The sequence below is a fragment of the Pseudomonas kuykendallii genome (genome assembly GCF_900106975.1).
Classification (GTDB): domain Bacteria; phylum Pseudomonadota; class Gammaproteobacteria; order Pseudomonadales; family Pseudomonadaceae; genus Pseudomonas_O; species Pseudomonas_O kuykendallii.
This window is the reverse complement of record NZ_FNNU01000009.1, coordinates 1-56,257: the sequence shown is the minus strand read 5'-3', so window position 1 is coordinate 56,257 and position 56,257 is coordinate 1. Positions and strand designations below refer to the sequence as shown.

At 67.5% G+C, this 56,257-nt stretch carries 52 protein-coding genes (1 of these 52 cut by a window edge); 33 read left to right on the top strand and 19 right to left on the bottom strand.

The genetic code is table 11. The features are described from left to right. Window positions 1-326, bottom strand: partial view of an RDD family protein gene (locus BLV15_RS21105; protein WP_090231699.1) — the start only. Its footprint begins 403 nt before the window's first position; the window shows 326 of its 729 coding nt (coding positions 1-326); its start codon is at window positions 324-326; the stop codon falls past the left edge of the window. Window positions 327-455: 129 nt separating this feature from the next. On the opposite strand from BLV15_RS21105, the gene sbcB reads away from it, so the two are divergent. Next, window positions 456-1,886, top strand: a complete 1,431-nt coding sequence (gene sbcB, locus BLV15_RS21100; RefSeq protein ID WP_090231698.1) for an exodeoxyribonuclease I — start codon at window positions 456-458, stop codon at window positions 1,884-1,886. A gap of 69 nt (window positions 1,887-1,955) precedes the next feature. On the opposite strand, the gene mvaT is transcribed toward sbcB, so the two are convergent. Further along, entirely contained in the window at window positions 1,956-2,339 is a 384-nt protein-coding gene (mvaT, locus tag BLV15_RS21095) for a histone-like nucleoid-structuring protein MvaT (protein ID WP_090231697.1), read from the bottom strand. A 323-nt stretch (window positions 2,340-2,662) separates the two neighbouring features. Between mvaT and purU the strand changes: the two genes are divergently transcribed. From purU to BLV15_RS21065, 6 genes are all read left to right on the top strand, one after another. Continuing rightward, window positions 2,663-3,514: a formyltetrahydrofolate deformylase gene (purU, locus tag BLV15_RS21090; protein WP_090231696.1), complete on the top strand. Its 852-nt coding sequence runs from the start codon at window positions 2,663-2,665 to the stop codon at window positions 3,512-3,514. A 13-nt stretch (window positions 3,515-3,527) separates the two neighbouring features. Then, complete coding sequence (locus BLV15_RS21085; protein WP_090231695.1) at window positions 3,528-3,725, top strand: hypothetical protein; 198 nt, start codon at window positions 3,528-3,530, stop codon at window positions 3,723-3,725. 131 nt (window positions 3,726-3,856) lie between these two features. Further along, window positions 3,857-4,330 carry a MarR family transcriptional regulator gene (locus tag BLV15_RS21080; RefSeq protein ID WP_090231694.1) on the top strand — a complete coding sequence of 158 codons (474 nt, stop codon included), beginning with the start codon at window positions 3,857-3,859 and terminating at the stop codon, window positions 4,328-4,330. 1 nt (window position 4,331) lies between these two features. Further along, window positions 4,332-5,795 carry an efflux transporter outer membrane subunit gene (locus BLV15_RS21075; RefSeq protein ID WP_090231693.1) on the top strand — a complete coding sequence of 488 codons (1,464 nt, stop codon included), beginning with the start codon at window positions 4,332-4,334 and terminating at the stop codon, window positions 5,793-5,795. A 10-nt stretch (window positions 5,796-5,805) separates the two neighbouring features. Beyond that, entirely contained in the window at window positions 5,806-7,029 is a 1,224-nt protein-coding gene (locus tag BLV15_RS21070; protein ID WP_090231692.1) for an HlyD/EmrA/EmrK family protein, read from the top strand. A gap of 12 nt (window positions 7,030-7,041) precedes the next feature. Then, window positions 7,042-8,565 (top strand): DHA2 family efflux MFS transporter permease subunit, encoded by a 1,524-nt coding sequence (locus BLV15_RS21065; RefSeq protein ID WP_090231691.1) that lies wholly within the window; start codon window positions 7,042-7,044, stop codon window positions 8,563-8,565. 18 nt (window positions 8,566-8,583) lie between these two features. Here the strand turns inward: BLV15_RS21065 and BLV15_RS21060 are convergent, their stop codons facing one another. The 3 genes from BLV15_RS21060 to BLV15_RS21050 all read right to left on the bottom strand — a co-directional run bounded on the left by BLV15_RS21060 (window position 8,584) and on the right by BLV15_RS21050 (window position 11,302). Next, window positions 8,584-10,473: a methyl-accepting chemotaxis protein gene (locus BLV15_RS21060; RefSeq protein ID WP_090231690.1), complete on the bottom strand. Its 1,890-nt coding sequence runs from the start codon at window positions 10,471-10,473 to the stop codon at window positions 8,584-8,586. A gap of 193 nt (window positions 10,474-10,666) precedes the next feature. After that, window positions 10,667-10,876: a hypothetical protein gene (locus BLV15_RS21055; protein ID WP_090231689.1), complete on the bottom strand. Its 210-nt coding sequence runs from the start codon at window positions 10,874-10,876 to the stop codon at window positions 10,667-10,669. A gap of 201 nt (window positions 10,877-11,077) precedes the next feature. Continuing rightward, on the bottom strand, window positions 11,078-11,302 hold the full coding sequence (locus BLV15_RS21050; RefSeq protein WP_090231688.1) for a DUF3203 family protein: 225 nt from the start codon (window positions 11,300-11,302) through the stop codon (window positions 11,078-11,080). 226 nt (window positions 11,303-11,528) lie between these two features. Between BLV15_RS21050 and zapE the strand changes: the two genes are divergently transcribed. Further along, complete coding sequence (gene zapE / locus BLV15_RS21045; protein WP_090231687.1) at window positions 11,529-12,668, top strand: cell division protein ZapE; 1,140 nt, start codon at window positions 11,529-11,531, stop codon at window positions 12,666-12,668. A 68-nt stretch (window positions 12,669-12,736) separates the two neighbouring features. Here the strand turns inward: zapE and BLV15_RS21040 are convergent, their stop codons facing one another. After that, window positions 12,737-13,681: a LysR family transcriptional regulator gene (locus BLV15_RS21040; RefSeq protein ID WP_090231686.1), complete on the bottom strand. Its 945-nt coding sequence runs from the start codon at window positions 13,679-13,681 to the stop codon at window positions 12,737-12,739. A gap of 127 nt (window positions 13,682-13,808) precedes the next feature. On the opposite strand from BLV15_RS21040, the gene BLV15_RS21035 reads away from it, so the two are divergent. The 3 genes from BLV15_RS21035 (at window position 13,809) to mmsB (ending at window position 17,713) form a co-directional block, all read left to right on the top strand. After that, complete coding sequence (locus BLV15_RS21035) at window positions 13,809-15,161, top strand: MFS transporter (protein WP_090231685.1); 1,353 nt, start codon at window positions 13,809-13,811, stop codon at window positions 15,159-15,161. Window positions 15,162-15,230: 69 nt separating this feature from the next. Next, window positions 15,231-16,736 (top strand): CoA-acylating methylmalonate-semialdehyde dehydrogenase, encoded by a 1,506-nt coding sequence (locus tag BLV15_RS21030; RefSeq protein WP_090231684.1) that lies wholly within the window; start codon window positions 15,231-15,233, stop codon window positions 16,734-16,736. A gap of 86 nt (window positions 16,737-16,822) precedes the next feature. Further along, window positions 16,823-17,713 (top strand): 3-hydroxyisobutyrate dehydrogenase, encoded by an 891-nt coding sequence (gene mmsB, locus BLV15_RS21025; protein WP_090231683.1) that lies wholly within the window; start codon window positions 16,823-16,825, stop codon window positions 17,711-17,713. 37 nt (window positions 17,714-17,750) lie between these two features. Here the strand turns inward: mmsB and BLV15_RS21020 are convergent, their stop codons facing one another. The 4 genes from BLV15_RS21020 to BLV15_RS21005 all read right to left on the bottom strand — a co-directional run bounded on the left by BLV15_RS21020 (window position 17,751) and on the right by BLV15_RS21005 (window position 22,910). Continuing rightward, on the bottom strand, window positions 17,751-18,275 hold the full coding sequence (locus tag BLV15_RS21020; protein WP_090231682.1) for a helix-turn-helix domain-containing protein: 525 nt from the start codon (window positions 18,273-18,275) through the stop codon (window positions 17,751-17,753). A gap of 125 nt (window positions 18,276-18,400) precedes the next feature. Further along, on the bottom strand, window positions 18,401-19,033 hold the full coding sequence (locus BLV15_RS21015; RefSeq protein WP_090231681.1) for a response regulator: 633 nt from the start codon (window positions 19,031-19,033) through the stop codon (window positions 18,401-18,403). Beyond that, window positions 19,030-22,113 (bottom strand): sensor histidine kinase, encoded by a 3,084-nt coding sequence (locus tag BLV15_RS21010; protein WP_090231680.1) that lies wholly within the window; start codon window positions 22,111-22,113, stop codon window positions 19,030-19,032. Before BLV15_RS21010 ends, BLV15_RS21015 begins: the two co-directional genes overlap by 4 nt. Before the next feature lie 20 nt (window positions 22,114-22,133). Next, window positions 22,134-22,910, bottom strand: coding sequence for an alpha/beta hydrolase (locus BLV15_RS21005; protein WP_090231679.1), 777 nt, complete (start codon window positions 22,908-22,910; stop codon window positions 22,134-22,136). 317 nt (window positions 22,911-23,227) lie between these two features. On the opposite strand from BLV15_RS21005, the gene BLV15_RS21000 reads away from it, so the two are divergent. The 5 genes from BLV15_RS21000 (at window position 23,228) to BLV15_RS20980 (ending at window position 29,626) form a co-directional block, all read left to right on the top strand. Further along, window positions 23,228-24,412, top strand: coding sequence for a porin (locus BLV15_RS21000; RefSeq protein WP_090231678.1), 1,185 nt, complete (start codon window positions 23,228-23,230; stop codon window positions 24,410-24,412). A gap of 101 nt (window positions 24,413-24,513) precedes the next feature. Beyond that, complete coding sequence (locus BLV15_RS20995) at window positions 24,514-24,906, top strand: hypothetical protein (RefSeq protein WP_090231677.1); 393 nt, start codon at window positions 24,514-24,516, stop codon at window positions 24,904-24,906. A gap of 109 nt (window positions 24,907-25,015) precedes the next feature. Next, a complete protein-coding gene (gene nosP / locus BLV15_RS20990) occupies window positions 25,016-26,179 on the top strand; it encodes a nitric oxide-sensing protein NosP (RefSeq protein WP_090231676.1) in 1,164 nt (387 codons plus the stop codon). Further along, on the top strand, window positions 26,109-28,754 hold the full coding sequence (gene nahK, locus BLV15_RS20985) for a hybrid sensor histidine kinase/response regulator NahK/ErcS' (protein ID WP_090231675.1): 2,646 nt from the start codon (window positions 26,109-26,111) through the stop codon (window positions 28,752-28,754). Before nosP ends, nahK begins: the two co-directional genes overlap by 71 nt. A gap of 344 nt (window positions 28,755-29,098) precedes the next feature. Beyond that, a complete protein-coding gene (locus BLV15_RS20980) occupies window positions 29,099-29,626 on the top strand; it encodes an REP-associated tyrosine transposase (RefSeq protein WP_090231674.1) in 528 nt (175 codons plus the stop codon). A 348-nt stretch (window positions 29,627-29,974) separates the two neighbouring features. Here BLV15_RS20980 and BLV15_RS20975 read toward each other — a convergent pair whose 3' ends face one another. The 6 genes from BLV15_RS20975 to BLV15_RS20950 all read right to left on the bottom strand — a co-directional run bounded on the left by BLV15_RS20975 (window position 29,975) and on the right by BLV15_RS20950 (window position 35,128). Next, complete coding sequence (locus tag BLV15_RS20975; RefSeq protein ID WP_090231673.1) at window positions 29,975-30,640, bottom strand: response regulator transcription factor; 666 nt, start codon at window positions 30,638-30,640, stop codon at window positions 29,975-29,977. A gap of 54 nt (window positions 30,641-30,694) precedes the next feature. After that, window positions 30,695-31,246, bottom strand: coding sequence for a PQQ-dependent catabolism-associated CXXCW motif protein (locus BLV15_RS20970; protein ID WP_090231672.1), 552 nt, complete (start codon window positions 31,244-31,246; stop codon window positions 30,695-30,697). A gap of 96 nt (window positions 31,247-31,342) precedes the next feature. Further along, the gene (locus tag BLV15_RS20965) at window positions 31,343-32,134 is read right to left on the bottom strand and encodes an ABC transporter permease (protein WP_090231671.1); all 792 of its coding nucleotides are present in this window, start codon (window positions 32,132-32,134) and stop codon (window positions 31,343-31,345) included. Further along, window positions 32,131-32,925, bottom strand: coding sequence for an ABC transporter ATP-binding protein (locus BLV15_RS20960; RefSeq protein WP_090231670.1), 795 nt, complete (start codon window positions 32,923-32,925; stop codon window positions 32,131-32,133). The genes BLV15_RS20965 and BLV15_RS20960 overlap by 4 nt, the downstream gene beginning before the upstream one ends. Beyond that, window positions 32,922-33,890, bottom strand: a complete 969-nt coding sequence (locus BLV15_RS20955; RefSeq protein ID WP_090231767.1) for a YVTN family beta-propeller repeat protein — start codon at window positions 33,888-33,890, stop codon at window positions 32,922-32,924. The genes BLV15_RS20960 and BLV15_RS20955 overlap by 4 nt, the downstream gene beginning before the upstream one ends. A gap of 26 nt (window positions 33,891-33,916) precedes the next feature. Beyond that, the gene (locus BLV15_RS20950) at window positions 33,917-35,128 is read right to left on the bottom strand and encodes an ABC transporter substrate-binding protein (RefSeq protein WP_090231669.1); all 1,212 of its coding nucleotides are present in this window, start codon (window positions 35,126-35,128) and stop codon (window positions 33,917-33,919) included. A gap of 154 nt (window positions 35,129-35,282) precedes the next feature. On the opposite strand from BLV15_RS20950, the gene BLV15_RS20945 reads away from it, so the two are divergent. From BLV15_RS20945 to BLV15_RS20935, 3 genes are all read left to right on the top strand, one after another. Further along, window positions 35,283-35,720 carry a cupredoxin domain-containing protein gene (locus tag BLV15_RS20945; RefSeq protein WP_090231668.1) on the top strand — a complete coding sequence of 146 codons (438 nt, stop codon included), beginning with the start codon at window positions 35,283-35,285 and terminating at the stop codon, window positions 35,718-35,720. Window positions 35,721-35,729: 9 nt separating this feature from the next. Then, window positions 35,730-36,986, top strand: coding sequence for a sensor histidine kinase (locus tag BLV15_RS20940; protein WP_090231667.1), 1,257 nt, complete (start codon window positions 35,730-35,732; stop codon window positions 36,984-36,986). Window positions 36,987-37,090: 104 nt separating this feature from the next. Continuing rightward, on the top strand, window positions 37,091-37,732 hold the full coding sequence (locus BLV15_RS20935) for a response regulator (protein WP_090231666.1): 642 nt from the start codon (window positions 37,091-37,093) through the stop codon (window positions 37,730-37,732). 18 nt (window positions 37,733-37,750) lie between these two features. Here the strand turns inward: BLV15_RS20935 and BLV15_RS20930 are convergent, their stop codons facing one another. The 3 genes from BLV15_RS20930 to exaA form a co-directional block, all read right to left on the bottom strand. Then, the gene (locus BLV15_RS20930; RefSeq protein WP_090231665.1) at window positions 37,751-39,067 is read right to left on the bottom strand and encodes a methyl-accepting chemotaxis protein; all 1,317 of its coding nucleotides are present in this window, start codon (window positions 39,065-39,067) and stop codon (window positions 37,751-37,753) included. Between the two features lie 203 nt (window positions 39,068-39,270). Next, window positions 39,271-39,918, bottom strand: coding sequence for a pentapeptide repeat-containing protein (locus BLV15_RS20925; RefSeq protein WP_090231664.1), 648 nt, complete (start codon window positions 39,916-39,918; stop codon window positions 39,271-39,273). A 118-nt stretch (window positions 39,919-40,036) separates the two neighbouring features. Next, entirely contained in the window at window positions 40,037-41,893 is a 1,857-nt protein-coding gene (gene exaA / locus BLV15_RS20920; RefSeq protein ID WP_090231663.1) for a quinoprotein ethanol dehydrogenase, read from the bottom strand. 309 nt (window positions 41,894-42,202) lie between these two features. Between exaA and pedF the strand changes: the two genes are divergently transcribed. From pedF to BLV15_RS20845, 14 genes are all read left to right on the top strand, one after another. Beyond that, a complete protein-coding gene (gene pedF, locus BLV15_RS20915) occupies window positions 42,203-42,640 on the top strand; it encodes a cytochrome c-550 PedF (protein ID WP_090231662.1) in 438 nt (145 codons plus the stop codon). After that, window positions 42,637-43,524 carry a substrate-binding periplasmic protein gene (locus BLV15_RS20910; protein ID WP_407072458.1) on the top strand — a complete coding sequence of 296 codons (888 nt, stop codon included), beginning with the start codon at window positions 42,637-42,639 and terminating at the stop codon, window positions 43,522-43,524. Before pedF ends, BLV15_RS20910 begins: the two co-directional genes overlap by 4 nt. A 304-nt stretch (window positions 43,525-43,828) precedes the next feature. Beyond that, window positions 43,829-44,575 carry a quinoprotein dehydrogenase-associated SoxYZ-like carrier gene (locus BLV15_RS20905; protein WP_090231660.1) on the top strand — a complete coding sequence of 249 codons (747 nt, stop codon included), beginning with the start codon at window positions 43,829-43,831 and terminating at the stop codon, window positions 44,573-44,575. Between the two features lie 83 nt (window positions 44,576-44,658). Beyond that, complete coding sequence (locus BLV15_RS20900) at window positions 44,659-44,976, top strand: EthD family reductase (RefSeq protein ID WP_090231659.1); 318 nt, start codon at window positions 44,659-44,661, stop codon at window positions 44,974-44,976. A 12-nt stretch (window positions 44,977-44,988) separates the two neighbouring features. Further along, window positions 44,989-45,942, top strand: coding sequence for a quinoprotein relay system zinc metallohydrolase 1 (locus BLV15_RS20895; RefSeq protein ID WP_090231658.1), 954 nt, complete (start codon window positions 44,989-44,991; stop codon window positions 45,940-45,942). Between the two features lie 329 nt (window positions 45,943-46,271). Then, a complete protein-coding gene (locus BLV15_RS20890; protein ID WP_090231657.1) occupies window positions 46,272-47,333 on the top strand; it encodes an ABC transporter substrate-binding protein in 1,062 nt (353 codons plus the stop codon). Window positions 47,334-47,351: 18 nt separating this feature from the next. Next, the gene (locus BLV15_RS20885) at window positions 47,352-48,251 is read left to right on the top strand and encodes an ABC transporter permease (protein ID WP_090231656.1); all 900 of its coding nucleotides are present in this window, start codon (window positions 47,352-47,354) and stop codon (window positions 48,249-48,251) included. Beyond that, the gene (locus BLV15_RS20880) at window positions 48,248-49,048 is read left to right on the top strand and encodes an ABC transporter ATP-binding protein (RefSeq protein ID WP_217632912.1); all 801 of its coding nucleotides are present in this window, start codon (window positions 48,248-48,250) and stop codon (window positions 49,046-49,048) included. Before BLV15_RS20885 ends, BLV15_RS20880 begins: the two co-directional genes overlap by 4 nt. Before the next feature lie 111 nt (window positions 49,049-49,159). Beyond that, window positions 49,160-50,677, top strand: a complete 1,518-nt coding sequence (locus BLV15_RS20875) for an amidohydrolase family protein (RefSeq protein WP_217632911.1) — start codon at window positions 49,160-49,162, stop codon at window positions 50,675-50,677. Between the two features lie 9 nt (window positions 50,678-50,686). Then, entirely contained in the window at window positions 50,687-51,424 is a 738-nt protein-coding gene (locus BLV15_RS20870) for an aspartate/glutamate racemase family protein (RefSeq protein WP_090231654.1), read from the top strand. A gap of 164 nt (window positions 51,425-51,588) precedes the next feature. Beyond that, complete coding sequence (locus tag BLV15_RS20865; RefSeq protein ID WP_090231653.1) at window positions 51,589-53,367, top strand: PQQ-dependent methanol/ethanol family dehydrogenase; 1,779 nt, start codon at window positions 51,589-51,591, stop codon at window positions 53,365-53,367. Window positions 53,368-53,556: 189 nt separating this feature from the next. Next, window positions 53,557-54,840 carry an NAD(P)/FAD-dependent oxidoreductase gene (locus BLV15_RS20860; protein ID WP_090231652.1) on the top strand — a complete coding sequence of 428 codons (1,284 nt, stop codon included), beginning with the start codon at window positions 53,557-53,559 and terminating at the stop codon, window positions 54,838-54,840. Then, a complete protein-coding gene (locus BLV15_RS22195) occupies window positions 54,837-55,556 on the top strand; it encodes a thiosulfate oxidation carrier protein SoxY (RefSeq protein WP_175534412.1) in 720 nt (239 codons plus the stop codon). The genes BLV15_RS20860 and BLV15_RS22195 overlap by 4 nt, the downstream gene beginning before the upstream one ends. A 171-nt stretch (window positions 55,557-55,727) precedes the next feature. Next, a partial coding sequence (locus BLV15_RS20845) for an aldehyde dehydrogenase family protein (protein WP_139210763.1) occupies window positions 55,728-56,257 on the top strand: 530 nt, incomplete at its 3' end.

The following is a 56,257-nucleotide window of genomic DNA, read 5'->3' as shown; positions in this document are numbered from 1 at the left end:
ACCACGCGCAGGCCGATGATCTGCTTGCCCGGCGAGCGGCCCTGGTTGAGCACCTCGAACAGCACCATGTACCACCAGGTGACGAGGAACATCAGGATCGCCCCAAGGCCCATGCCGAACTGGCCGAGGGTGAACAGCAGGACGAACATCACGCCGAGGATCAGCCCGCGGATGGCGAGGTCGATGGTGAAGGCCAGGGCGCGTGGCACCAGGCTGGCAGGGCGCAGGATGAGGTCGATGCCTTCGGGCGTCTCGATGCGCAGCCGGGTATCCAGGGGCGCGGTAGGCGGGGCCGGAGGGGCGTGGCGGACGGCGGTCGAGGGCATCGGTGAACCAGGGCGGAGAGGCTGGGGCATGCTAGCGACCCGGCGTGGTGCCCGGCAAGCATGACGCACCGGCGAGGCTCTGGCGCGGCGGTGCTAGACTCGCGACGCGCCCCCCACAAGGAAGACTCCGTGAGCTCCAGCATCTTCTGGTACGACTACGAAACCACTGGCATCGACACGCGCCGAGACCGCCCGCTGCAGGTGGCCGGCATCCGCACCGACGAAGCGCTGGTGGAGATCGACGAGCCGCTGAATCTCTACTGCCGCCCCAGCGAAGACATCTTGCCGCACCCTGCGGCGTGCCTGATCACCGGAATCACGCCATCGGTGCTGCGGGAAAAGGGTCTGGGCGAAGCCGAGTTCATCACCCGTCTGCACCGCGAGCTCTCGCTTCCCGGAACCTGCGTCGCCGGCTACAACAGCCTGCGCTTCGACGACGAGGTCACGCGCAATGGCCTTTACCGCAATTTCTTCGACCCTTATGCCCGTGAGTGGCAGGGTGGCAACAGCCGCTGGGACCTGATCGATCTGGTGCGCACCGCCTACGCGTTGCGTCCCGAAGGCATCCAATGGCCGCGGGAGGACGGCCGGGTGACGCTCAAGCTCGAACGGCTCACCGCCGCCAACGGCATCCACCATGGCCAGGCCCACGACGCGCTGGCCGACGTGCGCGCGACCATCGCCCTGGCGCGGCTGATCCGCGAGCGCCAGCCGAAGCTCTACGACTTCCTCTACCAGTTGCGCGGCAAGCAGCGCGTGCACGAACAGATCCAGCTGTTGCAGCCGCTGGTGCATGTCTCCGGGCGCTTCGCCGCGGAACGCAGCTACCTGGCCGTCGTGCTGCCATTGGCCTGGCATCCGAAGAACCGCAACGCACTGATCGTCTGCGACTTGCAGGCCGACCACCTGCCGCTGCTCGAGCTCGACGGCGAGGCCCTGCGCCAGCGCCTCTATCGGCGTCGCGACCAGTTGGCCGAGGGCGAGTCGCCGGTTCCGCTGAAGCTGGTGCACGTCAACAAGTGCCCGGTGCTGGCGCCGCTCAAGGTCCTGCGCGACAGCGACCGCGAGCGCCTCGGCGTGGACCTCGAGGCCTGCCTGGCGCGCGCCGCGCTGCTGCGCGAGCAGCAGTCGCTGTGGCGAGACAAGCTGCCGCTGGTGTATGCGGAGGAGTCGTTCCCGTCCGGCGACGATCCCGAACAGATGCTCTACGACGGTTTCATCGGCGATCGCGACCGCCAGTTGTGCGAGCGCGTGCGTCGCGCCGATCCGCAGCTGCTGGCGCGGGAAAACTGGCCGTTCGACGACCCGCGGCTGCCGGAATTGTTGTTCCGATATCGCGCGCGCAACTTTGTCGAAACCTTGTCCGGCGAAGAACAACAGCGCTGGGCGGAGTTCTGTCGGGCCCGGCTGAGCGCACCCGAGTTCGGCGCACCTAATACGCTGCCGGCGTTCGACCAGGCACTGCGCGAGTTGCAGGCAACCGCCAGCCCGGAACAACAGTCTCTGTTACGTGAGTGGCAGGATTATGCGCAGGCCCTGCGTGTGCGCTGGGGATTGTGAAAGGCGTTGCGGAAAAAACGGACCAATAAAAAACGCCGGCAATTGCCGGCGTTTTTTATTGGCGTTCAATCAACCGAGAAAGCTCGACCAGCCTTCGACTACATCCGAACCCCACTTGGCTTTCCACTCTTTCAGCGTCTTGTGGTTGCCACCTTTGGTTTCGATGACTTCACCGGTGTTCGGGTTCTTGTACTGCTTGACCTTGCGCGCGCGCTTGGTGGTGCCGGTGCCGGTCGCCTTGCTGGCGCGCGGTGCCTTGGACTGGCGGGCGTCCGGGTCGAGCAGGGCAACGATGTCGCGCAGCGACTTGGAGTATTCGCCCATGAGTGCGCGCAGTTTGCCTTCGAACTCCAACTCCTTCTGCAGTTTGTCGTCTTGCGACAGATTCTTCAGGCGCTCCTGAAGTTCTTTGATGGCTTCTTCCGTGGCGCGGTACTCATTGATCAGCGACATTGGCTTACCTTAAATAGTCGGGGGTTGATAGTGGCTCAATAATAGTCATCGCTGTTTGCCAAGTAAACATCTAACGGATGAGTAGGGTTATTTTTTAATTATCCTCGTTTTATTGGGCTGCGATTGATTAAAGACCCGGGCGAGGCGGCATGAAGTTGTTCTCGCAAAACCCGCAGGACGCGTCGGTTTTTTTCCGTCGGGACAATTAAGCGGCGCCCGCCGGCCTGCCGTTGGCCGGGCGAGGGCTGGCGCCTGGCGACAGTTACTGAAAGTTTCCACGGGTGTGGCTAGAATGGCCGCCTTTGTGAATCTGGAGTAAAGAAATGCGCACTTTTCGGCTGGTCATCGCCTGTCCGGATGGCGTCGGTATTGTCGCCAAAGTCAGTAACTTCCTGGCCACCTACAACGGCTGGATCAGCGAGGCGAGCCACCACTCGGACCACCAGAGCGGCTGGTTCTTCATGCGCCACGAAATCCGCGCCGAGTCGCTGCCGTTCGATCTGGAGGAGTTTCGCCAGGCCTTCGCACCGATCGCCAAGCAGTTCTCGATGGTCTGGCGGATCAGCGATTCGGCGCAGAAGAAGCGCGTCGTACTGATGGCGAGCCGCGAATCGCATTGCCTGGCCGACCTGCTGCACCGCTGGCACAGCGGCGACCTGGATTGCGAAATCCCCTGCGTGATCTCCAACCACCAGGACCTGCGCAGCATGGTGGAGTGGCACGGCATTCCGTTCTTCCACGTGCCGGTCGATCCGCAGGACAAGCAGCCGGCGTTCGCCGAGGTCTCGCGTCTGGTCGAGGAACACCAGGCCGACACCGTGGTGCTGGCGCGCTACATGCAGATCCTGCCGCCGGACCTGTGCCGCCGTTTCGCCCATCAGGTGATCAACATCCACCACAGCTTCCTGCCCTCGTTCGTCGGCGCCAAGCCGTACCACCAGGCGTCGCTGCGTGGCGTGAAGCTGATCGGCGCGACCTGCCACTACGTCACCGAGGAGCTGGACGCCGGCCCGATCATCGAGCAGGACGTGGCGCGCATCTCGCACCGCAACAGCATCGAAGACCTGGTGCGCCTGGGCAAGGATGTCGAGCGCCGGGTACTCGCCCGCGGGCTGCGCTTCCACCTGGAAGACCGCGTGCTGGTCCACGACAACAAGACCGTCGTGTTCGACTGAGCCGGAGTTGCCCGTGAGCGATCCCCTCGACCGTGCCACCTCGAAAGCGCCGCCCACCGTCGGCGAGGGCTGCGTGCGGCGCTACGATCCGGAGGCGCTGAGCAGCGAGGATGGCACCGAGTTTCCCGACGCCCAGGCGTTGTGGGAGCGGCTCAAGGACGAGGAGGGCGAGGGGCCTCCGCCCGGCAAGACTGACGACGAAGGCGCCTGAGGGCGTCTTTTCTTTTCCCGCACCGCGGGCGACTTGTTCGATTACGGCGAAAGACTGTTGCAGGATTTGTCATGGCCTAATAGCTGCCTAGGCAGTATTGTTCTTTGCGTATAGCTGACTAGGCAGAGAACATGCAGCACTACGATCGCGACAATTTCCCCCTGCGCTATTCCATCGGCCACCTCCTTGCGCTGGTCAACCAGCAGAAGGACCGCCTGTTGGACAAGTACCTGGCTCCCCACGACGTCACGGCGGCGCAATTCAAGGTCCTGCTCTTGCAACAGAAGGACGCGGCACTGGATACGCCGGCAGCCCTGTGTCGGGCGCTGTCGCTGGACAGTGGTGCGATGACGCGGATGCTCGACCGGCTGGAGAACAAGGGCCTACTGACGCGGGTGCGTTGCGACGCCGATCGGCGCCAGGTGCGCCTCCTGCTGACCGAGCAGGGCAAGGCCTTCAGCCAGCAGATCATGTCCATCGCCGCGGATGCGCTGAACGACCTGACACAGCCCCTGACCCGCGAAGAGTTCAAGGAGCTGGACCGGCTGCTGCGCAAGATCCTGACGCCCACCGGCCTGTTGCCGGATGCCCAGGGAGCGCACTGAGATGAACGCACGCCTTTCCCTTTGCGCCCTGTGCGTGGCCCTGGCGCTGGCCGGCTGCGCCTCGTCACGTGGCTTGCAGCCCGAGGGTGCGCTGCTCGATGCGGGCACGCTGAGCAGCGAGCGCACCTTCGCCAGCGAGCGCCTGACGCCGGCTGCCTGGCCGCGTGCCGACTGGTGGAACAGCCTTGGCGATGTGCGCCTCGATGCGTTGATTCGTGAAGCGCTGGCCTCCAGCCCCGACCTCCAGGTAGCCGACGCGCGTACGCGCCAGGCCAGCGCCGCCGCGCTCGCCGCCGATGCGGACCGCCAGCCGAATGTCGACCTCAACGCCGCCGTCAGCCGTTCGCGCGAGTCGCGCATCGATGATTCCAGTGGCCAGGGCGAACGCTACGGCACGCTGCGCAGCCTGTCGGCGGATGCCAGCTACAGCTTCGATCTCTGGGGTGGCGAGCGCGCCGCCTGGGAAGCGGCGCTGGGGCGCGCGCGGGCCAGCGAAGTCGATGGCCAGGCCGCGCGGCTGACGCTCGCCGCCAACGTGGCGCGCGGCTACAACGACCTCGGCCTGGCGTTCCGCACCCAGGACATCGCCGAGCAGGACCTCAAACGCACCCGCGACATGCTCGAGCTGTCGCAGCGCCGATACGCCGCCGGGATCGACAGCGAATACCAGTTGCAGCAGACGCAGAGCCTGGAAGCCGCGGCCGATGCGACGCTGACCGCCGCGCGCCAGCAGGTGCGCAGTGCGCAGATCCGCCTGGCGGTGCTGCTGGGCAAGGGCCCGGACCGCGGCGCCGAGCTGCCGCGTCCGCAACTGATCGCACCGACCGCGGTGAGCCTGCCGGCGCAGTTGCCGGCGGAGCTGATCGGCCGGCGCCCGGACCTGGTCGCCGCGCGCTGGCGTGTCGAGGCGGCGTCGCGGGACATCGACGCCAGCAAGACGCGCTTCTACCCGAACCTCAACCTGACGGCGTCCGCCGGTATCAAGTCGGTGCTTGGCGACGCGCTATTCGGTGGGCCGAGCCGCTTCTTCGAGGTCGGACCGGCGCTGTCGCTGCCGATCTTCGACGGCGGCCGTCGGCGCGCCGACCTGGCCGGCCGCGATGCCGACTACGACCTCGCCGTGGCGCAGTACAACCAGACGCTGCTCGCGGCGCTCGGCGATATCGGCGACGGCATCACCCAGCTGCGCTCGCTGGACCAGCAGATCCTCCAGCAGCAGCGCGCCCGCGACATCGCCCGCAGCTCCTTCGACATCGCCATGCAGCGCTACGGCGACGGCATCGGCAACTACCTCGACGCGCTGAGTGTCGAGCAGCAACTGCTGCAGGCCGAGCGCCAGCTCGTCAGCCTGAACGCCCAGCGCGTCGATAGCGCGGTGCTGCTGATGCAGGCGCTGGGCGGCGGTTTCCAAATTTCCGGCTCGCCCGCGACTCCGCTCGCCGCAGCCTCCACCTCTTCACGCTGAGTAGACGACCATGGCTGATTCCACGCCCAACACCGTCGAGCACGCCGAGAGCGCCGGCGCCGAACAGAACAACAAATCCTCCGGCAAGCGCAGGACGCTGCTCATCGGCCTGGCGCTGCTGGTGATCCTCGCCGTGCTCGGGGTTTACCTCTATCACCTGTTCTACGGGCGGTTCCACGAGAGCACCGACGACGCCTACGTCAACGGCAACCTGGTGCAGATCACCCCGCAGATCACCGGCACGGTGGTCAGCATCGGCGCCGACGATGGCGACTACGTCGAGCAGGGCCAGGTGCTGGTGCGTTTCGATCCGAGCGACAGCGAGGTCGCGCTGCAGAGCGCCGAAGCCAACCTGGCGAAGACCGTGCGCCAGGTGCGCGGGCTGTACAGCAACGTGGACTCCTACAAGGCCCAGGTCGCCTCGCGCAAGACCGACGTGGAGCGCGCGCGCAGCGACTTCCAGCGTCGCCAGAAGCTGGCTCAGGGCGGCGCGATTTCCCAGGAAGAACTGTCCCATGCCCGCGACACCCTGACCTCGGCGCAGAGCGCGCTGACCTCCGCGCAGCAGCAGCTTGATACCAACGCCGCGTTGGTCGACGAGACCGACATCGCCTCGCACCCGGACGTCAAGGCGGCGGCTGCGCAGATGCGCCAGGCCTACCTCGACGAGGCGCGCAGCAGCCTGGTGGCGCCGGTCAGCGGCTATGTCGCGCAGCGTTCCGTGCAAGTCGGTTCCCGCGTGCAGCCGGGCACTCCGCTGATGGCGGTGGTGCCGCTGGAGCAGATCTGGATCGACGCGAACTTCAAGGAAACCCAGCTGCGCGACATGCGCATCGGCCAGCCGGTGGAGGTCGAGGCCGACCTCTACGGTAGCGACGTGCGCTACCGCGGCACCGTGGAAAGCCTCGGCGTCGGCACCGGCACCGCGTTCTCGCTGCTGCCGGCGCAGAACGCCAGCGGCAACTGGATCAAGATCGTCCAGCGCCTGCCGGTGCGCATCCGCCTGGAGCCGGACAACCTGAAGAAGCATCCGCTGCGGATCGGCCTGTCCACCGATGTAAACGTCGACCTGCACGACCAGGACGGCGAGTTGCTGGCGCAGAAGCCGCTCGAGCAGCCGCGTTTCTCCACCGACGTGTACGAGCGACAACTGGCCGAGGCCGACGCGCTGATCGAGCAGATCATCCAGCGCAACGCGCCGGGCACCCGCGCCGGTGGCGTGGCCGGGCGCTGACGGGAGCCTGCCATGAGCGATAACGCCTTCCGCCCGGCGAGCATGCTGCTGGCGACCATCGGGATTTCCCTGGCGACCTTCATGCAGGTGCTCGACACCACCATCGCCAACGTCGCGTTGCCGACCATCGCCGGCAACCTCGGGGTGAGTTCGGAGCAGGGCACCTGGGTGATCACCTCGTTCGCCGTGTGCAACGCCATCGCCCTGCCGTTGACCGGCTGGATGGCGCGGCGCTTCGGCGAGGTGAAGCTGTTCCTCGCCGCGGTGATGCTGTTCGTGATCACCTCGTTCCTCTGCGGCATCGCCCGCTCGATGCCCGAGCTGGTGCTGTTCCGCGCGTTGCAGGGGTTCGTCGCCGGGCCGCTGTATCCGATGGCGCAGACGCTGCTGCTGGCGATCTTTCCCACCGCCAAGCGCGGCATGGCGCTGGCGCTGCTGGCGATGGTGACCGTGGTGGCGCCGATCATCGGACCGATCGCCGGCGGCTGGATCACCGACAACTACAGCTGGCCCTGGATCTTCTTCATCAACGTGCCGATCGGCGTGTTCGCCTGCCTGGTGGTCTGGAGCCAGTTGGGCAAACGGCCGGAGAAGATCGTTCATCAGCCTATCGACTACGTCGGCCTGAGCCTGCTGGTGATCGGCGTCGGCCTGCTGCAGGTGGTGCTCGACAAGGGCAACGACCTGGACTGGTTCGAGTCGACCTTCATCCAGGTCGGCGGCGCGGTGGCGGTGGTGGCGCTGATTGCCCTGGTGATCTGGGAACTCACCGACAAGCACCCGATCGTCAACCTGAGCCTGTTCCGCTACCGCAATTTCTCCTTCGGCACGCTGGCGCTGGTGCTCGGCTATTCCGGGTTCTTCGGCATCAACCTGCTGCTGCCGCAGTGGCTGCAGACCCAGCTCGGCTACACGCCGGTGTGGGCGGGCCTGGCTGCGGCGCCGATCGGCCTGCTGCCGGTGTTCCTCTCGCCGCTGGTGGGGCGTTTCGCGCACAAGGTCGACATGCGCCTGCTGTCCGGCGGTTCGTTCCTGGTGATCGGGGCGTCCTGCTTCATGCGCGCCACCTTCAACACCGAGGTGGATTACCGCCACATCGCCGAAGTGCAGGTGTTCATGGGGCTGGGCATCGCGCTGTTCTTCATGCCCACCACCAGCATCCTGCTCTCCAGCCTGCCGCCCAAGGACATCGCCGACGGCTCGGGCCTGGCGACCTTCCTGCGTGTGCTTGGCGGCAGCTTCGCCTCGTCGCTGACCACCTGGATCTGGCAGCGGCGCGCCGACCTGCACCACGCGCAGCTGGCCGAGCACGTGACCGCCTACGACCCGGCGACGCAGCAGTATCTGCAGCAGTTGGGAGGGGCATCGACCGCGCACTACGCGCAGATCGACAAGATCGTCGAGAGCCAGGCCTACATGCTCTCGACGGTGGAGTACTTCACCCTGCTCGGGTGGATGTTCTTCGGCCTGATCCTGATCATCTGGCTGGCCAAACCGCCGTTCACCGCCAAGGCCGCGGGCGGCGGAGGCCACTGAGCCCGGCGGCGCCGCAGGTCAGATGCGGAAGCTGTCCACCAGGTGCTTGAGGCGGGTGACCTGGCCTTCCAGGTCGCCACAGGCGCGCAGGGTGGCCTGGAGGTTTTCCACGCCTTCCTGGTTCAGCAGGTTGATTTCGTTGATATCCACGTTCAGCGACTCGATCACCGTGGTCTGTTCCTCGGTGGCGGCGGCGACCGACTGATTCATGCCGTCGATCTCGCCGATCCGCTGGGTCACGCTGCCCAGGCGCTCGCCGGCCTGATTGGCGACTTCCACGCTCTGTTCGCTGTAGCGCTGGCTCTCGGTCATGGTGCTGACCGAGGTGCGCGCGCCGACCTGCAATTCCTCGATCATCTGCTGCACCTGCGCCGCCGATTCCTGCGTGCGATGGGCGAGGTTGCGCACCTCGTCGGCGACCACCGCGAAGCCACGCCCGGCTTCCCCGGCGCGCGCCGCTTCGATGGCGGCGTTGAGCGCCAGCAGGTTGGTCTGCTCGGAAATGCCGCGGATCACCTCGAGAATCTGCCCGATGTTGGCGGTCTTGCCGTTGAGCTCCTCGATGGTGTCGCAGGACGAGCGAATCTTTCCGGACAGGTCGGTCATCGCGCCGATGGTCTTCTGCACCACCTGGCGGCCGTCTTCGGCGAGGTTGCGGACATCGGAAGCCTGATGCGAGGCGTCGGCGGCATTGCGCGCGATTTCCTGCGCGGTGGCGCCGAGTTCGTTGATCGCCGCGGCGACGCTGTGGGTCCGGTTGGCCTGCTCGTCGGAGTTGCTCATCGACGAATTGGAGGCGCTGACCACCAGTTGGGCGACTTCATGCACCTGCGCGGTGGCCGAGGAGACTTCGCGAATCGAGGCGTGGACCCGTCCGACGAAGCGGTTGAAGGCGTCCGCCAGGTCGCCGAACTCGTCGTGCGAGTGGATTTCCAGGCGCTTGGTCAGGTCGCCCTGGCCTTCGGCGATGTCCTCCATCGCACGGCCCATCAGGCGCACCGGCTGCATCAACACGCGGATCAGCATGCCGAGCAGCAGCAGGATCAGCACCACCGCCACGATCGTGGCGACGATCGCCGAGGTACGGAATTCCTGCAGCATGGAGAACGCCTTGGCCTTGTCGATGGACAGGCCGACGTACCAGTTCACCGAGGGCAGCCCCTTCACCTGGGCAAAGGTGACGATGCGCGTGCCCTCGGCGCCTTCGACTTCGCTGAAGCCGGGGCCGATGCTCAGCTTGCTGGCGGGGAAGGCTTCGTTCAGCGATTTCATCACCAGGTTCTTGTCCGGATGAACCAGCATCTTGCCGTCGGCGCTGACCAGGAAGGCGTAACCCATGCCCTCGAAGTCCAGCGAGTTGATGATCTTCACCAGGGTCTGCAGCCCCAGGTCGCCGCCGACCACGCCGAGGGTCTGGCCGTCCCGGCGCGCGGGGGTGGCGATGGTGATGATCAGCTCGTTGCTGGCGGCGTCGATGTAGGGTTCGGTGAGCGTGGTGCCGCCGGCGGCGAGCGCATCCTTGTACCAGGGCCGGGTGCGCGGGTCGTAGCCGTCGGGCATCGGATCGTCCGGGCGCATGGTGAAGGCGCCGTCGCGAGTGCCCAGGTAGGTGAAATTGAAGCTGGAGGTCAGCGCCTTCTGCTCCAGCAGGTTGACCACCGCCTCCGTCGAATCGTTGTTGGCGACCGATTGCGCCGCGCTTTCCACCAGCAGAAGGCGCCCGGACAGCCAGTTCTGGATGTTGCTGGCGGTCACTTCGCCCATTTCCCCCAGATAGTTCTCCAGGTCCTCGCGAATCGCGTTGCGCTGCAGGTAGTCGTTGTAGAGGGTGAACAGCGAGAAGGCGACCACCACCACCAGCGAGGCGGCGAGCAGAATCTTGTGGCTGAACTTCAGGTTCGAAGGCATGGCGGAATCCGGTTTGACGTGCACGGGTAGTCGGCCAAACACCCTGGCCTGTGCAGCCTATCGGTCAGCGCCGAGATAGCTTGAATGCATACGACGAAATGTCGCGAATGCAGAAAGTTCGATGATGGATACGCAGCGGCCGCACTTTTTTAGGGCGGCCGCTGCGTTCATGTAATCAGGAGGGTGGAAATACTCAGACGCCTTCGGTATCGGCTTTTTCCAGTTCCTTTTCCATCTTTTGCAGTTCCTGCTGGAAAGCTTGGTCCAGCACACTGGCTTTCTTGCGCCAAGGCTTACGCTCGGGTTCCGGTTGAGCAGCGTAGGTTTTGACTTCTCCGCCGTTAATATCCATATAGCGTTGCGCCTGGCGCTCTAGTTCTGCGCGCAGTTCGTCTTTATTCACGATTGATCCTGTTGATCGAACATGGAGGACGCTGGGCGAGGCGGCGGGACCGCTGCGCTGCGTCGGGTTTTTTATCGTTCTTGATACTTGTCGCCGCGTTGGGCGCGGCGATTATATCCATCGCCGCGAATACATCCATACGCGGATTAATGCGGCGTACTGAAAAGACTGTATTTACGTAAAAAGATTCAATGACGCGACTCAGTCATCCTTCAACAGATTGAACCGCGCGTCTTCGGCACCTGCACCTATCAGGTGCTCGGCATCCGGTTCACTGATGAGCTGGCGGCGTCCGGCTATTTCAAGTACCGACATGCGCGTCGCCTCGTCGGTCGTCACGCGTACCTGGTCCAGGGGACTTTCGTATTTGCGGTCGTCGACGAAAACGGCGCAGGTGGAATTGTGGGTATTGATCTCGATCGTCATGGCAGTTCTCCGGGATAACGTAATCACGCGGTTACCCAGTTATGACCTCGAACTTGCGTGGATACTCCCGGGCGCGGCCAGGCGAGTGATTCTTCGGTGTTAGTTGCCACTTGTTGCAACAGCGAACGCGTCGGACGGCAGATTGCCGGGCGGGGCCAGCGACGCGACTTCAAAGCCGCGCCGCGATGGCCCATCATTCGCGCGGTCTTCGCTCGGTAGTTCACTCATGAGTTCGCTTTCTCCCCTGGCGGCGTATCGCCTCGCGGTCGAGCAGGGTTTCCAGTCGGACCCGGCGCAATGGCACGCCGTGCAGATCCTCGAGCGCTGCCAGCAGGCCATCCACGCCGGTGGCGGCGCTTCGCCCGGCAGCGGCGTGTACCTGTGGGGCCCGGTCGGCAGGGGCAAGACCTGGCTGATGGATCGCTTCCACGAGAGCCTTCAGGTGCCGGCCCGGCGCCAGCACTTCCACCATTTCATGCGCTGGGTGCACCAGCGGCTGTTCCAGCTGGTCGGCACCGCCGATCCGCTGCAGGCACTGGCCACGGAGCTGGGGCGCGAGGTGAGGGTGCTGTGTTTCGACGAACTGTTCGTCAACGATATAGGTGACGCGATCATCCTCGGGCGGCTGTTCGAGGTGATGTTCGAGCAGGGCGTGGTGCTGGTCGCCACCTCCAACCAGCCGCCCGAGCAGCTCTATGCGGACGGCTTCAACCGCCAGCGTTTCCTGCCGGCGATCGCCGCGATCAACCGCTGCATGCAGGTGGTTAACCTCGACGGCGGCGAGGATCACCGCCTGCATCCCGGCGTCGGCTTGCAGCGTTACTGGCTGGCCCAAGCCGGGCAGCCAAGTGCCCTGGAGGCGGTTTTCCGGCAGTTGGCGGGAGACGATGCCGGCTCCCGCGAACCGGTGACCCTGGCGCACCGCCCGATCGCCGTGGTGCGGCGCAGCGCGCGGGTGCTCTGGAGTCGTTTCGACGACCTGTGCAAGGGGCCGCTGGCGGCCTACGACTTCATCGTGCTCTGCGACCAGTTCGATGCGGTGCTGCTGAGCGGCGTGCCGAACATGAGCGCGCGCCAGGGCGAGGGCAAGATCGCCCGTGGCACCGAGGACGCGGCCGAGCAGGTGGCCGCCGGCGACCGCGAACTGCCCAGGCTGTCGAAGCACGACGACGGCGCGCGTCGCTTCATCGCCCTGGTCGACGAATGCTACGACCGCCAGGTGCCGCTCTATATCGAGGCCGAGGTGGCGATGGATGCGCTGTACACTGAGGGCTACCTGGCCTTTCCGTTCCGCCGCACCCTGAGCCGGCTGAAGGAAATGCAGTTGCAGCGCTTCGGTCGCACGGCTGCACCCGCGCCCGGCTGACCCGACGGCGACGAGCACCGTAGGGCGTCTCTCCGTAGGGTGAGCCCTGCGCACCAACCCACCCGAACCTACAGAAAACTCATCTGCCGCGATTCGCCGAGCAGGAAGGTGCGATTGGCCTCGGTGCAGGCGCGCAGGTATTCGCTGACCTGGGTGATGCGCTTGAGCCGGCGCAGGTCCTCGCGATAGTAGATCCAGAACTGCCGGGTGACCTGCACCTGCTGCGGCAGCAGTTCCACCAGCCGTGGGTCCGGCCCGGCGAGGAAGCACGGCAGGATCGCCAGCGCGCGGCCCTGCAGCGCCGAGAGGTACTGGGCGACCACGCTGGTGCTGCGCAACTGGCTGCTGGCGTTGGGCACCACACGCTCCAGATAGAGCAGCTCCGGGCTGAAGGCGAGGTCGTCGACGTAGGTGATGAAACTGTGCCCGGCGAGGTCCTCCACGGAGCCGATCGGCGGATGCTGCGCCAGGTACTCGGCGGTGGCGTAGAGGCGCAGGTTGTAGTCGCACAGCTTGGAGCAGACGTAAGGCCCGCGCTCCGGGCGTTCCAGGGTGATGGCGATGTCCGCCTCGCGGCGCGACAGGCTGATGAAGTGTGGCACCGGCAGCAGGTCGATGGAGATGTTCGGGTAGACGTCCTGGAAATGGCTCAGCTGCGGCGCCACGAAGAAGCTGCCGAAACCCTCGGTGGAACCGATGCGCACATGCCCGGACAGCGCCAGGCTGGCCCCGGAAACCTGCTCGCAGGCGGCCTGCAGGGTACTTTCCAGCGACTCCGCGTAACCCAACAGGTGCAGGCCCTCGGGGGTCAGCACGAAGCCGGCCGAGCGCGACTTCTCGAACAGCAGCGCGCCCAACGCCTTCTCCAGCGCGCGGATGCGTCGCGACACCGTCGTGTAGTCCACGTTGAGGCGCCTGGCGGCGTTGCTGGCGGTGCGCGTGCGCGCCACCTCGAGGAAGAACTTGAGGTCGTCCCAGTTCATCTGACTGGCGAGCATGAGATTTTTTTGCATATCCAACCGGTGCTTTTGTTCTGACTTATCGGAAGTTTGCACACCTATACTCGAAGCCGGTCGCTGCTACCAGCCGCTTCCGTGACCTTGCAAAGCCCTAACGACAAAAACAATAGAGCAGGCAACCATGAACGAATCGCTATCGACAGGTGGCCGATCCGGCCGCAAGCATTACCGCATCGCCGGTCTCGCCAGCATGGCGGGTACCACCATCGAGTGGTACGACTTCTTCCTCTACGGCACCGCCGCGGCGCTGGTCTTCAACAAACTCTTCTTCCCCGCCCTCGACCCCATCACCGGTGTGCTGGCCGCGTTCGCCACCTACGCCGTGGGCTTCATCGGCCGGCCGCTGGGCGGCATCATCTTCGGCCACTTCGGTGACCGCATCGGGCGCAAGTCGATGCTGATGATGACGCTGATGATGATGGGCATCCCGACCATCGCCATCGGCCTGATTCCCACCTACGAACAGATCGGCTACTGGGCCGCGGTGATCCTGGTGCTGATGCGCTTCCTGCAGGGCATGGCGGTCGGCGGCGAGTGGGGCGGCGCCGTGCTGATGGCGGTGGAACACGCGCCCGAAGGCAAAAAGGGCTTCTACGGCAGCCTGCCGCAGACCGGCGTCGGTGCCGGCCTGGTGCTGTCCTCGCTGGCCATGGGCGCGGTGGCGACCCTGCCGGAGGAGCAGATGATGAGCTGGGGCTGGCGCCTGCCGTTCCTCGCCAGCGTGGTGTTGCTCGGCGTCGGCTGGCTGATCCGCGTGAAGGTCGCCGAGTCGCCGGACTTCGAGAAGCTCAAGGAGCAGAAGCGCGAAGTCCGCGTGCCGCTGTTCGAGGTGGTGCGCAAGTACCCGCGCGCGACCCTGACCATCATCGGCGCGCGCATGGCGGAGAACGCCTGGTTCTACATGGCGGTGACCTTCGCCCTGGCCTACGCGGCCAACCAGCTGAAGATTCCCCGCGCCGAGGTGCTGCACGCGATCACCGCGGGCGCGGCGATTTCCCTGCTCACCATGCCGTTCTGCGGGTGGCTGTCGGACAAGGTCGGCCAGAAGCGCCTGTACTTCGCCGGCCTGCTGCTGCTCTGCGCGTTCGTCTATCCGTTCTTCAGCATGCTCGGCACCCGCGAGCCGCTGCTGGTCTGGTGGGCGATGGTGCTGGCGGTGGGCGTGGTCTTCCCGATCCTCTACGCGCCCGAATCGCTGCTCTTCGCCCGGCAGTTCCCGGCGGAAATCCGCTACAGCGGCATCTCCCTCGCGGTGCAGGTGGCCGGCGTTCTCGGCGGCGGCTTCGCCCCGATGATCGCCACCTCGCTGCTCGGCGCGGCCGACGGCAGCCCGCGCTACGTGGTCGCCTACCTGATCGGCATGGGCGTGGTGGCGCTGTTCTGCACGGCGCTGATGCAGGGCGACCGGGCCGCCATCGACAACATGAAACCGGCGCAGTCGCGCCGCGCATCGCCGGCGCTGGATACGCCCTGAGCGGCCGACGCCTCCTTCCTGCGCGGTGAGCCGCGCAGGTTTCGCACAACGACAGTCAGGACATCGACCATGAGCACCAGCATTCCCAACGTCAAACTCCTCATCGGCGGCGAGCTCGTCGAGTCGCGCACCACGCAATGGCGCGACGTGATCAACCCGGCGACCCAGGAAGTCCTGGCGCGGGTGCCGTTCGCCACGCCCGAGGAAATCGAGGCCGCGGTGAGCAGCGCCAAGCAGGCCTTCAAGACCTGGCGCAAGATGCCGATCGGCGCCCGCTCGCGGATTTTCCTCAAGTACCAGCAACTGATCCGCGAAAACATGAAGGAACTTGCGGCGATCCTCACCGCCGAGCAGGGCAAGACTCTGGCCGACGCCGAGGGCGACGTGTTCCGTGGCCTGGAAGTGGTGGAACACGCCGCCGGGATCGGCAACCTGCAACTGGGCGAACTGGCCAACAACGTCGCCAGCGGGGTGGACACCTATACGCTGATGCAGCCGCTGGGCGTCTGCGCCGGGATCACCCCGTTCAACTTCCCGGCGATGATCCCGCTGTGGATGTTCCCGATGGCCATCGCCACCGGCAACACCTTCGTCCTCAAGCCCTCGGAGCAGGACCCGATGGTGACCATGCGCCTCGCCGAGCTGGCGTTGCAGGCCGGCGTGCCGGCCGGCGTGCTCAACGTCATCCACGGCGGCGTCGATGCGGTGAACGCGATCTGCGATCACCCGGACATCAAGGCGGTGTCCTTCGTCGGTTCGACCCGGGTCGGCACCCACGTCTACAACCGCGCCAGCCAGGCCGGCAAGCGCGTGCAGTGCATGATGGGGGCGAAGAACCACGCCATCGTCATGCCCGACGCGCACAAGGAGCAGACCCTCAACAACCTCGCCGGCGCCGCGTTCGGCGCGGCCGGGCAGCGCTGCATGGCGCTGTCGGTGGCGATCCTGGTGGGCGAGGCGCAGCAATGGCTGCCGGACATGGTCGCCAAGGCGCAGACGCTGAAGGTCAGCGCCGGCGTGGAGCCGGGCACCGACGTCGGCCCGCTGGTCTCCTGTGCGGCGCTGGATCGCGTCAGCAGCCTGATCGAACGCGGCGTTGCCGAAGGCGCCCAGCTCGCCCTGGACGGCCGCAACCCGTCCGTCAGCGGTTATGCCGACGGCAACTTCGTCGGCCCGACGATCTTCTCCGGGGTCACCCCGCAGATGAGCATCTACAAGGAAGAAATCTTCGGCCCGGTGCTCTGCGTGATGCACGCGGCGACCCTGGACGAAGCCATCGAGATGATAAACGCCAACCCCAACGGCAACGGCACCGCCATCTTCACCCGCTCCGGCGCGGCGGCGCGGCACTTCCAGGAAGAGATCGACGTCGGCCAGGTGGGCATCAACGTGCCGATCCCGGTGCCGGTGCCGATGTTCTCCTTCACCGGCTCGCGCGCCTCGAAGCTCGGCGACCTCGGCCCCTACGGCAAGCAGGTCGTGCAGTTCTACACGCAGACCAAGACGGTCACCCAGCGCTGGTTCGACGAAAGCGACGTGGGCGGCGCGGTGAACACCACCATCACGCTGAAATAACCTTCGACGTCCTCTCCTGCGGGAGAGGGCCGGGCGAGCGCGCCTGTCCGGCGCGCTCGCGCACGCACACTCAAGAGGCATCCACCATGAACATCGGTTTTCTCGGTCTCGGCAACATGGGCGGCCCCATGGCGCGCAACCTGCTCAAGGCCGGTCACGCGCTCAGCGTCTTCGACCTCTCCGCCACGGCGGTAGCGGCGGCGGTCGAGGCGGGCGCTACGGCCGTCGCATCGCCCGCCGAACTGGCGCAGCGCAACGTCGAGGTGATCATCAGCATGCTGCCGGCCTCGGCCCACGTGAAGGCGGTCTACCTCGGCGAAGACGGGCTGCTGGCCCACGTTCGCCCCGGCGTGCTGCTGATCGACTGCTCCACCATCGACCCGATCAGCGCGCGCGAGGTGGCCAAGGCCGCCGCCGAACACGGCAACCCGATGCTCGACGCACCGGTGTCCGGCGGCACCGGCGGCGCCGAGGCCGGCACCCTGACCTTCATGGTCGGCGGCAGTGCCGGGGATTTCGCCCTGGCGCAGCCGCTCCTGGGGGCGATGGGCAAGAACATCGTGCATTGCGGCGATACCGGCAACGGCCAGGTGGCGAAGGTGGCCAACAACATGCTGCTGGGCATCTCGATGATCGGCGTGGCCGAGGCGATGAGCCTGGGCGTCGCGCTGGGCATGGACGCCAAGGTGCTGGCCGGGGTCATCAACACGTCCAGCGGGCGTTGCTGGAGTTCGGACACTTACAACCCGTTCCCCGGCGTGCTGGAGAACGCCCCGGCCTCGCGCGGCTACAGCGGCGGTTTCGGCAGCGACCTGATGCTCAAGGACCTCGGCCTGGCCACCGAAGCGGCGCGCGCGGTACGCCAGCCGGTGCTGCTCGGCGCCCTGGCGCAGCAGCTCTACCAGGGCTTCAGCCTGCAGGGCCACGGCGGCCTGGACTTCTCGGCGATCATCGAGCTGTACCGCAAGCCGGAGTGACGGCGGGCGCGGCCTGTCCGCGGGGCGCCCGCGGGCTTCAGCCGGAACGATGCAGCCGGCGCCAGGCCTGCGGGGTGATGCCGGTCTCGCGGAGAAAGGTGCGGCTGAAGTGCGACTGGTCGCAGAAGCCGTGCACGTGGGCTATGCGGGTCAGCGATTCGTCGCTGGCGAGCATCATTTCCCGCGCCGCCTCGATGCGCCGGCGCGCCACGTAGAGCAGCGGCGGGCTGCCGAAGGCCTGTTTGAAGGCGCGGGTGAAATGGCTGACGCTGAGCGTGAGCAGCGCGGCCAGCTCGCGGGTGCGGATGGCGCCATCCAGGTGCTCGTCGATGTAGCTGGAGAGCCGCCTGACCTGCCAGCCGGCGAGGCCGCCGCGGCTGTCGCCGCTGTCGAAATCGGCGTCGCGACGCAGCAGTGCGATGGCGCGGGTCAGGCTGCGGCAGGCGGCTTCGCGGTCGCTGTGCAGCGCCAGACCGGCGTCGTCGAGCAGGCCTAGCACCGTGGCGATGGGGCCGCCGGGGAAGGGCAGGATGGCGTTCCGTGCATAGGAGGGGCTGGGCATCGGCGTGCTCCGCAGGCTATGAACGGCGCTCGAAGGGGCGCCTCTGCCAGGGATGATGCGGGCGTGAGCGTGGCGCCGACAGACCACGACGAGGCGCTCGCCGACGACACGAAAGTGGGGGCGGATCAGAGCTCGATGATGCCGCGCTGGATGCCGATGGTGACCGCGTGGGTGCGGTTGTTAGCGCTCAGCTTGTCCATGATGCTGCGCAGATGGCCCTTGATGGTGTCCTCGGAGATACCCAGTTCGTTGGCTATCTGCTTGTTCGCCGCGCCTTGCGCCACCCGTTGCAGCACCTGCAGTTCGCGTGGGCTGAGGGCCTCCTGGCCGAGGGATTCCGCCAGCTCGGCGGCGATCTCCGCGGGAAAGTGCCGGCGCCCGGCGGCCAGCGCGCGGATCGCTTCCACCAGTTCCTTGCGCAGTGTGCTCTTGAGCAGGTAACCCTGGGCCCCGGCCTTGATCGCGTGCAGCGCACGCACGTCGCCCCGGTAGGTGGTGAGGATGGCGATGCGCGCATCGGGGAATTCCGCGCGGATCGCCCGGATCGCCTCGATACCGTTCATTTCCGGCATCTGCAGGTCCATCAGGGTCACGTCCGGGCGTTCCGCGCGGAAGCGCTCCAGGGCCTCGCTTCCATCGCCGGCTTCGCCGACCAGGTGGATGTCGGGCTGCTGGTCGAGTACCGCGGCGATCCCCTCGCGCAGCAGCGGATGGTCGTCGACGACCAGCACGCGAATGTCTCCGGTGACCGCCGTCATGCTCGGCTCCTCGGGTGAGTCAGGTAATGCAGCCAGCGCCGCCAGCGCCGCGGCGTACGCCGGTAGGCGAGGGTGGCGGGCAGGCTCAGGCGGACCTCGCTGCCCTGCGCCTCGGCGCTGCGGATATCCAGTTGGGCACCGATTTTCTGCGCGCGTTCGTGCATGCCCCTGAGTCCCCAGTGGTCCGGGCGTCCGGTCGGGCCGAGGTACTCGGCGGCGATGCCGCGGCCGTCGTCGGCGATGCTCAGCATGAAGCGCCGCGGGGTGTAGTGGATGACCACGCTGACGTGGCTCGCGTCGGCGTGGCAGAAGGCGTTGGCGATGGCCTCGCGGCCCATCCGGTAGGCTTCGTCGCGCACCAGCGGGCGCAGGTCGTGCGGGCGACCGCGGACCTTCACGGCGAAGACGATGGCCGGGTCATGTTCGAGTTCCTCGTCGAGCGCCTCGAAGGCGGTGGCGAGGTCCGCCACCGCGAGGCTGCGCCGGCGCAGGTTGCGCACCCGTTCACGGCCTTCGGCGAGCACCTGGTCGGCGCGGTCCAGCGCACGCTCCATGCGCTGTCGCACCGGCTGGTCCTCGTCGAGGCTTTCCGCCGCGGCCTGGAAGTGCAGCATCAGCCCCTGCACGCCCTGCAGGAGGGTGTCGTGCAACTCGCGGGCGATGCGTTCGCGTTCGGCGTGGCGCTCCTCCAGGCGTGCGCGCAGCGTCTCGGCGGCGCGCCGCAGACGGCTCCGGTAGAAGGCCCAGAACAGGCCGACCAGCGCGGCGCCGAAGAGGATCAGGAACAGCGGGCGCTGGTAGAACACCGGAGCGATGCTGAAACTCAGCTGCGCTTCCTGCTCGGCGGGTACGCCGTCGGCATTCGCCGCATCCACGCGGAAGCGGTAGTCGCCGGCGCGCAGGCCGGTGTAGATCGCCTGGCGCTGGCTACCGGCGTAGTGCCAGTCGCGGTCGTAGCCGTCGAGGCGGTAGCGGAAGTGCAGCCCCTCGGGCATCGACAGGCTGAGCGCCGTGTAATCGATCATCACCCGTCCGCTCTGCGCCGGAAGTTGCAGCGGACGGTTGCCGGAGAGGCGCACGCCGTCGACGTCCAGCGATTCGATCAGCACCCGCGGCGGCGCATCCTCGGCGTCGTGCTGCGCCGGGTCGATCCAGACCACGCCGTTGCTGGTGGAGAACCACAGCCGGCCGTCGCCGCTGCGCACCGCGGTGGGCAGCGGGAGCACCTGATAGGGATCGTTGGCGAGCCCGCCGAGGAGGTCGTAGGCGCGGTAGCGCAGGCGCGCTTCGGGATCGGCGATGACGGTCTCGATGTCCTCGGCGGCGAGCCTGAAAATGCCGCCGCGGGCATGCAGCCAGAGGTCTTCGCCCGCTGCCGTGGGCACCGCGAGGACCGCGTAGATGTTGCCGAACAGCTCGCCATCGGGCAGCCGCAGGCTGTGGAAACGCGTCCCGTCGAACCAGGCCAGGCCGCGCTCTCCGGCGACCCACGGACGCCGCGACTGCAGTTGCAGGGCGGTGACGTGGCCGATTTGCAGGCCGTCCTTCTCGCCCCACTGGCGTTCCTCGGCGCCGTGGCGGGTGACGATCAGGTTGTCGCGGTAGCCGAACCACAGGCTGCCATCGGCGCCACGGGCGGCGCTCACCGGCATCTTCTGGCTGGCCAGCGCAGTGGGCGCGGGTTGTTCCTGCCAGGCGCCGTCGTGCAGCCGGAACAGGCCGAGGCGGTTGAGCGAGACCCAGAGATCGCCCGCGTCGTCGCGCACCATCGCGCGCACCGAGGAATCCGACGCCTGCCGGGTCGGCAGGGCGGCGACCTTTTCCAGGCGCTCGCCCCGGGAGCGCCAGATGCCGTTCGGGCCGCCCATCCAGGCGTTGCCCTCGGCGTCGCTCATCGCGCTGGTCACCGGCGGCGGCAGGTCGAGCTGGCTCAACCGGCCCTGCGCCAGGCGCAGCACCGGACGGTTGCTGCTGCCGGCCCAGAGGCTGCCGTCGGCACCCGGCGCGAGGGCGAAGTTGAGCGCCTCGCGCGGCAGCGGCGCGGGTTGCACGTTGCGCCGGCGAAAGCGGTCGAGGCCGGCGCTGCTGCCGACCCAGAGGTTGCCGTCACGGTCCTGCAGCAGCGGCCAGAGGTAGTCCGAGCTGAGCCCGTCGCGGGTGGTGAAGCGCTCCAGGGCGCTGCCGCTGCGGGCGGGATCGAACAGTTGGTTGGGTTCGGCGGCATGCTGCAGGCCGTTGCCCAGGGTGCCGATCCACAGGCCGCCCTGCTCATCGAAGAGCAGGCCGTTGGCGGCCAGCGACATCGGCGCGGTCTGCGACACCGGCCGGCCGTCCTCCAGCGTCAGCCGGTGCAGGGCTCCACCGTAGCGCTCGGCGACCCAGACCGAGCCGTCGGCGGCCTGGGTCATCTGGCTGACCCAGCCGAGCGCCAGGCCACTGTCGACGAAGGCATGCGCGCCCACCGGCAGGTAGTAGAGGCAGTCCTCGCTGGCGGCCCAGACGCGGCCTTCGCGGTCGACCAGCACGGCGCGGGCGTTGTCGGGGAAGCGCCAGTCGGCGCCGACGGTTTCCCAGCGCGTGCCGTCGAAACGCGCCAGGCCGTCGTTGGCGGCGGCCCAGAGCACGCCGTCCTGGCCGCGGGCGAAGCCATAGACCACGCCGCCCGGCAAGTCGGTGGCGGGGGCGTAGTGGGTGGTGCCCTGGCTGCCGATGAACTGCACGCCGCCGGCGCGCAGGCCGACCCAGAGGCCGTCGTCGCCGGCCAGCAGCGCCGAGACGATGCGCAGGCGGTTGCCGTTCGGCGCCTGGTAGCGGACGAAGCGGAAACCGTCGAAGCGGTACAGCGAGTCGTTGGTGCCCATCCACAGGTAGCCGTCGCGGCTTTGCACCAGCGCGCCGACCTGGCTCGGGCCGTCGTCGCTGGTGGTCCAGCGCCGGTGCTCCAGCTGTTCCAGCCCGCGCGGCGTGGCGCAGGCCAGGCCGCTGGCGACCAGCAGGAGCAGCAGCCAGCGCCCGCGCAGGCGCTCGCCGCACGCGACCAGAGCGTGCAGGGCCGTCCAGAGGCGGTGCAGCGATGTCATTTCACACGGGTTCCTTCTGCTCAGAAACAGTCGGCCTGGCTTTGTGCCCATTCCAGGGCGTAGTCGGCCACCTCCTGCCAGCCGGCTTCGGCGATCAGCCAATGACTGCGACCGGGAAAACAGCGGTAGGTGCTGACCGCGACCGAGCGGCGATGGCGGCGGAAGACGGCGGCGACGGTGGAGGCGTGGATAGTACGATCATTTTCGCCGGCGATGAGCAGCAAGGGCGCGCGGCGATCATTGCCGAAGTCGATCCGGGTGCCGATGCCGAGCGCCGCCTCGAGCAGCAAGCGGCCGGGCGCCGGCGCCACCTGCCGCTGGTATTCGCGGTGGCGTTCGGCGGCGTCGAGGGTCTGCGCGGCGTGGCGGGCGAATTGCGCCTCGCTCAGCGGCACGATCCTCCCGGCGCGCGTCAGCATCGGCAGCAGGCGGACCAGCGCGGCGAGGCCGGGCAGCACGCCCCGCGGTGGTGCCGGGGCGATGGCGATGCCGGCCGAACCCAGGCCGCGATCCAGCAGCACCTGGACGAAGAGCCCGCCGTAGCAGTGGCCGACCAGCAGCGGCGGGTGCGGCAGCGCTTCGATCAGCGCCTGGTAGTGGGCGAGGATGCGGCCGACCCCCAGGTTGCCCAGGGCCGCCGGTGGCGCCTCGCGCAGCCGCTGCGCCGGGATGTCCTCCAGCGACGGCCAGGACGGCGCCAGGCAGGTGTAGCCGCAGGCCGCGAAGCGCTGGGCGAAGCGCTCCCACACGCGCGGCGTGAGCCAGGCGCCGTGGATGAACATCACGATTCCGCTCATGCCGGTCCTCCGCCGTGTCGAGTCGCGGACAGTCTGGGCACATCCCCGGGCGCAGCGCTTGGACGGATGTGCGGCGCCTGGCATCCAGCGATCTTCGCGCGGTGGCCCCGGTTCATCTCCGTCCTGCGCACAGGTCGTACTACTTGCGCCTTGCTCCGAGGGTCGCGGCTCTTTCGCCGCGCGCCGACCTCTCGTTCCGCGCGCGGCGAAAGCAGCAGCCAGGCAGCGCCAAGGAACCGTATGGCGCGGGCCGGGCGGTTTCGATAATCGCCTCCGACACGACTGAGCCAACAGTCGCCCCAGCAGCGGAGAGCGCCATGCACAACAACAAGAGAGTCCCAGCCCGGTTCCTGCAACTTGCCCTCGGCGCGTCCGTCGCCCTGGGCATGGCCCAGCAGGCCGCCGCCGAGATCGTCCTGTACGACAAGGACGACACGACCTTTTCCACCGACGGCTACATCAACGCCTTCTATGTCAGCAGCGATGTCGACCGCGAAGGCGAGCAGTTCGACCGCCGCCAGTCGCGGGTCAAGATGGGCTTTCTGCCGAACTGGCTCGGCTTCAACTTCGGCAAGCAGGTGGACGACCTCAAGCTGGGCGGCCGCGCGTCGTTCTGGGTGACCATCAACGACAGCGAAACCAACGGCACCGACACCGCCATCGACGTCCGCCAGTTCTACGGCACGGTCTCCAACCCGGAGTGGGGCGAGGTGCTGGTGGGCAAGGACTTCGGGCTGTTCTCGCGCTCGAACATCTTCCTCGACGAACTGCTCGCCGGTTACGGCAACGTCAGCGACACCCTCGGCCTGGTGGACGGAACCGGCGTGTCCTTCGGCAACATCGGCACCGGCTACCCGTATCCGTTCCCGACCTCGCAGATCACCTACCGCAACAACAACCTGGTCGAGGGCCTGCGCGTCGCGGTGGGCATCATGGACCCGGTGGACACCAACGACGACAGCGCCGTCGGCAAGTCCTACCAGGAGGAGCCGCGCCTGGAGTCGGAAGTCAGCTATCAGTTCCAGCTTGGCGGCTCGACCATCTATACCTGGATCAACGGCGGCTACCAGACCTCGGAAAACACCGACGACACGGTGGACGACGTCACCTCCAAGGGCCTCGGCTATGGCGTGCAGGCGAAGATGGCGGGCTTCTCGGTGACCGCTTCGGGCTTCCAGGCCAAGGGCATCAACCCGTTCTTCACCAACAACGCCGGCGAGGCGACGCTGCGCGAGATCGACAGCGACGGCTATCTCCTGCAGGGCTCCTACACCTGGGGCAAGAACCGCCTGGCGCTGTCCTATGGCAAGACCGAGGACGACGGCAACGGCCTCGGCTCCGCGGCCGACTACGAGACCCGCGGAATCGCCTACTTCCGCACCATCAACGACAACCTGAAGCTGGTCGCCGAGTACAACCAGTACCAGATCGATGGCGAGGACGGCAGCGGCCTGGACGAAGATACCGACACCCTGGCGGTCGGTGCGGTGCTCAGCTGGTAAGCCGCTTCACCGGCCCGGCCGCGCCGGGTCGCGCAGGACGGGCGGGTCGCGCACGAGCGGGCCCGCCTTTTTCATGAGCATAAAAAAGGAGCATGACCTCGATGGGACTCTGGAGCGCTTACAGCCAGGACTTCCTCCTCTGGCTGGCCATCGGCACCACCCTGGTGTTCGCCCTGCCGATCTTCTGCGTGCCGCTGCACTGGGCACGCCTGGTGGGCTGGACGATACCGGACCAAACCCACCTGGCGATCTACTTCGGGCGTTGCCTGGGGGCCTTCATCCTCATCGTCGAGGCGCTGATGATGCGCGCCGCGCTGACCGGCGAGGCGCTGCACACCACCTATGAAGTGCTGGCGGCGGTCGCCACGTCGATGATCGTTGTGCACGTCTATGGCGCGCTGCGGCGCATCCAGCCGCTCAGTGAAACCCTGGAGACCGGTTTCTACGCCGGCATGCTGGCGCTGACCCTGCTGTGCTGGCCGGCTGCGGCCTGAGCGGGCGCTACCTTCGGATGAGAGCCTTCGCGACCCAAGTAGCATGGGGCCTGGCGCGGGGGCTTTCTAGAATGACCGAAACGGCAACGGGTGTTCGTGAGGTGGGCCGATGCGGCATGGGGAAAGTGAAAGTGTGGTCACCGCCGTTTCGCACGCGCGCGAGGCGGAAGCGGTGGCCCAGGACCTGGCGCGCCAGCTGATCCATCCCCACCTGGGCTTCGTGCTGTTCTTCTGCTCGGCGGAATACGACCTGGCCGCGCTCGGCCCGGCGCTGGAGCAGTATTTCGGCGGCATCGAGCTGGTCGGCTGCACCAGTGCCGGCGAGATCACGCCGCTCGGCTACGGGCGCAACTGCGTCAGCGCGGTGGGCTTCGACTACCGCAGCTTCTCCGTCGCCAGCGCGCTGATCGACCAGATGGAGCGCTTCAGCCTGCTCGACGCGCAGCAGTTGGTGGAACGCCTGGTGGCGGGCTGCCGGAGCAATTCGCTGGCGCCGATCAAGGACCACAGCTTCGCCCTGACGCTGCTCGACGGCCTCTCCAGCCGCGAGGAAATCGTCCTCGCCGCCCTCAGCGCGGCGCTGGGCAGCATCCCGCACTTCGGCGGTTCGGCCGGCGACGACAACCACCTGACGCACACCCACGTCTACCACGGCGGCCGCTTCCACTCCGGCGCGGCGGTGGTGCTGCTGGTGAACACCGCGCTGGACTTCGAGGTGTTCAGCACCCACCACATCCTGCCCAGCAGCGAGAAGCTGGTGGTCACCGACGCCGACAGCACAACCCGCCGGGTCTACGAGCTGAACGCCGAACCGGCGGCGAAGGAGTACGCGCGCTGGATCGGCGTGCCGGTGGAGGCCCTCGACCACCGCCTGTTCGCCGCCCATCCGCTGGCGGTGAGGGTCAACGAGCACTACTTCGCGCGTTCCATCCAGCGCGTTCACGACGACCTCAGCCTGAGTTTCTATTGCGCCGTGGAGAACGGCATCGTGCTCACCGGCATGAGCCCCGGCCCGTTGCTGCCGAACCTGCAGGCGCTGTTCGAGCGCCTGGAAAAGCGCCTCGGGCCGCCCCTGCTGACCATCGGCTGCGACTGCTTCCTGCGCCGCCTGGAGATCGAGAGCGACGGCGGCGTCGAGCAGACCGGGGAATTCCTCCGCCGCCAGCAGGTGATCGGCTTCAACACCTACGGGGAGCAGTTCAATGGCATGCACATCAACCAGACCTTCACCGGGGTCGCCATTGGACGCCGGGCCGGCAATGGACGCGGCTGACTGCGCGGCGCGGCTCGCCGAGCTGGAGCGCGAGAACCACCGCTTGAAGCGGATCAACGCCGCACTGATCGAACGCGTCGAATCCAGCGCCGCGCGCCGCGAGGGCGCCTACGCCGCGTTCCAGCATTCGGTGGTGCTGGCCGAGCAGGTGCGCGAGCGCACCGATGCGCTGAACCAGGCGATGGCCGAACTCACCGCCAGCAACCAGCTGCTGCGCGACGCCCGCCAGCGCGCTGAGACCGCCCACCAATACCTGGTGGACGCCATCGAAAGCATTTCCGACGCCTTCGTGCTGTTCGACAAGGACCAGCGCATCCTGCTGTTCAACAGCCGCTTCAAGTCGTTCTGGGCCGGCACCCGCGCGCGCATCGCCAGCGGCATGCGCCTGTCGGAGATTCGCCGCCTGGCCCAGGGCAGCGGGCTGATCGCCGAGGAGCAGCGTGGCAGCGAGACCGAGCACAGCGTCTATCGCCTGCACGACGGACGCTGGATGCAGGTCAGCGAGCGGCCCACCCGCGAGGGCGGGCTGGTGATCCTCTACACCGACATCACCGAACTCAAGCTCAGCGAGACCGCGCGCCGCGAGCAGGCCCTGGCGCAGAAGTCGCGGCTGCTGCAGCGCGCGGTGGACAACCTTTCCCAGGGCATGGCGATGGTCGGCGCCGAGGGCACCCTGGAGCTGTGGAACCACCGCTTCCTCGACCTTTGCGGGCTGGCGCCGATCCAGGCGCACCGGCCGTTCGCCGAGGTCATGGCGGACAGCGAGCTGGCCCTGCTCACGCCCGACACCCGCGACGCCGATGGCCGCCCGGTGCAGGAACTGGAGCAGCGCCTGTTCGACGGTCGGGTGCTGGAAGTGCGCACCCACGCGCTGCCCACCGGCGGCTTCGTCAACACCTTCACCGACATCACCGAGCGCTATCGCCACGCCGAGGCGCTGAGCGAGAGCGAACGCTGGATTCGCCTGATCACCGACCACGTGCCGGCACTGATCGCCTACCTGAACGCGGAGCTGATCTACGAATTCACCAACAAGGTCTACGAGGAGTGGTACCGCTGGCCGCGCGGCGGCATGCTCGGCCAGAGCCTGCGCGAGGTGCACAACGAGGAGCACTGGCGGCGCCTGGAACCCTACGTGGAGCGCGCGCTGGCCGGCGAAAGCGTGACCTTCGAGGTGGCCGAGACCAACCTCGCCGGGCAGGAGCGCTACATGCTGCGCTCCTACGTGCCGAACCTGGTCAACGGCGAAGTGGTGGGGATCTTCGTGCTGATCCGCGACATCACCGAACGCCGGCGCACCGCCGAGGCACTGCACCTGGCGTACCAGAACCTCGAACAGCGGGTGCGCGAACGCACCGCCGAGCTGACCACCCTCAACGACCAGCTGTTGCGCGAGATCGGCGAGCGCAGCCGCGTCGAACTGCGCCTGCGTGAAGCCAAGGCCGAGGCCGAACAGGCCAACCTGTCGAAGACCAAGTTCCTCGCGGCGGTCAGCCACGACCTGCTGCAACCGCTGAACGCCGCGCGGCTGTTCACCAGCGCGCTGCTGGAACGGCGCGAGCAGGCGGTCAGCGCGACCCTGGTGCGCAACATCAGCAATTCGCTGGATGACGTGGAAAGCCTGCTCGGCACCCTGGTGGACATCTCCAAGCTCGACGCCGGGGTGATCAAGGCGGAGATCGCGCCGTTCGCCGTGGGCGACCTGCTCGACAACCTCGCCGTGGAGTTTCGCCAGGCGGCACTCAGCGAAGGGCTGCAGCTGCACTTCGTGGCGTGCTCGGCGACCGTGCGCAGCGACATCCAACTGCTCGCGCGCATCCTGCGCAACCTGCTCAGCAATGCCATCCGCTACACGCCCGGCGGACGCATCCTGCTGGGTTGCCGGCGGCGTCGGCAGAGCCTGTGGATCGAAGTCTGGGACACCGGCGTCGGCATCGCCGAGGACAAGCTCAAGGAGATCTTCCAGGAGTTCAAGCGCGGCGATTCGCAACGACCGAACCAGGACCGCGGCCTCGGCCTCGGCCTGGCCATCGTCGAGAAGATCGCCGGCATGCTCGGCCATCGCATCCAGGTGCGCTCCTGGCCGGGGCGCGGCTCGTCGTTCGCCATCGAGGTGCCACTGACCCAGCGCGCGCCGCGTGCGCGGGTGGCGCCGGAAAGCACCGAGGCGCTGCTCGAGCGCCTCGCCGGCTCGCGGGTGTGGGTGCTGGACAACGACGCGGCGATCTGCGCCGGCATGCGCACGCTGCTCGAAGGCTGGGGCTGCCGGGTGGTCACCGCGCTGTCCGAGGAAGACCTGGCGCGGCAGGTGGACAACTACCACGCCGACGCCGACCTGCTGATCGCCGACTACCACCTGGACAACGGCCACAACGGCGTCGACGCCGTCGCCAGCATCAACGCCCGGCGCGGCGTGCCGCTGCCGGCGCTGATGATCACCGCCAACTACAGCAACGAACTGCGCCAGCAGATGCGCGACCTCGGCCACACGCTGATGCACAAGCCGGTGCGGCCGATGAAACTCAAGGCCGCGATGAGCCACCTGATCGAGCACGGCGCGCAACGCGTCGGCTGAGCCCCGGTGCGCATGGCGCACCCTACGGCACAGGCGTTCACCGGAACGATCGTAGGGTGCGCCGAACGCACCGCCGGATAAGGCAGGGCGTCCAGTCCGTAGGGTGCGCCGTGCGCACCGCTTCAACGCGAGCACCCGCCAGCGCGCGACCTCGGTAACGCGCAGTACGGTCGATGGACGCCGAGGGTATGCACGGTGCACCCTGCATCGGCCGCGCTGGAGACGTAGAACATCGGCGAAGGTGCGTAGGGTGCGCCGCGCGCACCGCCATGCGCGATATGGCGCACACGCCGCTGGCCACTGCCGACCTATGCTGGAACCCCGTCATTGGAGGAGGACATGGAATGTCCAACTACCGCCGTGCCCGCCAGGGTTCGCTGTATTTCTTCACCCTGGTCACCGAACAGCGCCGCCCGCTGCTGACCGACGCCCGTTGCCGCACGGCACTGCGCCAGGCCATCGAAGAGGTTCGTCGGCGCTATCCGTTCGCCATCCATGCCTGGGTGCTGCTTCCCGACCATCTGCATTGCATCTGGCAACTGCCGGCCGAGGACGACGACTTCGGCCGGCGCTGGTCGATCATCAAGCGCCGGGTCAGCCAGGCGCTGGGGCCGCCGGCGCCGGTGTATGCCAGCCGCTTCGTGCGCCGCGAAGGCGGGTTATGGCAGCGGCGCTTCTGGGAGCACCGCATCCGTGATGAACAGGACTACCGCGCCCACATGGACTACCTGCACGGCAACCCGCTGAAGCACGGGCTGGTGGCTTCGGTGGCCGAATGGCCGTGGTCGAGCTTTCACCGGTTGGTCCGGGAGGGTGTGTATCCAGCGGACTGGGGTGGCAGCGCGGATGACGACGGCGTGTTTGGCGAGTGAGGTGCCCGTGGTGCGCACGGCGCACCCTACGGCGGAGGCATTCACCCCAACGATCCGCCGTGCGCACTGTTAGGCCTGGTAGGGTGCGCCATGCGTACCGCCGGGTAAGGTAGGGCGTGCACGAGCGGATCGGAGCGACGGCATGTTTGGCGAGTGAGGTGCCCGTGGTGCGCGCGGCGCACCCTACGGCGGGGCGTTCACCCCAACGATCCGCCATGCGCACACCGTTAGGCCTGGAAGGGCGGATTGGGGCGACGGCGTATTCGGCGAGTGGCGTGTGGCATTCACGCCCACGATCCGTAGGGTGCGCCGCGCGCACCGCCGGGTAAGGAGGGCGCCTGGGGTTGGCTAGCGTCGCAGGTAGGCGGCGAAGTCGATGTCGTTGGCCGAGAGGATCGCCTGCACGCGGTTGTGCACGTTGAGCTTGCGCAGGATCGCCGAGACGTGGGCCTTGACCGTGGTTTCGGCAATTTCCAGGTGGTAGGCGATCTGCTTGTTGGATTCGCCCTTGGCCATTCGTTCCAGTACCAGCAACTGCTTGCGCGTGAGCGCCTGGAGCAGCTCCGGCGAGATGTTGTGCTCGTCGGGCTGGCGCCGCTGCGAGGACTGCTTCTGTGTGCGGATGATGTCCGAGGGCAGGTAGACATTGCCGTTGAGGATCTGCTCGATGGCGTCGGTCATCTGCGCGCGGGGCGAGGACTTGGTGATGAAGCCGACCGCGCCGTAGGTGATCGCCTGCAGCACGATCTGCTTGTCCTGCTCGGCGGAAACGATCACCACGGGGATCGTCGGCGCCTCGTTGCGCAGGTTGATCAGGCCGTTTAGGCCGTGCATGCCGGGCATGTTCAGGTCGAGCAGGATCAGGTCGAGGTCGTCGTGTTCCTGGGTCAGGTTCAGGGCGCTGTCGAGGTCGGCGGTCTCCATCACTTCACTGCCGGGAAAGCCGTCGCTGATGACGTTGTGGATGGCCTCTCGAAACAGCGGGTGATCGTCGGCGATCAGAATCTTGTACATGGCCTTTCACCTCTTTCTTGTGATTATGGCGTGGCTACAGCGCAGGCTGATGGATCAGGGAAACGCCACCGGTTCGGCGGCTTGCAGCGGCAGGCCGGCCTGTTGCCAGGCGTCGATGCCGTCACGGTACCAATACAGGTTGCGATAACCCAGAGCATGCGCGCGCTTCTGCGCGTTCCAGCCCAGCCAGCAATCGGAGCGGCAGTAGAACAGCAGCGGCCAGTCCGGATCGCCGTGGCTGACGCGCGCCAGGTTGGTGCTGAAGTAGGCCTGCCAGGCGGCGTCCAGTTCACCGTCGCCGGTGTTCGCCAGCCACTGGCTGCCGGGCAGGTTGGCGTGGGCTTCGTCTTCGATGAAGCGGCCATGCAGCCATTGCCGGCGATAGACGTCGATCAGCACGGTACGTGGCTCGCGGGCGAGCAACTGGCGCACGCCCTCGGTGTCGAGGGTCTGCGCGTGCTCGGCCAGGGCCGGCGTAGGACTGCGGTAGTGGCCGAGGCGATAGCCCTCGGCGGAGAACAGCGCGGCATCCTGGGCGGCGAACGCCGGGACGAACGTCCAGGCGGACAGCAGGCTGGCGAACAGCAGGGCGGCAAGGTGCGGCATCCGTGGGCACTCGTTCTTTTTATTGTGCCATTACATGCCAGCGGTCCTGCTTTGCAAATCCTACGTTAGAGATAAAAAACGCTACCAAAGTAGTAGTCAGCCAGCTTTGCGCAGCGCCGCGTGCTGCGGGTTGAAGCTGAGCACCGCGAGCAGGGCGAACAGCGCGGTGAGGCCCAGGCAGACGGCGAACGCCAGCGGGTTGAAGCGTTCGTAGAGAGCGAAGCGCACCAGCTCCACGGCATGGCTGAACGGGTTGAGCGCACACAGCCAGTACAGCCATTCGCTGGACTCGCGCATCTTCCACAGCGGGTAGAGCGCGGAGGAGAGGAAGAACAGCGGGAAAATGACGAAATTCATCACCCCGGCGAAGTTCTCCAGCTGGCGGATACCGTTGGACAGCAGCAGGCCGAGGGCGCTGAGCAGCAGCGCCGCCAGCAGCAGGGCCGGCAGCGCGGCGAGCAGGCCCCAGGCGGGCGGCTGCACGCCGTAGAGCCAGGCGATGGCGAGGAAGGCATACACCTGCAGCAGCGACACCAGGGCGGTGGCGAGCAGCTTGGCGGCGAGCAGGAAGGCGCGTGGCAGCGGGCTGGTCAGCAGCACGCGCATGCTGCCCATCTCGCGGTCGTAGACCATCGACAGCGAGCCCTGCATGCCGTTGAACAGCAGGATCATGCAGGCGAGGCCGGGGACGATGTAGGTCTCGTAGGTGATGTAGGTGTCGTAGGGCGCGATGATGGCGATGCCCAGCGCGGCGCGGAAACCGGCGGCGAACACCAGCAGCCAGAGCAGCGGCCGCACCAGCGCGCTGAGGAAGCGCGAGCGCTGCAGGACGAAGCGCAGCCATTCGCGCAGGACGATCCCGCGCAGGCATTCCCAGTAGGCGTTCATGGGCGCCCCGCCGATGAGTCCTTGTAGGGTGCGCCGTGCGCACCAACGCCATCACCGGTTGCCGTGGTGCGCGCGGCGCCCCCTACGGTCAGCGCGTGAAACGCTTCGGCCAATCCGTTTTGCCCGGCAATTTCATGGGCGCTGCCATGGGTGACAAGCTGTCCCTGATGCAGCACCAGCAGGTCGTCGTCGGCTTCCACTTCATCGAGCAGGTGGGTGGTCCAGAGCACGCTCAGGCCCTGCTCGCGGCACAGCGCGCGGACGTGCCGGTTGAGCGCCAGGCGGCTGGCCGGATCGAGCCCGGCGCTGGCCTCGTCGAGCAGCAGCAGGCGCGGCCGGTGGAGCAGGGCGCGGGCGATCTCGACGCGCCGCCGGTGCCCGCCGTTGAGTGCGCGCACCGGGTCGCGGCGGCGCTCGCCCAGGTTCTGCCGGGCCAGCTCCTCGTCGATCCGCGCGGCCGCCAGTTGCCGCGGCATGCCGTGCAGCGCGGCGTGGTAGCGCAGGTTCTGCTCTACGGAGAGGTCGAGGTCCAGCGTGCTCTGCTGGAACACCACGCCGAGCTGGCGCAGCGCCAGGCGCGGCTGCTGGCGCAGCGAATGCCCGGCGACGCGGATGTCGCCCTGCTGCAGGTCGTAGAGGCGGCTGAGCAGGGCGATCAGGGTCGACTTGCCGGCGCCATTGGGCCCGAGCAGGGCGCAGAAGTGCCCGGCCGGAACGCTGAAGCCGACGCCGTCCAGCGCGCGCCGGGCGCCGTAGGAGAAGCCGACATCCTCGACCTCCAGCGCGCTCATGGCGTCACCACCACGCCCCACGGATAGCGGCCGACCTTGATCGACTTGGTCACCTTGAGCGCCTTCACGTCGATCACCGAGACGTCGCCGCTGATGCCGTTGGTGGCCAGCAGCAGGCTCTCGTCGGGATTGAACGCCATGTGCCAGACGCGCCGGCCGACCAGCAGGTAATCGAGCACCTCGAAGGTCTTGGCATCCACCACCGCGACATGGTTGGCCGGGCCGAGGGCGACGAAGGCGTACTTGCCGTCGCGGGTCAGCTTGACGCCCACCGGCTGCACCTTGTCCGGGTGCACGCCCTTGATCTCGAAGCGCAGCGTCTTGACGATCTTGCGCGTGGCCACGTCGACCACGCTGACGGTGCCGCCGATTTCCGCCGAGGCCCACAGCTGGCTGCCGTCGTGGTTGAACTCGACGTGGCGCGGGCGCTGGTCGACCAGGGTGTTGTCCACCAGGGTCTGGGTGGCGGTGTCGATCCAGTGCAGCATGTTGGTGGTTTCGCTGGTGTTGATCGCCCACTTGCCGTCCGGGCTGACCGCCATGCCCTCGGGTTCGACGCCGACGTCGATCTGCGCCAGCACCTGGCTGCTCTGGGTGTCGACCACCGTGACCAGCGCGTCGTCCTCGTTGGAGATGTACAGCCAGCGGTCGTTGGGATGCAGGGCGAACTGCTCGGGGTCGGCGCCGGAAGGCAGGTCCTTGATGATCTGCCGGGTCGCCAGGTCCATCACCTGCACGCTGTCCGAATCGCTGGCGCAGATGTACAGCAGCGTGTTGTCGCGCGACAGCGCCAGCCCGCGCGGGCGTTTGCCCACCGGCAGGGTGGCGGTGACCGTGAGGCTGTCCAGGTCGATCACGCTGAGGTTGTTGTCCTTCTCGTTGGACACGTAGGCGGTGGCGGCGAAAGCGCCGCCGGTGGCCAGCAGCAGGCTGCCGGCGAGGGTGGCGGTGAGCAGGCGGGGCATGGTCGATTCCTTGTTCTTGTGAGGGCTCATGGCGTGCGTTCGGCCAACGTGCAGCGGCTTTCCGGCGCGTCGAAACCGAGGCTGTCGAGTTCGCTGAACGGGTGCAGGAAACCGTCCTGCGGCGAGGTGCTGACCAGCGCGCGCGGCTGCACCAGCGGAATCGGCTGGCGCAACTGGCCGTCCCACGGGCGGAAGCTCAGCTTGCGTCCCTTGAAACCGTCCAGTGGCAGATCCGGCGACAGCTGCAGCATGCGGATCGCCGTGGCGTCGGCGTTGCCCAGGCGGGTGACCGCGCTGGCGACGGCGCGCACGCCGATCCAGGCGGCGAAGTCACGGTCGTTCATCCAGCGCCCGGCGAGCGCCTCGAAACGCTTCTGCAACTGCGCCGCGCCGTAGGTTTCCACGGTCTTGTGCCAGCCGGTCGCGACCAGGCCCTGGGTGCCGGCCACCGGGCGCGGGTACCAGGTGTTGTAGGGCAGGTATTCGCCGAAGTCGCCGTGCTCGTCGGCCACCAGCACCACGTCGTACTCGGCGGCCTGGGTGAACAGTGGCATGTCGGCCTGGGCGCTGCGGCGCTGGTCGTTGTCGAAGGTCCACGGCTTCTCGGCGACGAGGGTCACGCCGAAGCGTTTCGCCGAGCGCCGCAGCGCGGCGGCGTAGGCCTTGTCGTCGTCGCGCGGGCCGACGATCAGCAGCGCGCGCTTCCACTGGCGCACGACGAGGAATTGCAGCAGCGCATCGGCGAGCATCGCCCGCTCCGGCAGGGTGTGCAGCACGTTGGGCAGACAGGCGTCGGTACGCAGCGCATCGTCGGCGCTGCCGGCGTTGAACAGCAGGCTGTCCGGCAGGTGCGCGGCGAGCTGGGTGAGCAGCGGCGCCGGCGCGTTGACCACGAACAGGCGCAGGCCGTCGGCGTGCTGGGCCTTCGCAGCGGCCAGCAGTTCCTCCGGGGTTTCCACGCTGGCGGTGGTCAGTTCGTAACGCTGCTTGAGGAAGCGGCCGGTGCTGTTGCTGTCGATGATCGCCAGCTCGGCGCCGCGCAGGCCGGCGTTCCGCGGTTCACCGATCACGTTGGACAGCAGCGGTCCCGGGTCGGGCGTGTAGCCGAGGTAGCCGATGCGTACCTGCAGGCCCTCCGGGGCGGCGGGCGTTTCGGCGGCGAGCGGCGTGTGGCTCGCCAGCGCGGCGGCGAACGCACCGAGCAGGCAGGCCAGCAGAGAGGGCGCGAGCGGGCGCATGGGCGACTCCTGTTCTTGTGCCGCCAGCATAGGAAGCGCCCGGCGCCCGCGAAATATGCAGAAAGTACCAGTGCGGCAGTACCAAGGTAGTAAGTGGGCAGGGCGCGCCCCGGCCTAGCATGGGGCGACAACAACAAAGACTGCCGAGGTCCCCATGCGCGTGTTCAAAGCCCTGCTGCTTCCCCTGCTGCTGTTCGTCAGCCTGATCGGCCTGGACAAGGTCCACGCGGCAGGCGACCTGACCCGCAAGACCACCGCGCTGCCCGACCTGCTGCTCGGCTCGGAGGCCAGCGACTACGCGATGTCACAGAGCGAGTACCGGCTGGAGACCGGCAAGGCCTACCAGCTCAGGATCATCGCCAGCGGGCAGAAGGAGTACGCCTTCCAGGCGCCGGAATTCGCCACCTCGATCTTCCTGCGCAAGGTCGAGGCCGGCGGTGTCGAGATCAAGGCGGTGACCCTCACCGAACTGGAGTTCGAGGAAGCCGGCGAGGCGGAAATCTTCTTCGTGCCGATCAAGCCGGGGCGCTACCGCTACTACGCCAAGGGCCTCGAGGCCAAGGGCATGCAAGGCACCTTCGTGGTCGAGTAGGGCACGCCGATGTCCGCTCTGGGGCGAATCAACCTGCTGGTGGTGGCGTTCTTCTGCCTGGTCGCCGCGGTCTCCAGCCTGGTGCTGCTGCGCCAGGCCAGCCACGACGTGCAGCGCGAGCTGGACGCCGCCCAGGCGGTGGTCGAATACCTGCGCGAGGCCGCGCAACGCGATCCGGCGACCCTCGAATCCGAACTCACCCGCAGTCTGCGCCACGTGCGCGTGCACTGGCTGGACGGCGGGATGGCGGCAGACGCCGGCGACGGCCTGGATGCCTGGCTCGGTGCCTGGCTGTACCCGCCGTCGCGCACCTTCGCCGAGCCGCTGCGGCTGGACGACGGCCGCCAGGTGCTGATCAGCGTCGATCCGCGCGACGAGATCGACGAAGTCGAGGACTCGCTGCTGCAACTGCTGGCGCTGTTCGGCCTGGCCCTGGCGCTGAGCCTGCTGGCGATCCGCTGGGCGGTGCGCCGCGGCCTGCGCGTGCTCGACGAACTGCTCGCGGGCTTGAGCCGGGTCGCGCGCGGCGAGCTGCAGGTGCGCCTGCCCGCGCATTCGTTGCCCGAGGCGCAGCGCATCGCCGGGCACTTCAACGGCATGGTCGCGACGCTGGAAGCCGCGCAGCGCGACAACGCCGAGCTGACCCGCGCGCTGCTCGCTTTGCAGGAGCACGAGCGCAAGCAACTGGCGCTGGCCCTGCACGACGACCTTGGCCAGTACCTCGCCGGCATCCGCGCGCAGTTGCTGCTGCTGCGTTCTCTGATCGGTCCGTCGCCACTGCTGGCAGAAACCGCTCGTGGCCTGGAGGACAACTGCCAGCGGATGCAGGAGAGCTTCCGCGCGCTGGTGCGCGACCTCTATCCGGTGGCGCTGGAGCGGCTGCAGCTGGGCGAAGCGATCCAGCTGCTCGCCGAGCAGTGGCAGGGCGCCCAGGGCATCGCCTGCGAACTGCGCATGGGCGAGCGGCTTCCCGAACTGGATGCAGCCGGGCAGGCGCACCTGTATCGCCTGCTGCAGGAGGCGCTGACCAACGTCGCCCGGCATGCGGGCGCCGAACGCGTGCGTGTGCGCCTGCACCGACGCGGCGCGCGGCTTTGCCTGCTGGTGGCCGACGATGGCGAGGGCGCCGCGCTGCCGCCGCGTCCGGGTATCGGGCTGCGCTCGATGCTCGAACGCGCGCGCTGCCTGGGCGGCGAGCTGCGCCTGCGCACGCGGCCCGGGTGCGGCTGGCTGCTGCGCCTGAGCATTCCGCTGGAGGCCGCATGAAGCGGCTCGGTGCGCAGGGCGCACCCTACGGTGTGCGGCAATCGGTAGGGTGCGCCGCGCGCACCGCCATTCACTCAACCGCAATACGCATCCGGGAGGCCTGAATGAAGATTCTGCTGGTCGACGATCACGCGGTGGTGCGCCAGGGCTATGCCAGCCTGCTGCGCGCCTTGCTGCCCGAGGTCACGGTGAGCGAGGCGGCGAGTGGCGAACAGGCGCTGCAGCAGGCGCTGGCGGATATCCCCAACCTGGTGGTCATGGACGTCAGCCTGCCGGGCATCAGCGGCCTGGAGACCACGCGCCGTCTGCGTCAGCGCCTGCCGCAGCTGCGTGTGCTGTTCTTCAGCATGCACGACGAACTGCCGCTGGTGCGGCAGGCGCTGGACGCCGGCGCGGCGGGCTACATCACCAAGAATTCGGCGCCGGAGGTGCTGCTCGAAGCGGTGCGTCGCATCCTCGCCGGGCATGCCTACATCGAACAGCCGCTGGCGACCCAACTGGCCTGCCACCCGTCGCAGGGCGCGACGGACGATCCGCGCCTGCAGAACATGACCCAGCGCGAGTTCGAGATTTTCAGCATGCTCGCGCGCGGCATGCCGGCGCGGCAGATCGCCGAGCACCTGTGCATCAGCGGCAAGACCGTGTCGAACTACCTGACCCTGCTGAAGAACAAGCTGCAGGTGAGTTCGCAGGTGGAGATCGTGCACCTGGCGATCGACACCGGCGTGATCCGGGTCGGCGCCTAGGGACGATGGTGGAAGGCGTCAGCCCTTGAGCTGATTGGCGAACTGGCCGACCGCGTTGACCACCCGCTGCGCGCCGTCCTGGATCTCGACGATCACCGCGCCGGCCTCGTTGGCCAGCTCCAGGCCCTGTTCGGCCTGCTGGCGGCTGCTGGACATGCTGTCCACGGCGGTCTGCGCCAAGTGCTGGTTCTTCTGCACCACTTCGATGATTTCCTCGGCGGCCTGGCTGGTGCGCGCCGCCAGCTGGCGCACCTCGTCGGCGACCACGGCGAAGCCGCGCCCCTGTTCGCCGGCCCGCGCCGCCTCGATGGCCGCGTTGAGCGCCAGCAGGTTGGTCTGCCCGGCGATGCCGCTGATGGTCTTGATGATCGAGCTGATCAGCAGCGACTGCTTGTCCAGCGCCTCGATGCCCTCGGAGGCGTTCTGCATCTGCCGGACGATCTGGTGCATCACGTCCACCGTCTGGCGCACTACCGCCGCGCCTTTTTGCGCGGTCAGGTCGGTCTGTTGGGAGGTGCCGAAGGCGATGGTGGCGGCTTCGGCGACCGCCTGCTCCTGGAGCACCTGGTCGGTCACCACGGTGGCGAACTTGACCACCTTGTAGAGCCGCTCGTGGGCGTCGTGCACCGGGTTGTAGGAGGCTTCCAGCCACACCGGGTTGCCGTGGGCGTCGATGCGCTTGAAGCGGCTGGCGACGAATTCGCCGCGGTTGAGCTTGGCCCAGAAGTCGTGGTAACCCTGCGAGTTGTACTCCTCCGGCTCGCAGAACATCCGGTGGTGCTTGCCCTTGATCTGCTCCAGGCGATAGCCCATCGCGTCGAGGAAGCGGTCGTTGGCGGTGATCACCTCGCCATCGAGATTGAACTCGATGACCGCGGTGGAGCGCAGCAGCGCCTTGATCAGCCCTTCGTTCTCCTTCGAGGTTTCGATGGTGCGGGTCAGGTCATTGGCGCACAGGGTGAAGCGTTGCAGCTCGCCGGCGCTGTTGCGCACCGGCTGCAGGATCCAGCGCAGCCAGGCTTCCTGCCCGTTACCCCGCAGCAGACGATGCGCACCGCTGATGTGTTCGCCGGCCCGTAGCGCGTTCTGCAGCCGCTGGTAGTTCGGCTCGCGGCGGAAGGATGGCGGGATGAATTCGTCGAGCGGGTGGCCGATCAGGGCGTCGGCGCTGTAGAGCATCGCCTCGAGGAAGTTGTCGTTCACCCACTGGATGTTGCCTTTGGTATCCAGCTTGAGAACCAGCATCTCCTGATAAAGCGACTGCTTGATCTGCTGCGTGGCTGCCAGTTCTTCCTGCAGTTCGGCCAGTTGTCGCTTTAGATGCGTGTTGAACATGCTGGGTACCCGTCGACGAAGTTTTTTTTATGCGCTGGGCAGCTCTTCGGCTTGGCGCATTCTTTCTGAAGCCCTCCTGGATGAATTTAGACGGTCGCCCGGAGAATGCCCGGCGCGGGAGGCTTCCGGATCGGGTGTTCGGACCAACGCACCATGCGGCATGCGGCGGGCCCACCAGCGAGCGCCGTCGATGCCGCCGGGCGTCACTTTTCCCAATCCAGCGGGCAGCCGGTGCAGCCTTCCATGTTCACGCCCTGGAACGAGGCGTAATGCCGGCGGGCGCCGGTGAGGGTGGCGTTTTCCAGGTTGGCGTCGCCGAACTTGGCTTCCTGCAGGTTGGCGTCGTCGAGGTGTGCACCCTTGAGATCGGCGCGGCTGAGCCAGGTCATCTCCAGGTCGGCGGCGGTGAGGTTGGCGTCGTGCAGCTTGGCGCCGGAGAGGCGGGCGAACTCCAGGTAGGCGCCAGTGAGGTCGGCGCCCTTGAACTGCGCGCCCTGGGCGAACATTCCCCAGGCCTGGACCGCGAGCATGCGGGCGTCGCTGAGGTCGGCCACGCGCAGGTTGGCCTGTTGCAGGCTGGCGCGACTGAGGTTGGCGCCCACCAGCCTGGCCTTTTCCAGGTTGGCCAGGTCGAGGTTGGCGTGACGCAGGTCGGCGCCGGAGAGATCGGCGCCGGCGAGGTTGATCTTGTGCAGGTCGAGGTTGCTCAGGTCGGCCTTGCGCAGGTCGGCGCCGGGGCATTGGCTCTGCGCTTCGAGGCGGCAGCCGTTGACCACCGGCACGCCGTCATCGGCTTCGTCGGCGTGGGCTAGGGGCAGGCTCAGGGCTAGCAGCAACGGCAGGTAATTCATGGCGGTATTCCCGTAGGGTGCGCCTTGCGCACCGTGGAATTCGATTGGCGTGTGGTGCGCGCGGCGCACCCTACGTCAGGCGGGAAGGCGCACCCGGACACGGGTGCGCCACGTTCACTCAGCGGCTGGCGGTCTTGTTGTCCCAGCTCGGCAGCTTGAACACCCAGAAGGAGCCGCCCTGGGCCACCGGCTTGGTCAGTTCGGCCATGTCGCCGCCCCACAGCGGCACCGCGCCGCCGTAGCCGACGGTCACGCCGATGTACTGCTCGCCGTCCTGGTCCCAGGTGATCGGCGGGGAGACGATTCCCGAGCCGGTCTGGAATTTCCACAGCTCCTTGCCGGTCTTCGCATCGAAGGCCTTGAGGAAGCCGTCGCCGGTGCCGGTGAACACCAGGTTGCCCTTGGTCGCCAGCACGCCGGCCCACAGCGGCAGGTGTTCGTTGTGTTCCCACACCACCTTGCCGGTGGTCGGGTCCATGGCGCGCAGGCTGCCGACGTGATCGTCGTACATGCGCTTGATGCGGAAGCCCATGCCCAGGTACGCCGAGCCTTTCTTGTAGCTGACCTCCTCGGTCCAGTAGTCCTCTTTCCAGTTGTTCGCCGGTACGTAGAACAGGCCGGTGTCCTGGCTGTAGGCCATCGGGTTCCAGTTCTTGCCGCCGAGGAAGGGCGGCGAGACTTCCACCGGCTTGCCGTGTTTCTCGCCCGGCTCCGGCAGCGCCGGACGCTGCCCCGGGTTTTCCACCGGGCGGCCGGTCTTCAGGTCGATATGGCTGGCCCAGGTGATGTTGTCGACGAACGGGAAGGCGTTCTGCAGCTTGCCGTTGGTGCGGTCCACCACGTAGAAGAAGCCGTTGCGGTCGGCGTGGGCGGTGGCTTTCACCGTCTTGCCGTCCTTGCCCTTGTAGTCGAACAGCACCAGCTCGTTGTTGCCGGAGAAGTCCCAGGCATCGTTCGGGGTGTGCTGGTAGAACCACTTCACCTCGCCGGTGCTCGGGTCCACGCCGACCTGGCCGGAGGTGTAGAGGCTGTCGTAGTCGTGCGGGTTGCCGCCCTTCGAGGTGCGCGCCCAGGTGTTCCACGGCCCGGGGTTGCCGGCGCCGACGATGATGGTATTGGTCTCGGCATCGAAGCTGGCGCTCTGCCACGGGGCGCCGCCGCCGTGGCTCCAGGCCTCGACCTTGCCGGTCGGCGAATTCTTGTCGTCCGGCCAGGACGGTGCCTTGACGTCGCCGGTCGGGGTGCTGTCCTTACCGTTCAGGCGGCCCATGTGACCCTCGACGAAGGGCCGCATCCACACCTCTTCACCGGTCTCCGGGTCGCGGGCGAACAGCTGGCCGACCACGCCGAACTCATCGCCGGAGCTGCCGTGGATCAGCAGGGTCTTGCCGGTCACCTTGTCCTTGATGAGGGTGGGCGCGCCGGTCATGGTGTAGCCCGCCGTGTGATCGCCGAACTTCTTGTTCCACACCACCTTGCCGGTGTCCTTGTTCAGCGCCACCAGGCGTCCGTCGAGGGTGCCGAAGTAGATCTTGTCGCCGTAGAGGGCGGCGCCGCGGTTGACCACGTCGCAGCACGGGCGGATGTCGTCGGGCAGGCGGTGGTTGTAGACCCACAGGCGCTTGCCGGTCTTCGCGTCGAGGGCGAACACGCGGGAATAGGAGGCGGTGACGTAGATCACCCCGTCGCGGACGATGGCCTGGGACTCCTGGCCGCGCTGCTTCTCGTCGCCGAAGGAGTAGGACCAGGCCGGCGTCAGCTTGAACACGTTCTGGTCGTTCACCTGGGCCAGCGGGCTCCAGCGCTGGGCATTGGTGCCCATGCCGTACTGGAGCACATCGTTGGTGGTGGTGTGGTCGTTGGCGATGTCTTCCCAGGTCACGTTGCCGGCGAAGGCGGTGCCCGCGGCAGCGAGGCCGCCGGCGAGGATCAGGCCCCGGATGGCCAGGGCGAGAGGTTGCGTTCTTGTTGTCATGGTTGCGGTTCCCGTGGTCGATGAGGACCAGTGCGCCGGTGGCGTTCTGGCGCATTGATAGTGGAAGCCACGGTTGCCGCGGGATACGGAAAAGCTCCCGCGATCGCAGGGAAAACTTCCCAGTCCGGGGATGACTTCGACTTGCTGCCAACGCCCCCCTCCAGGCATTCGCGCGGCCCGCTACCAAGGGAGTAGAACGCAGCCACCAAAGCAGCATTCGGCGCTTCCGGGCGCCTCCTTACCATTCCTCTCACTGCGCTCGCCCCGCCGAGCGATTGCCTTGCACAGCATCTCGAAGAGGATGGAAGTATGAATAACAAGACAACCTTGCGTGGCCTGATCCTGGCAGCCGGAGTCGGCCTCGCCGGCCTGGCGTTCGCCCATGGCGACGTGGTGCCGCAAGCGGTGAACACCGAGGGACTGGAGCCGCTGGGCAAGGAATGGCGCGACGAAAACCCCTATCGTCCGCCCTACGCCAACAACGCCCTCGCCGTGGAGATCGGTTCGTCCGCCTACAACCAGAACTGCGCGCGCTGCCATGGCCTGGAAGCCAAGTCCGGTGGCATCGCGCCCGACCTGCGTCTGCTCGAACCCGGCATCGAGGGTGACGAGTGGTTCAAGGAGCGGGTGATCAACGGCGCGGTGCGCGACGGCGCCGTCTACATGCCGCGAATGGCCGACTTCATCAGCCAGGAAGGCCTCTGGGCGATCCGCAGCTACCTGGAAAGCGTCCACGTCGAAGAGTGATCGCCATGCGCCTGCTGCTCCTGCTCTGCTGGCTGCTGTGCCTGCCGATGGCGCAGGCGCAGGTGCGCCCGTTCGACGACATCCTCGCCTCCGGCGTGCTCAAGGTCGCCGTCTACGAGAACTTCCCGCCGTACAGCTTCCAGCAGGATGGCCAGCCCCGCGGGGTCGATGTCGACCTCGCCGGGCGCCTCGCCGAAGGCCTCGGGTTGAAGCTCGAACTGCTCTGGGTGACGCCCGGCGAAAAGCTCGACGACGACCTGCGCAACTTCATCTGGAAGGGCCACTACCTGCGTCCCGGTGTGCTCGCCGACCTGATGTTGCGGGTGCCCTACGACCGTGAGTTCGCCAACCGGCGCAACGATGTCGGCGAGCTGGCCAACGAGCAGGTGGTGATGTTCGGCCCCTACCAGCGCGAGCGCTGGCAGGTGGTGCACGACACCCGCCGGCTGCCCGAGGTGGACACCGTCGCGGTGTTTCGCGAGCACCGCATCGGCGTCGAGCTGGACAGCGTGCCGTCCTTCTACCTGAGCTCGGTGCTCAACGGCCAGTTGCGCGCGAAGACCGAGCATTATCCGAGCACGGCCGCGGCTTTCACGGCGATGCGCGAGGGCAAGGTGGATGCGGTGATGGCCCTGCGCGGCGAGCTGGACTGGCTGCAGCACGGCGCCGCCGACCCGCAGCTGCGCAACGCCGACAACGCCTACCCGAACCTCGGCCAGCCGGCCTGGGACATCGGCATGGCGGTGCACGAAAGCAACCGCCAGCTGGCCAACGCGGTGGACGGCCAACTGGAAGAACTGATCGAAAGCGGCGCGCTGGAGAAGCTCTACGCCGGCTACGGCCTGCGCTACGAACTGCCCGGGTTGTATCAGGACGTTCAGTGAGGCCGGTGCGCATGGCGCACCCTACGTTCCCCCGTAGGGTGCGCCGCGCGCACCGTAAAGACGCTGCCTGAGCAATCGATCGAAAGCGGCGCTGGAGAAGCTCTATGCCGGCTATGGTCTGCGTTATGAGCTGCCCGGGTTGTATCAGGACGTTCAGTGAGATTGGTACGCACGGCGCACCCTACGGTTGGGCACGCGCCCGACGCCCGGTCGCAACTGACGTAGGGTGCGCCATGCGCACCGAAGCGGCTGAATGCGTATGCATCGCCGGACTTTTCATTCGCGAATGCTCTACGGGAGGACCATGCAACGACGATCCGTACTGCTGGGCCTGCTCGGTCTGCCGCTGCTGGCGTCGGCGGTGGAGGGCGATCCGCTGCCTTCGGTGATGTGGGATTACCACCACCAGCGCCTGCTCAACAACGAGCCCTTCGTCTTCGATGAGCGGGTCAAGGTCAGCGTGCCGCCGTTCGCCGAGGATTCGCGCCAGGTGCCGGTGGAGATCGACGCCCGCGCGCTGCCGGGCCGTTTCAGTCGCATGCTGCTGTGGGCCGAGCTGAACCCCATCCCACGGGTGTTCAGCCTGCGGGCGAGCGCCGAGCTGGTGCCGCTGCTGGCGATCCGCATCCGTGTCGAGCAGGCCACGCCGATCCGCGCAGCATTGCTCGGCGAGGACGGTGTGTGGCACGTCGGCTCGGCGTGGATCGATGCGGCCGGCGGTGGCTGCACCGCGCCCAGCGTGGTGCGCGCCCAGCCCGGTTGGGAAGAGCGCCTCGGCCAGGTGCTCGGGCGCAGCTTCGCGCGGCGCGACAACAACCGCCTGCGCGTGCAGATCTCGCACCCGATGGACAACGGCCTGGTCGGCGGCATCCCCGAGTTCTACCTGGACCGTGCCGAACTGCGCAGCACCACGGGCGAGGTGCTGGCGAGTTTCGAGCTGTTCCCGGCAATCAGCGAGAACCCGACCCTGACCATGGAGGTGCGCGGCCATCCGCATACCGTGCTGTGGCTGCACGACAACAACGGCAACGAGTTCGAGGCCGGTCTGTAGACTGGACGGCGAGCGCGCGCCACGCCTTGCGTAGGGTGCGCCGCGCGCACCACACCCGCACGACAACAAGAAGGAAACTTTCGATGATCAAGATCAGCGTGCTCTACCCGAACCAGCCCGGCGTGAAATTCGACATCGACTACTACTGCGACACCCACATGGCGATCGTCCGCGAATGCCTGGGCGATGCCTGCAAGGGCATCGGCGCCGAACTCGGCGTGGCCGGCGGCGCGCCTGGCAGCGCGGCGCCCTATGTCGCCGCCGGGCACCTGCTGTTCGACAGCGTCGAGGCGTTCCAGAGCGCCTTCGCCCCGTATGCCGAGCGGATCCTCGGCGATCTGGCGAACTTCACCAACGTGGAGCCGCTGATGCAGATCGCCGAGGTGCGCCTGGCGCCCTGAGTCGAGGTGAAGATGCGCCAGCTCCTGCTGCTGGCCGCGCTGCTGTTCGGCGGTGCGGCGCAGGCCGACTTCGACTATCACCTGCAGCCACGGCAGGTCGCCGAGGGCACCTGGCTGCTGGAGGGCAGCACCGACAATTTCGCCAGGGAAAACGGCGGCGACATCGTCAACACCGGGTTCATCGAAACCGACGACGGCGTGGTGGTGATCGACAGCGGCCCGTCGCGGCGCTATGGCGAGGCGCTGCGCAAGGTGATCGGCGAGACCACCGGCAAGCCGGTCAAGCTGCTCCTGCTCACTCATCATCACCCGGACCACGTCCTCGGCAACCAGGCCTTCGCCGACGTACCGATCGCCGCGCTGGCCGGCACCCGGCGCCTGCTCGAAGAGCAGGGCGACGACCTGGCGGAGAACATGTACCGGCTGGTCGGAGACTGGATGCGCGGCACCGAGGTGGTGCTGCCGACGCAGACGCTGGAGGCCGGCACGCTGGATGTCGGCGGCCATCGCCTGCGCCTGCTGGCGCTGAGCGGGCACACCGGCGCGGACCTGGCGATCCTCGACGAGAACACCGGTGTGCTGTTCGCTGGCGACATCGTCTTCTACCAGCGCGCGCTGACCACGCCGGGCACTCCGGGGCTGGAGGTCTGGCTGGGCGACCTGGATACCCTGCAGCGGCTGCCATGGACACTCATCGTACCGGGTCACGGCCCGGTCGCCCGCGACGCCGCGCCGTTCGACCAGATGCGCGACTACCTCGGCTGGCTCGACGCGCTGATGCGCAAGGGCGTGGAGGAGGGCGCCGACATGAACGAGCTGATCCGCGCGCCGATTCCGCCCCGTTTCGCCGCCATCAGCCTGTCGCGCTACGAGCTGGTACGCAGCGTCAGCCACCTCTACCCGCGTTACGAGCAGCGCGGGCTGAGCAAGGTGAGCATCGAACCCGGCGAGCCGCACGCGCAGTAGTGCGCGCGTTTGGTGCGTGAGCACCGAGGTGGCGCTTGCAGGGCGCCGCGCACGCCTCCGCTCGCTCCCGCCGGTGCGCCGCCAGGGCCTGCACGGCGCGGGCCCTGGCGATGCTCGTGGTAGCTGGCATCAAACCTGCTTTGAACACCGCAAGCGCAGGTGTCGGGTCCCCGATGCCTCTCCGGTTGGCGTGCCGTATGAATTGCTTGTGGTAGCGAGCGGTTTGTCGGCAATCAACGCACGCCGTTTCAGATTTCCGATTCCCATCGCTGCACAAGCTCCTTTTATATGACTGACTCTTCGAGTCGAAACATGTAAGGAGTTCGATCATGTGCGAACGCGACGGCAGCGCCTTCCAGGCGCTCAACCACACGCTCGACCGGCGCCAGTTCCTCAAGTCCCTGTCCATCGCCGCAGCCGCCACCGGTGCGCTGGTGGTGATGCCGATGGGAATGGCGGCCGCGTTGGGCAAACAGACTTCGGTCAAGGCGACCCACGGCGCCGGCCTGTGCAACCTGGGGATTTTCATCGCCAAGGAGCGTCAGCTCGGCGCGGAGGACGGCGTCGAGCTGGAGTTCGTCGTGACGCCGACCAACACCGATATCGTTACCCTGTTCGGCATCGGCGCGGTGGACGTGTCGATGATTCCCTACTCGAATTTCCTTTCCCTGTACCACGCCGGGGCTCCGGTGAAGATCGTCGCCGGCGGCGGCGTCAACGGCTGCATGATCGTCGCCGGCGAAGGCATTTCTTCGGCGCAGGACATGCGCGGCAAGACGCTGGGAACCTTCCAGGCCGACACCCTGGAAGTGCTGCCCTTCGACTGGCTCAAGCGCGCCGGGATGAGCTTCAAGGATGTCGACGTGCGCTACTTCAATACCTCGCCCGAAATGGCCCAGGCCTTTCTCTCGGGGTCGGTGGACGCGATCTGCGCGGTGGAACCCTACGCCAGCCAGTGCGTGCAGTCGCGGGCCGGCGCGCGGATTCTCTCCGACGGCACCGACCTCTACGGGGCGTACTACGCCGACTGCCTGCTGGCGGTGCGCAACGCGATGCTCAGCGAGCAACGCCCGGTGGTGAAGGCGGTGATCAAGGCGCTGCTGGTCGCCCAGGGCCAGATCGAGAGCGACCTGCCGGGCGCCCTCGAGCAGACCGTTGGCAGCTACTACAAGACCACGCTCGAGGCCGCCACCCTGGCGGCCAAACGGCAGCCGGTGATGGTGGATCAGCGTTCGCTGGCGGATTTCATCCTTGCCCGGGGCCAGTCGATGTACGAGATGGGCTACCTGAAGACGCTGCCCACGGCGGATATCTTCGACTGGACCCCGCTGGAAGAAGTGATCGCTGAGAACGCCGCCCTGTACCAGGGCCTGGCGCTGAAGACCGCATGATCGGCAGGAGTCGCACGCATGATTGGCGTCGCTAAAACGACCCGTAGCGCGCAGGCGGGGCTGGCCCCTGCGCGCTCGATGATGATTCGCGCAAAGCTTGGAAGGGTGCTCGGCACGCTGTTCTGGTGGGTGCTCTCGGTCGGCCTGTTCGCCGGCTTCTGGGAGTTCGCCTGGTGGATGGGGTGGGCCGATCCCTTGCTGATGCCGCCGCCGCACCTGTTCCTCGGCAGCTGGAGCGATCAGCTGAAGTTCTTCGACCTGCGCAACACCATCGGCGGCAGCGGCGATGGCGGAAGCTGGCTGGCGGTGCTGAAGGTGGCGGGCTGGACCTCGTTCCGGGTCCTGGCGGGGCTGCTCGCCGGCTTCGTCCTGAGCCTGACGGTGGGCATCCTGATCCGCTACTACCGGCTGTTCGGCAACCTGACCCTGCCGCTGGTATCGCTGCTGGCGCCGATCTCCCCGGTGGCCTGGCTGCCGGTGGCGGTGTTCCTCTTTGGCATCGGCGACAAGCCGGCGATCTTCATGGTCTTCGTCTCGGTGTTCTTCATCATGACCATCGCCACGCTGGCGCAGATCGACGACGTCCCCAAGAGCTTCGTGCATGCCGCGCGCACCCTCGGGGCGTCGCGCCGGCAGATTTTCCTGCGGGTGATTTTGCCGGCCATCCTGCCGGGGCTGTTCGTCACCCTGAGGGTCAATCTGTTCGCCGCCTGGATGGTGGTGCTGATCGCCGAGGCGGCCGGGGTCGGCAGCGGCCTCGGCCAGATCGTGATGATGGCGCGCAATACCTTCAACGCCAGCCTGGTGTTCTTCACGATGAGTGTGATCGGCGTCTGCGGGCTGCTGTTCGACTGGACGCTCAGGCGCATCCAGGAACAGGTGCTCTGGTGGATCGACGACAACGGTACGAGGAAATGACGATGACGCTCCCGGCCATCGAATGTCGCAATCTCAACAAGATCTGGAACGCGCAGAGTCATGCGCCGTTGCAGACGCTGAAAGACGTCTCCTTCTGCGTGGGCCGTGGCGAGCTGAACGTGCTGCTGGGGCCCAGCGGCTGCGGCAAGAGCACCTTGCTGTACCTGATCGCCGGGCTCGACGAACCGAGCAGCGGCCAGCTCCTGTGCGACGGCGAACCCTTGCAGGGCCCGTCGCCGGAGCGCGGGATGATCTTCCAGGAGGCGGCGCTATACCCCTGGCTGAACATCCTCGACAACGTCGGTTTCGGCCTCAGCCTGCAGGGCATCGGCAAGGCGGCGCGCAATGCCAAGGCGATGGAGCTGCTGGAGGCCGTCGGCCTGCAGCCGTTCTGGGACAAGAAGCCCAGCGAACTGTCCGGCGGCATGCGCCAGCGCGCCGCGATGGCCCGTGCGCTGTGCATGAACCCCAAGGTGCTGATGATGGACGAGCCGTTCGCCGCGCTCGATATCCAGACGCGCAGCAAGATGCAGGACTACCTGATCGCGCTGTGGCAGCGCAGCCAGGCGTCGATCCTGCTGGTCACCCACTCCATCGAGGAGGCGATCGGCCTGGCGGACAACATCCTCGTCTTCACCTCGCGGCCCGGGCGCATCAAGACGCAGATCAAGGTCGAGCTGCCAAGGCCGCGGAATCCCCGCGATCCAGCGTTTCACCAGCTGCAGGACCATCTCGCGGACCTGATGGCCGACGAGGTCAACCGCGCCTTCGCCGAGCAGGAGTCGGCGCACTTCTAGCCGGGCCTGCGTCCGCACACCGTCGGGGGCAGCAGCCTGCCCCCGCGGCGGCGGACGGACGCCGGCGAGCGGATGCGGCTCCGTCGCCCGAATTCACCTCCAGAGGTTTTCATGTCAGAACATACCGTCCTCATCCAGGGCGCCCGTTTGCTGTGCCTGGACGATGCAGGCAATCAGTACGAGCAGGCCGACATCCTCGTCCGTGGAACGCGCATCGCGGCCATCGGCGCGGACCTGCGCGCACAAGCGCCGGCCGATGCGCAGGTCATCGACGCGCGCGGCCTGCTGGCGATGCCCGGATTGATCAACGCGCACTTCCATTCGCCGGGCAACTTCATGCGCGGGCAATTGCCGGGGCTGCCGCTGGAGCTGTTCATGCTCTACGAGGTGCCGCCGCTGGTCGATAGCGCCGAGGCCGACCATTGGGTCTACCTGCGCACGCTGGTCGCCGCGCTGGAGATGCTCGAGCTCGGCATCACTGCGGTACACGACGACGCCTATCACGTGCCGGTCGCCAGCCGCGGCAGCATCGATGCGGTGATGCGCGCCTACCGCGACGCCGGCATCCGCGCCAGCGTCGCGATCGATCAGCCGAACGTCGTCGAGTACGAGAAGTTTCCCTTCCTCGAAGCGCTGCTGCCGGCCGCGGTGCGCGAGGAAATGCGCGAGGCGCCGCTGCAGAGCGGCGAGGAGCTGCTGGCGCTCTACGACTACCTGCTGCAGCGCTGGCACGGCGCCGAAGACGGACGCCTGGGCGCCGCGGTGTCCTGCTCGGCGCCGCAGCGGGTGACGGCGGACTACCTGCAGGCACTCGGCGTGCTGAGTCGCCGGCACGGCCTGCCGTTCAACATCCACGTGCTGGAAACCAAGTTGCAGCGGGTGCTGGGCGAGGAGAAGTACGGCAAGTCGCTGGTGCGCTATCTGGCGGACCAGAACATCCTCGATCCGCTCTGCCAGATCATCCATGCGATATGGATCGACGACGCCGACATCGCGCTGCTCGCCGCCGCCGGCTGCGTGGTGGCGCACAACCCGGTATGCAACCTGCGCCTGGGCAGCGGCGTGATGCCGTTCCGCAAGCTGCGCGACGCCGGTGTGCCGATCGCCCTGGGCAGCGACGAGCTCTGCACCGACGACAGCGTGAACCTGTGGTTCGTCGGCAAGACCGCCGCACTGGTGCACACGCTCGGCTCGCCGGACTACCGCCAGTGGCCGACCGCCGACGAAGTGCTTCACAGCCTGACCCGGGGTGGCGCGCGCGCACTCAACCGCACCGCGGAGCTCGGCCAGCTGGCGCCCGGCTGCCTGGCCGACATCATCCTGCTGGACATGGACAGCTGGAGCTTCACCCCGCTCAACGACCTGGCCCGGCAACTGGTGTACAGCGAGGATGGCCGTTCGCTGCGCTACACGCTGGTCAACGGCAGGCTGGTCTACGCCAACGGCGCGTTCCAGGGCATCGATGCCGGCGACGTGCGCCGCCAGGTGCGCGAGCTGACCGAGTCGATCCGCCGGCAGTATCACGCCTGCGATGCCAGCGCCGAGCGCCTGAAGCCCTATTACGACGCCATGTACCAGCAGGCGCAGGCGCGTGACGTCGGCTTCAGCCGCTACCTGGGCGAGGGTTGAGCGATGGGCATGACGATCCAGTTGATCAACCCCAACACCACGGCGACGATGACCGAGCGGCTGGTGCTCGGTGCGCAGGCGCGGGCTCGCGCCGATACCCGTATCCTGGGCATCACCAACGGCGCCGGGCCGGCGTCCATCGAGGGCCATTACGACGAGGCGATGAGCGTGCCCGGCGTGCTGAGGGCGGTGGGCGAGGGCGACGCCCTCGGCGTGGACGGCCACGTCATCGCCTGCTTCGGCGACCCCGGCCTGCTCGCCGCGCGGGAGATCGCCCGGCAGCCGGTGATCGGCATCGCCGAGGCAGCCATGCACGTCGCCACCTGGCTGGCCACCGGGTTCAGCATCGTCACCACCCTCGGGCGCACCTGCGTCATCGCGCGGCACCTGGTCGAGCGCTATGGCTTTCGCGACCAGTGCCGCGGCATCCATGCGCTGGAGATCGCCGTGCTCGACCTCGAGGCCGACCCCGAGGCGCTCTACCGGGCGCTGCGCGGCGCCTGCGTGGACGCCCTGCGCACGGACGGCTCGGGCGCCATCGTGCTGGGCTGCGCCGGCATGGCGGCGCTGGCCGAGTCGCTGCAGGAGGACCTCGGCGTGCCGGTGATCGACGGGGTTGGCGCAGCGTTGAACATCGTCGAGCTGCTCGGCGCGCTCAACCTGCGCACCAGCAAGCGCGGCGACCTGGCGTACCCCCTGGCGAAACCCTACGTCGGCCTGCGCGACTTCCTGCCGGAGCGGCGCTGAGCGCGGCTGCGGGCGGGAATGCGCCTTCGGGGCGGTATTGCTACCAAGGAACTACCTATCTCCGCCGTGCTGCCAATTGTTGGCGAAGCGGTGCGAACCAAGAATTCGCGGCAGTACCGGGAAAATTTCCCGACGACAAAAACCAGCCCGCAGAGGTAGCCGCAATGAACCCCACCGGTTTCACCCAGCCTTTCGTCCGCACGGCGCTGTTCGCCGCCATCACCTTCGCCAGCCTGTCGGCCCTGGCCGGCGTCACCGACCAGGACATCAGCGATAGCGGCAAGCGCACCGACCAGATCGTGGTCAACGGCCTCAACCAGCAAGGCCAGCGCTACAGCACGCTGGACACGCTGAACACGGATAACGTCAAGGAACTGCGGCCGGTGTGGGCGCTGTCGTTCGGCGGCGAGAAGCAGCGCGGCCAGCAGGCGCAGCCGATGATCAAGGACGGCGTGATGTACGTCACCGCCTCCTACTCGCGGGTGTTCGCCGCCGACGCGCGCACCGGCAAGAAGCTCTGGCAGTACGACGCGCGCCTGCCCGACGGCATCATGCCGTGCTGCGACGTGATCAACCGCGGCGTGGCGCTGTACGGTGACCTGGTGATCTTCGGCACCCTCGACGCCAAGCTGGTCGCGCTGAACAAGGACACCGGCAAGGTGGTATGGAAGAAGACCGTCGCCGACTACAAGGCCGGCTACTCGATCTCCGCGGCGCCGCTGGTGGCCAAGGGCAAGCTGATCACCGGCGTGGCCGGCGGCGAGTTCGGCGTGGTCGGCAAGATCGAAGCCTACGACCCGAGCAATGGCGAACTGCTCTGGACGCGTCCCACCGTCGAAGGCCACATGGGCTACGTCTACAAGGACGGCAAGCCGGTGGAGAACGGCATTTCCGGCGGCGAAGCCGGCAAGACCTGGCCCGGCGACCTGTGGAAGACCGGCGGCGCGGCGCCCTGGCTGGGCGGCTTCTACGACCCGACCACCGACTCGCTGTTCTTCGGCACCGGCAACCCATCGCCGTGGAACTCGCACCTGCGCCCCGGCGACAACCTGTTCTCCTCCTCGCGCCTGGCGCTGAACCCGGAGGACGGCTCGATCAAGTGGCACTTCCAGACCACGCCGCACGACGGCTGGGACTATGACGGCGTCAACGAACTGGTGTCGTTCGACTACCAGGACGGTGGCAAGACCATCAAGGCCGCCGCTACCGCCGACCGCAACGGCTTCTTCTACGTGCTCGACCGCACCAACGGCAAGTTCATCCGCGGCTTCCCCTTCGTCGACAAGGTCACCTGGGCCAAGGGCCTGGACAAGGACGGCCGTCCGATCTACGACGACGCCCACCGTCCGGGCGCGCCGGGTGACGCGAAGAAGGGCACCTCGGTGTTCGTCGCGCCGTCCTTCCTCGGCGGCAAGAACTGGATGCCGATGGCCTACAGCCAGGACACCGGTCTGTTCTACGTGCCGTCCAACGAGTGGGGCATGGACATGTGGAACGAAGGCGTCGCCTACAAGAAGGGCGCGGCCTACCTCGGCGCCGGCTTCACCATCAAGCCGCTGAACGAGGACTACATCGGCGTGCTGCGCGCCATCGACCCGAAGACCGGCAAGGAAGTCTGGCGCTACAAGAACTACGCGCCGCTGTGGGGCGGGGTGCTGGCGACCAAGGGCAACCTGGTGTTCACCGGCAACCCGGAAGGCTTCCTGATGGCCTTCGATGCCAAGACCGGCAAGAAACTCTACGAGTTCAACACCGGCTCGGGCGTGATCGCCTCGCCCGTCACCTGGGAAATGGACGGCGAGCAGTACGTCACCGTGGTCTCCGGCTGGGGCGGCGCGGTGCCGCTGTGGGGCGGTGAGGTCGCCAAGCGCATCAAGGACCTCGACCAGGGCGGGATGATCTGGACCTTCAAGCTGCCGAAGGATCTGGTCGCCAAGCACTGACCGAAAGCGACACGAGAAAGGCCGGCATTCGCCGGCCTTTTTCATTCTGCTTCCGGTGCGCATGGCGCACCCTACGGCTCATCCTGCTGCGAAAGTCGCAGGCCACCGACACCAAGGGCGCATGGTGCGGCGCGAGATGGCTGCGCATCGTAGGCTGCGCCGCGTCGTTACGGCGCTGGAGAGGTGCCCATGTTCCACCCATCGCTGAGTCGTCGGCGGGCGCTCGCCGCCCTGGCCGCATTGCCCTGGCTGTCTTCCATGGCGCGCGCCGAGGTCGCCGGCGCACGGGTGGTCGTGGTCGGCGGTGGCTTCGCCGGCGCGACCGCGGCGCGCCATCTGAAGCAGGCGGCGCCGGAGCTGGAGGTGCTGCTGCTCGAACCCAAGACGAGCTTCCACACCTGTCCGTTCAGCAACTACGTGATCGCCGGGCTGCGTGGCATCGGCGAGATCGAGCATTCCTACCGGCGGCTGGTGCGCGACTGCCGGGTCAACCACCTGCGCGTCGAGGTCCAGGCCATCGACGCGCCGGCGCGCCGCCTGCGCCTGGTCGACGGCCGAGAGCTGAGCTATGACCGCCTGCTGCTGGCGCCGGGCATCGACATGCGCTGGAACGCCGTCGAAGGCTACGACCGCGCGGCCGCCGAGCATGCACCGCACGCCTGGCAGGCCGGTGCGCAGACGAGCCTGCTGCGCCGCCAGTTGCAGGCCATGGACGACGGCGGCCTGGTGCTGATCAGCGTGCCGGACAATCCCTATCGCTGCCCGCCGGGACCATACGAGCGCGCCAGCCTGATCGCCGACTACCTGGCGAAACACAAGCCGCGCGCCAAGCTGCTGATCCTCGATGGCAAGGACGGCTTCTCCAAGCAGGCGCTGTTCCAGGCCGGCTGGAAACAGCTCTACGGCGAGCGCATCGAATGGGTCGGGCGCGCCGCCGATGGCCGGGTGATGCGCATCGATGCCGCACGGCGCGAGGTGCGTACCGAGTTCGGCAGCCTGCACCGAGCCGCGGTGATCAACCTGATCCCGCCGCAGCGCGCCGGCGCGGTGGCCGAGCGCAGCGGCCTCACCGACGCCAGCGGCTGGGTGCCGGTCGACCCGCGCAGCTTTCAGGCGCGCGGCGATCCGTTCGTCTACGTGGTCGGCGACGCCGCCATCGCCGCGCCGATGCCCAAGTCCGCCTACTGCGCCAACGCCCAGGCGAAGGTCGCCGTCGCCGCACTGCTGGCCGATCTCGCCGGCCAGCCGACGCCCGAGGCCTACTGGCAGAACACCTGCTACAGCGCGCTGGCGCCGGGCAACGCGGTGTCCATCGGCGCGCGCTACCAGGTCGCCGACGGGCATATCGCCGAGGTGCCGGGCAGCCAGACGCTGAGCCCGTTGCAGGCACCGCCCGGCCTGCGCGCCCGCGAGGCGCAGGAGTCGCTGGCCTGGTACAACGCCATCTGCGCGGACGCCTGGGGCAGGGCGTGAAGGCCTGGCTGGCGCTGCTCGTCTGCCTTGCGCTGCCGGTACAGGCGAACGAGGCCGAATCGCAGCTGGCGGCGTTTCTCGGTGATCGGCCGCTGCGCAGCGAGGGCCTCGAGGTGACGGTGGCGCCGGGCGTCGAGGACGGCGCCTTCGTACCTGTCGACCTGCAACTACGCGGCGCAAGGGCACCGCTGGAGCTGCTGATCCTGCGCAGCGGCGAGGACGATCCGCGCATCGTCCGCGTGCGCCTCATGCGCTGGCAGGAGCCGCTGCGCCTGAGCACGCGGGTGCGCCTGCCGGCCAGCCAGGCGCTGATCGTCGCCGCCCGCGATGGCGACGGGCGCCGCTGGCTGTGGCGCCGCGAGGTGAGCGTCTATGCCAGCAGTTGCGCACAGGCGCCGAACGGCGATCCGCTGGCCGGGCTTGGTGAGTTCAGGGTATGGGGCGAACGCGGCGACGAACTGGAGCTGCGCGCGCTGCTGCGTCATCCGATGGAAACCGGGCGCCGGCCGGGGCCTGACGGACAGATGCTGGCGCGTCGGCTGCTGCGCGAATTCCGCCTCACCGACGACGCCGGCGAGCTGTTGGTGCTGCAGCCGTTCGAGGGACTGGCGGCGAATCCGCTCGTGCGCATCGTGCTGCCGGCGCGCGACGGTGCGTTGCGGCTGCGCTGGGAGGAGGCCGATGGCACCTTCTATCGCGACGTCTGGCCGCGCTAGAACGGCTCAGTTGTGCGCGCGGCGCACCCTACGGTCAGCGACGCCCTACTACCAAATGAGGACGTCATCCTGTGCCTTCGACGCATTTCGGGCGAGGGCGGCGGCTCTCTACCATCGGTCCATCACCTGACCCATGCCTGCGGTCAGGCACAGACAAGAGAGGCTTTCCAGATGATCTACGCCCAGCCCAACGCCGCCGGCTCCGTCCTCACCCTCAAACCCCGCTACGGCAACTACATCGGTGGCGAGTTCGTGCCGCCGGCGGACGGCCAGTACTTCACCAACACCTCGCCGGTGAACGGCTCGGTGATCGGCGAGTTCCCGCGTTCCTCGGCGGCCGACATCGACAAGGCGCTGGACGCCGCGCACGCCGCTGCCGACGCCTGGGGCAAGACCTCGGTGCAGGACCGTTCGCTGATCCTGCTGAAGATCGCCGACCGCATCGAAGCCAACCTTGAGCTGCTCGCCGTGGCCGAAACCTGGGACAACGGCAAGGCCGTGCGCGAGACGCTGAACGCCGACGTGCCGCTGTCCGCCGACCACTTCCGCTACTACGCCGGCTGCATCCGCGCCCAGGAAGGCAGCGCCGCGGAGATCAACGAGCACACCGCGGCCTACCACTTCCACGAGCCGCTGGGCGTGGTCGGGCAGATCATCCCGTGGAACTTCCCGCTGCTGATGGCCGCCTGGAAACTCGCCCC

Bases quoted from the DNA above. Each gene is read 5' to 3' on its own strand.
- BLV15_RS20940 (WP_090231667.1), top strand. From the start codon at position 35,730: ATGTCCGCTCTGGGGCGAATCAACCTGCTGGTGGTGGCGTTCTTCTGC.
- zapE (WP_090231687.1), top strand. From the start codon at position 11,529: ATGAGTTCGCTTTCTCCCCTGGCGGCGTATCGCCTCGCGGTCGAGCAG.
- nahK (WP_090231675.1), top strand. From the start codon at position 26,109: ATGGCATGCACATCAACCAGACCTTCACCGGGGTCGCCATTGGACGCC.
- BLV15_RS21020 (WP_090231682.1), bottom strand. From the start codon at position 18,275: ATGCCCAGCCCCTCCTATGCACGGAACGCCATCCTGCCCTTCCCCGGC.
- BLV15_RS21050 (WP_090231688.1), bottom strand. From the start codon at position 11,302: ATGACGATCGAGATCAATACCCACAATTCCACCTGCGCCGTTTTCGTC.
- BLV15_RS20870 (WP_090231654.1), top strand. From the start codon at position 50,687: ATGACGATCCAGTTGATCAACCCCAACACCACGGCGACGATGACCGAG.
- purU (WP_090231696.1), top strand. From the start codon at position 2,663: ATGCGCACTTTTCGGCTGGTCATCGCCTGTCCGGATGGCGTCGGTATT.
- mvaT (WP_090231697.1), bottom strand. From the start codon at position 2,339: ATGTCGCTGATCAATGAGTACCGCGCCACGGAAGAAGCCATCAAAGAA.
- BLV15_RS21065 (WP_090231691.1), top strand. From the start codon at position 7,042: ATGAGCGATAACGCCTTCCGCCCGGCGAGCATGCTGCTGGCGACCATC.
- BLV15_RS20980 (WP_090231674.1), top strand. From the start codon at position 29,099: ATGTCCAACTACCGCCGTGCCCGCCAGGGTTCGCTGTATTTCTTCACC.
- BLV15_RS21010 (WP_090231680.1), bottom strand. From the start codon at position 22,113: ATGACATCGCTGCACCGCCTCTGGACGGCCCTGCACGCTCTGGTCGCG.
- BLV15_RS21060 (WP_090231690.1), bottom strand. From the start codon at position 10,473: ATGCCTTCGAACCTGAAGTTCAGCCACAAGATTCTGCTCGCCGCCTCG.
- BLV15_RS21040 (WP_090231686.1), bottom strand. From the start codon at position 13,681: ATGCAAAAAAATCTCATGCTCGCCAGTCAGATGAACTGGGACGACCTC.
- BLV15_RS21070 (WP_090231692.1), top strand. From the start codon at position 5,806: ATGGCTGATTCCACGCCCAACACCGTCGAGCACGCCGAGAGCGCCGGC.
- BLV15_RS20925 (WP_090231664.1), bottom strand. From the start codon at position 39,918: ATGAATTACCTGCCGTTGCTGCTAGCCCTGAGCCTGCCCCTAGCCCAC.
- BLV15_RS20865 (WP_090231653.1), top strand. From the start codon at position 51,589: ATGAACCCCACCGGTTTCACCCAGCCTTTCGTCCGCACGGCGCTGTTC.
- BLV15_RS20905 (WP_090231660.1), top strand. From the start codon at position 43,829: ATGCAACGACGATCCGTACTGCTGGGCCTGCTCGGTCTGCCGCTGCTG.
- nosP (WP_090231676.1), top strand. From the start codon at position 25,016: ATGCGGCATGGGGAAAGTGAAAGTGTGGTCACCGCCGTTTCGCACGCG.
- BLV15_RS20935 (WP_090231666.1), top strand. From the start codon at position 37,091: ATGAAGATTCTGCTGGTCGACGATCACGCGGTGGTGCGCCAGGGCTAT.
- BLV15_RS20875 (WP_217632911.1), top strand. From the start codon at position 49,160: ATGTCAGAACATACCGTCCTCATCCAGGGCGCCCGTTTGCTGTGCCTG.
- mmsB (WP_090231683.1), top strand. From the start codon at position 16,823: ATGAACATCGGTTTTCTCGGTCTCGGCAACATGGGCGGCCCCATGGCG.
- BLV15_RS21035 (WP_090231685.1), top strand. From the start codon at position 13,809: ATGAACGAATCGCTATCGACAGGTGGCCGATCCGGCCGCAAGCATTAC.
- exaA (WP_090231663.1), bottom strand. From the start codon at position 41,893: ATGACAACAAGAACGCAACCTCTCGCCCTGGCCATCCGGGGCCTGATC.
- BLV15_RS21015 (WP_090231681.1), bottom strand. From the start codon at position 19,033: ATGACGGCGGTCACCGGAGACATTCGCGTGCTGGTCGTCGACGACCAT.
- BLV15_RS20975 (WP_090231673.1), bottom strand. From the start codon at position 30,640: ATGTACAAGATTCTGATCGCCGACGATCACCCGCTGTTTCGAGAGGCC.
- BLV15_RS20965 (WP_090231671.1), bottom strand. From the start codon at position 32,134: ATGAACGCCTACTGGGAATGCCTGCGCGGGATCGTCCTGCGCGAATGG.
- BLV15_RS20945 (WP_090231668.1), top strand. From the start codon at position 35,283: ATGCGCGTGTTCAAAGCCCTGCTGCTTCCCCTGCTGCTGTTCGTCAGC.
- BLV15_RS20860 (WP_090231652.1), top strand. From the start codon at position 53,557: ATGTTCCACCCATCGCTGAGTCGTCGGCGGGCGCTCGCCGCCCTGGCC.
- pedF (WP_090231662.1), top strand. From the start codon at position 42,203: ATGAATAACAAGACAACCTTGCGTGGCCTGATCCTGGCAGCCGGAGTC.
- BLV15_RS20880 (WP_217632912.1), top strand. From the start codon at position 48,248: ATGACGATGACGCTCCCGGCCATCGAATGTCGCAATCTCAACAAGATC.
- BLV15_RS20955 (WP_090231767.1), bottom strand. From the start codon at position 33,890: ATGCCCCGCCTGCTCACCGCCACCCTCGCCGGCAGCCTGCTGCTGGCC.
- BLV15_RS20995 (WP_090231677.1), top strand. From the start codon at position 24,514: ATGGGACTCTGGAGCGCTTACAGCCAGGACTTCCTCCTCTGGCTGGCC.
- BLV15_RS21005 (WP_090231679.1), bottom strand. From the start codon at position 22,910: ATGAGCGGAATCGTGATGTTCATCCACGGCGCCTGGCTCACGCCGCGC.
- BLV15_RS20890 (WP_090231657.1), top strand. From the start codon at position 46,272: ATGTGCGAACGCGACGGCAGCGCCTTCCAGGCGCTCAACCACACGCTC.
- BLV15_RS20895 (WP_090231658.1), top strand. From the start codon at position 44,989: ATGCGCCAGCTCCTGCTGCTGGCCGCGCTGCTGTTCGGCGGTGCGGCG.
- BLV15_RS21030 (WP_090231684.1), top strand. From the start codon at position 15,231: ATGAGCACCAGCATTCCCAACGTCAAACTCCTCATCGGCGGCGAGCTC.
- BLV15_RS21000 (WP_090231678.1), top strand. From the start codon at position 23,228: ATGCACAACAACAAGAGAGTCCCAGCCCGGTTCCTGCAACTTGCCCTC.
- BLV15_RS20885 (WP_090231656.1), top strand. From the start codon at position 47,352: ATGATTGGCGTCGCTAAAACGACCCGTAGCGCGCAGGCGGGGCTGGCC.
- BLV15_RS21075 (WP_090231693.1), top strand. From the start codon at position 4,332: ATGAACGCACGCCTTTCCCTTTGCGCCCTGTGCGTGGCCCTGGCGCTG.
- BLV15_RS20960 (WP_090231670.1), bottom strand. From the start codon at position 32,925: ATGAGCGCGCTGGAGGTCGAGGATGTCGGCTTCTCCTACGGCGCCCGG.
- BLV15_RS20900 (WP_090231659.1), top strand. From the start codon at position 44,659: ATGATCAAGATCAGCGTGCTCTACCCGAACCAGCCCGGCGTGAAATTC.
- BLV15_RS20950 (WP_090231669.1), bottom strand. From the start codon at position 35,128: ATGCGCCCGCTCGCGCCCTCTCTGCTGGCCTGCCTGCTCGGTGCGTTC.
- BLV15_RS20930 (WP_090231665.1), bottom strand. From the start codon at position 39,067: ATGTTCAACACGCATCTAAAGCGACAACTGGCCGAACTGCAGGAAGAA.
- BLV15_RS20970 (WP_090231672.1), bottom strand. From the start codon at position 31,246: ATGCCGCACCTTGCCGCCCTGCTGTTCGCCAGCCTGCTGTCCGCCTGG.
- BLV15_RS21080 (WP_090231694.1), top strand. From the start codon at position 3,857: ATGCAGCACTACGATCGCGACAATTTCCCCCTGCGCTATTCCATCGGC.